Source organism: Streptomyces sp. TAA486, from assembly GCF_000426165.1.
The window spans coordinates 227,522-283,464 of sequence record NZ_AUEV01000007.1 but is presented as its reverse complement, the minus strand read 5'-3'; the positions used below and the strand labels follow the sequence as shown (position 1 = coordinate 283,464).

Here is a 55,943-nt window from a genome sequence, read left to right as displayed (position 1 = left end):
GCGGAGAGCGCCTAGGCGTGGACCAGCTCGCTCTGCTCTTCGCCCTGCTGCTCGGTGCCGTACTGACCGTCCCCGTGGGCGACCGAATAGGCGTGCCGGCTCCCGTGCTGATGACGCTGCTGGGCGGTGTCCTCGCGCTGCTGCCGGTCGTTCCGAACGTCGAGGTGCCGCCCGAGTTCATCCTTCCGCTCGTGCTGCCGCCGCTGCTGTACGCGGCCGTGCACCGCACCTCCTGGCGTCAGTTCGCGGCGAACAAGCGGCCGATATTCCTTCTCGCGGTGGCGCTGGTCTTCGTGACGACCGCCGCCGTCGCGGCTGTCGCGCACACGCTGGTGCCGGGGCTCGGCATTGCGGGTGCCGTGGCCCTGGGGGCACTCGTCGCCCCGCCCGATCCCGTCGCGGCGACGACGGTCGCCGGGCGGCTGGGGCTGCCGCGGCGGCTGGTCTCGATCCTCGAGGGCGAGGGCCTCTTCAACGACGTCACGGCGATCACCCTGTACCACGTCGCCGTCGCGGCGGCCGTCACCGGGACCTTCTCGGTAGGCGGCGCGGTCGGCGAGCTGGTCCTCTCCGGGGTCGTCGCGATCGTGGTCGGGCTCGCGCTCGGGTGGGCCGCGAACAAGCTCGCCGGATACCTGGGGGACGCGACGCTACAGACGGGGCTTACCCTGCTGGTGCCTTTCGCCTCCTACGTCCTGGCCGAGGAGCTGAAGGGCTCCGGCGTCCTGGCGGTGTTGATGACCGCCCTGTACCTCTCCTCCGGGCGGGCGGTGGACGCGGACGACGTGCAGGGGCGGCTGGTCGGGCAGAGCTTCTGGTCGATCGTCGACACGCTCGTCACCGGTGTCGCCTTCGGCCTGATCGGGCTCGAACTGGCCGTTGTCGTCGGGCCCGTGAGCGGCCGCTGGGGTGAGCTGCTTCCGGCCGCGCTCGCGGTGATCGCGACGGTTGTCGTGCTCCGGCTGGTGTGGCTCCTGCCGGCGGCGTGGCTCGCCAAGCGGCTGCACCGGCGCAAGGACCTGGATGAGGACATCCCGCTCAACTGGCGTGAGACGACCGTCGTTTGGTGGGCCGGTATGCGCGGCGTGGCCTCGGTGGCGCTGGCGCTCGCCGTGCCGCTGACCGTAGAGGGCGGTGGCAGCTTCCCGGAGCGGGACGCCATCCTCTTCATCGCCTTCGCCGTCGTCCTCGCCACCCTCGTGCTCCAGGGGCTGACGCTGCCGTGGCTGGTCAGGCGGCTTCACGTACGGGTGGACAGCGCCGCCGAGCGTGAACTGGAGCGGCGGCTGGCGCTGAGGTGCGCGAAGGCGGCGCGGCGGCGCGTACGGGAGGTCGAAGCGGTCGAGGACCTTCCGGAGGAGGTCTCCGAGGCCCTGCTGCGGCGTGCCCACGACGTGGGAGCGCGCATCTCACCGGACATCGTGGAGAGCGAGCGGCGCGAGGCGCACGCCAGGCGCGTCGCCCGGATGAAGAAGATGCACAGGCTCAACGCGGAGCTGCTCTCCGCGGCCCGGCACGAGATCCTCGCGGCGCGCGGTGAGCCCGGCGTCGACCCTGAGGTGTGCGACCGCGTCCTTCACCAGCTCGATCTGCGCAGCTTCCGCATCTGACCCGCCTGGCCTGACTGACCGGGCGGGGGCCAGCGTCAGGAGAGCCTGCTGCTGCGGTGGTTGCGGCTCTCCAGGTGCCCGTTGGAGTACGTCTCCGGGTGATCGCTCGCGGAGGAGAGCCGGATGCCGGGCAGCGCGTACGGGTGTTCACGCTGGAGCCAGTCGAGCAGATGTTCCCGCAGGTCGCAGCGGAGCGTCCACACGTCGTCGGACGTACGGGCCGTGACGACTGCACGTACCTCGATGGTGGTGGGAGTGGTGTCGGTGACGACGAGGCTCCAGCTGCGGCCGTCCCAGTAGTCGTTGTCGCGCACCAGCTCCTCGGTCCGCTTGCGCAGCTCCGCGATCGGGGCCGAGTGGTCCAGCTGGAGGTAGACCGTGCCGGTCTTCTGCGGGCCGCCGCGCGACCAGTTCTCGAACGGCTTGCTGGTGAAGTACGAGACCGGCATCGTCACCCGCCGCTCGTCCCAGGTGCGCAGCACCAGATAGGAGACGGTGATCTCGTCCACCGTCCCGAACTCACCGTCGACGACGACCTCGTCCCCGATGCGCACCATGTCGCCGAAGGCGATGGACAGGCCCGCGAAGAGGTTCCCCAGCGTGGCCTGGGCGGCGATGCCGGCGACGATTCCCAGCACACCCGCCGACGCGAGCATCGAGGTTCCGAGCGTCCTCATCGCCGGGAACTGCAGCAGGATCGCGGACGCCGCGATGACGACCACGACCGTGGTGACGAGCCGCTGGATGAGGGTGAGCTGCGTCTTCACGCGCCGTGCGCGCGCCGGGTCGTGTGCCACACCCGCGTACCGGACGGTGGTCGTCTCCACCACGGCGGCGAGGATCCGCAGGACCAGCCATGCCGTCGCGGCGATGAGGATGATGTGCAGCCACAGGTTGACCGTCGGGCGGTAGCTGTGTGTGATCTCCGCCTGATCGTAGAAGCCGTTCAGGAGGGCGACGAAGATCACGGCCTGCAGAGGCACGCGCCCGCGGCGCAGCAGCCCCCACATGGGTGTCTCGGGGTGACGGGCGTCTATGCGGCGCAGCAGACGGTCCACGCCCCAGGCGACGGCGAACGCGAGCACCATCGCGCCGCCGAACACGATGAATGGGCGCAGCACGTTCTCCATGACGGGACGACTCCTTGGGATCGAACGGGCACTCCGACCGTACCTGCCACCATGTGCGGTGACCCGGCCCGGAACACCTCCGCGGGTGACATGTGAGGGAAGTGACATTTTGGCCACCGTCGTTCTGTTCCACTCCGTCTACGGGCTGCGACCCGCCGTGCACAAGGCGGCGGACCGGCTGCGGGCAGCCGGCCACGAGGTGCACACGCCGGACCTGTTCGACGGGCGCACTGCCGGCACCGTCGAGGAGGGCGCGGAGCTGAAGGACGAGATCGGCCGGGACGAGCTGCTGATGCGCGCCGTCACCGTCACCGCGCCGCTGTCCGAACGCGGACTCGTCTACGCGGGCTTCTCCCTCGGCGGCTCGATCGCGCAGAACCTCGCCCTGGCCGACGAACGCGCGCGGGCGCTGCTGCTTCTGCACGGCACGTCGGACCTCCCTGAGGACGCCGCCGTGGACGACCTCCCCGTACAGCTGCACGTCGCCGACCCGGACCCGTTCGAGCCGCACGACTGGCTGAACGCCTGGTATCTGCAGATGCGGCGGGCCGGAGCGGACGTCGAGGTCTTCCGGTACGCGGGGGCGGGACACCTCTTCACGGACGAGGACCTGGACGACCACGACGCGGAGGCGGCCGAGCGCACCTGGCGCACGGCGCTGGGGTTCCTCGACAGCGTGCAGGCGCGCTGACCCGGGGTCAGCCGTCGGCGTCGCGCGCGCTGTTCAGTTCCTCGGCCAGGATGGGCGCCGAGACCGTCGCCGTGTGGACGCCGATGACGCTGACGATCTCCAGCACCTCCATGATCTCCTCGGGCGTCGCGCCGTGGCGCAGGGCGTTGCGCATGTGCAACTTGAGCCCTGGAGCGTAGAGATGGGTGGCTGCCGCGTCGAAGGCGCAGTACACGAGCTCCTTGACCTTCGGCTCCAGCACACCCTTCTTCCAGGGCAGTGACGAGAAGTCCAAGTAGGCCTTGAACAGTTCGGGGTCGAGCTCCAGCAGCCCGTCCCAGAACTCGTGCCAGTAGCCGCGGCTTTCGGTGAACTCCTCCTTCAGCGCCTCGCGGGTCTCGTCGAGAGGTGCCGGGCCCTGGCGCACGCCCTCCTCGTCGAGCACCTCGAGGAGCAGCGGGACGCCGATGTTGCATGCGTGGATGCCGAGTGTGCTGGTGAGTTCGAGCACTTCCATGATCTCGTCGCCGGTTGCGCCGTGCGCCATCGCCGCCCGTATGTGCTGCCGTACGCCGGGCGTGTAGAGGTGCGTGGCGGCGGCGTCGACCGCGATGTAGACGAACTCCTTGACCTTGGAGGGCAGATGGTTCTTGCGCCACGGGACGGTGCTGAACTCGAGGTATGCCTCCAGGTAGTCGGGGTCGAGCACGAGGATGCTCTCCCAGGCGTCGCCCCAAGTGCCGCGCTCTCGTGTGAAGCGGTCCTTGAGCTGCTGCTGGCGGTCGGTGAGGGACATGCCGGTGCCTCCTGAGGGTGTCCTGCGGGCGGCAGAGGGCGTTCTCCCGCGTCGCGGGGAACGGCGGCGTGCCGCGCCGGGATGGCGAAGGGTGGGTGGAGCGGGAGTCGAACCGTGCGGCTGTCGTTGCAGGTGTGCGGGCCGGCCGACGGCGAAGGGAAATGGGAGGAGGAGAGGTCAGGCCTCGCCGGTGGAGCCGTCCTCGTCGTCGAGCACCGTGGCGACGGTCGACGAGGCGTTGTCCAGATGCGTGCGGCTGAGCCGCAGGGCCTCGGTGACGTCGCCCTCGGCGATGGCCTCGACCAGGGCGCGCATCTCCTCCACGGCCTTGCGTGGCCGGCCCGGCTGGGACATCGACGTGGCCCGCAGGAGCTGGACTCTCGCCTGCACGCCGGCCAGGATCCGCTGGACCGTCGGGCTGTCGGCGCCGGCGAGCAGGGCGTCGTAGATGCCGTCCTTGGCCCGCAGCAGTTCACGCATGTCGTCGCTGGTGGCGCAGACCTTCTCGAACTCGGCCAGCGCGTCACGGAGCCGGCCGAGATGACCCGCCGAGGCCCGCTCGATGAAGCGCTGCACGGCCAGCCCTTCCAGCGAGGCGCGGACCGCGTACAGGTCGGCGGCCTCGGAGGGAGTGGGAGCGTAGACGACGGCACCCTTCTGCGGGATGACCGTCACGAGCCCTTCGGCCGTCAGCTCCCGCAGGACCTCGCGGACCGTGGTCCTGGAGACGCCGAGGGACTCGATCAACTCCCGCTCGACGAGCCGCTGACCCGGCTTCAGGTCGAAGTCGAGGATGGCGTTGCGGAGCACTTCGAGGACCTGTTCGCGCAGGGGAGCCGCCTGCCTGCCGAGACTGACGCCACGGAGCCCGTTCATCGTCCTGTCCTCTTCGCTCGATTTCATGTGATCGTACGGCCTGCTCGTCATGCATTTAAAGCTCGCTCCCTTCCCGGTCAGGTGGCCCGGCCTGCTCCAGCCAGCGGACGATCTCGGTGTGGTCCGCGCCGGACGGCAGGTGTCCCGCGGCCTCGCCCCACAGCTCCGTGGCGGCGGCGCCGAGACGTCCTGGGGTGCCTGTGCTCTCACCGAGTCCCACGGCGATCCGCATGTCCTTGAGCATGAGCCGGAGAGCGAAGCCGGAGTCGAAGCTGCGGCCGAGGATGAAGCGCGGCCATTTGTTCTCCGTAGAACCGCTGCGTCCGCTCGCCCCGTTGATCGCCTCGATCATCACCTCGGGCTCGAGGCCGAATGCCTGCCCGGCGAGGACCGCTTCGCACGTCGCCAGCAGATGTGTCGCGGAGAGCAGGTTGTTGAGTGCCTTGAGCGCGTGTCCGGCACCCTCCGGTCCGACGTGCAGCACCTTGGAGCCGAGGTTCTCCAGCACCGGCCGTACGGACTCCACGGCCGCCGCGGCGCCACCGGCCATGATGGTGAGGGTGCCTGCCGCCGCTCCGCCCGTGCCGCCGGAGACCGGTGCGTCGACCACGGCGACGCCGAGCGGGCGCGCGGTCTCCGCGAGCGCGCGGGTGCGCACGGGTTCGGACGAGCCCATGTCGACCAGGACCGACCCGCGCCGCATGGCGTCCAGCAGGCCCTGGTCCTCGACGACTCCGCCGACGGCGCCGGAGTCGGGGAGCATCAGCACGACGGCATCGGCCCCGAGCGCCGCTTCGGCCGCGGAGCCCGCGCGGGTCCCGCCGGTGAGTGCGGCGGTCTCGTCCGTCACTTCGGGCCGGGTGTCGTACAGGCTCAGCCGGTATCCCGCGTCGGCCAGGCGCTGCGCCATGGGGCCGCCCATGTTGCCCAGGCCGACGAAGCCCACCAGCGAGCCGCGGCCCAGTACGGACGGACCGGCCCCGTGCTCCGCGTTCGTCGGCTCATCCATCGGAGCGCACCTCCTGCAGCACCTTCTCCGCGACCCGGAAGGACTCCAGCGCGGCGGGGACGCCGACGTAGATGGCCGTCTGCAGCAGCGCCTCCTGGATCTCTTCCTCCGTGCAGCCGTTGGTGACGGCTCCCCGCACGTGAACGGCCAGTTCGTGCATGCGGTTGAGGGCCGTGAGCATCGTGAGGTTGAGCAGGCTGCGGGTTCTGCGGTCCAGGCCCGGGCGGTTCCACACGGCGCCCCAGCAGTACTCGGTGACCAGTTCCTGCACGGGCCGGCTGAAGTCGGTGACGTTCGCGAGCGAACGGTCGACGTGCTCCGCCCCGAGTACCTCGCGCCTCACCTGGAGGCCCTCTTCGAACCGGCCGTCGTCCTGCCTGGTTGTCATCCTTGCTCCTTGCTCGTCGCTCCTCTTGGTCAGCGCTGCCCGCGGATGCTCCGCCGGCGGCCTTTCGGCGTCAGCCGGTGCCCGGGTACGCGTCATCGGCGACCGGTTCGAGCCACGTCGTGGTCCCGAGCGAGACGGCGGTGTGGAGGAGATAGCTGCCGGGCGCCGCGCCGTGCCAGTGGATCTCTCCGGCGGGAACCCACACGGTGTCACCGGCGCCGAGCGGCTGCGCCGCCTCGCCCTGGGTGCACACCAGTCCGCTGCCCGCGGTGACTTGGAGAATCTGGCCGTGCTCGTGGCTGTGCCAGTGCGTGTGCGCGCCGGGGCTGAAGAACACGTCGTTGACGATGACGCCGTCGGTCGCCGGGAGCACCGGATCGGCCCACACGGAGCCGGTGAACGTGGCGGAGCGCTGCTCGGAGAGCCCGTCCCGCGCCCGTCCGTGGACGATTCGCATGCGGCTGCCTGCCCTTCTGTGCGGGCGCCCCCTCAAGGGCGCGTGTCGGTCTCGTCGTCAGTGGTGTCGTGTATGCGCACCCCGCCGGACAGATCGCCGATGGCGTCCACGACGCGGTTGCTGATCCGGTCCGCGTAGCCGGTGCTGTTGGCCAGTCCGAAGCTGGCGAGGGGGCCTGCGGCGTTCAGGCTCGGCACGCCCAGCTCCCGAAGCCGGTTCACGTACAGCAGGACGTCCTTCATCATCAGCGCGCCCGTCAGACCGCCCTCCAGATAGTCGCCCTGGATGATGTGCGGGAAGCGCTTGAGCGTCGCGAAGTTGACGCCGCTGCCCGCGTTGATGACGTCGAGCAGTGCGCCCGGATCCAGACCGGCCTTGCGCCCGGCGACCATGACCTCGGCCGTCGCCGCCAGCGATACGGCGTTGAGGAAGTTGTTGAGCAGCTTCGTGGTGTGACCGCTGCCGACGGCCCCCATCGGGAAGACCTTCGCGGCGAACAGGCCGAACAGCCAGCCCAGTTCGTCCAAGGCGTCGCGCGGCCCGCCCACCATGACGGTGAGGGTGCCGCTCTCCGCGGCGGCGGCACCGCCGGAGACCCCCGCGTCGAGGAGGACGATGCCGCGCTCGGCGAGTGCCGCTCCCAGCCGCACGGTGGATTCGGGGGAGGCGGTGCTGAGGTCCACGACGATCTGGCCCGGACGGCACTGCTCCAGCAGGCCGCCCTCTCCGAGGACCACGGCTTCGACGGCCGGGCTGTCCGGCAGGGACAGCAGGACGACGTCGCTGCCCGCGGCCGCCTCGGCGAGGGAGGGCGCATGCGTGGCGCCCGTCGCCTCGGCCCTGGACGGGTCCAGGTCGTGCCCGAGGACGGCGTGCCCTTGTTCTGTGATTCTCCGGGCGATCCGGCCGCCCATGTTGCCGAGGCCGACCACAGCGATGCGCTGTCCGCTCACGACGTCACCGTTCCTTTCCGGCCTGTCCGGCCTGTCCGGCCTGTCCGGCCCTGCCGGTCCGACTGGTCCTTCCGCCCGCCGCATTCGGGCGTGCGCCGCGTCATGCGGTTCCGCCCGGGCTCCACGCACCGGCGCCGCCCGAGGGCCGCACGGTGTTGACCACGGAGGCCCCGCCGTCCGCCGAGACCACCTCTCCGGTCACATAGGCGGCGTCGTCGCTCAGCAGAAAGGCCGTCACGCCGGCGACCTCGTCCGCCGTGCCCACACGGCGCATCGGCGTCGTCGTGCCGCGCTGCTCCATGTCACCGCCGCCGCCCGCAGCCGCACCTCCGGAGGAGAAGAGACGCGTGTGGACGAGGCCGGGCGCCACGGCGTTGACCCGCACGCCGCGAGGGCCGCCGTAGAGAGCCGCACCGTGGACGAGACCCAGCACTCCGTGCTTGGACGCCTGGTAGGCGATCAGATCATCGCTGCCGCGCAGGCTCGCGATGGACGCCGTCACGACGACCGCTCCGCCCGAGCCCTGTTCCTCGTAGCGGCGGAACGCGGCTCGCAGACCGAGGAAGGTTCCTCGCAGATTGACCGCGAGGACCCGGTCGAAGTCGTCCGCCGTCACATCGGGCAGCCGGTCGAAGGTGCCGAAGACGCCCGCGTTGAGGTGGTGCAGATCCGTCCGGCCGAAGGCCTCACGGGCCGCACCGATGTAGTGCTCGACGTCCTCCTCCCGTGAGATGTCGGCCCGTACCGCGACCGCGTCGCCGGGCAGGGTCCGTACGACCTCCTCCACGGCCGCCCCGTCGGTGTCCACGGCGACCACCCGGGCGCCGTCCCTGGACAGCCGCCGGGCGCTCGCCGCGCCGATACCGCTCCCGGCTCCCGTGACGACGGCGACCTTCCCCGCGAACGCTCCGGCGTCCTCCTGAGACCTCACTCGCGCTCCCCGCCCCCTTCTCTGCTCACGGCTCCTCCGATCCGTACGGCGAGACCGGGCTCCAGCCCCTCGAACGAGGGGAAGCGCCGCATGACTTCCGGGTCATGGCCCGGCACCAGCACGTGTCCCGGCGTCCGAGCCATGTCGTTGAGCAGGTCGAAGCCGAGGTACATCGCCTCCAGGTCCGCCACGTATGCGAACGGCCGGTCCAGCTCCAACTCCTCGTAGTAGTGCGCCGAATCGGACGCCAGGACGGCCGTCCCCCCGCCCGGCGTGGCCGCCAGCACGACGACCTGACCGGGTGTGTGGCCTCCGACGGGGACGACCTCGACGCCGGGAGCGATGGTGCGGGCTCCGTCGAGCAGCGTGAGGCGTCCCTCCTCCCGTATCCGGGGCAGAAGCGCCAGCTCGGACTGCTCGACCGACCAGGCGAACTGCTTCCGCACCGCGCAGGGCCCGGTCCAGAACTCGAACTCCCGGCGGGCCATGACCACTTCGGCGTTGCGGAACGCGGCGAGATTGCCGATGTGGTCGTAGTGGGCGTGCGTCACCACCACCTGCTCCACGGACCCCGCGTCGATGCCCAGCCCGGCCAGCGCCTCGACGGGCTTCACGAGTGTGGTCCTGGAACGCCGCGCACCGCCCTCCGGCCCGAACCCCGTGTCGACGACGATCGTTCGGCCTCCTCCTCGGACGACCCAGAGGTAGTAGTCCATCCGCAGGGGGGAGTCGACGTCGCCGTAGATGTGGTGGTTGAGATAGATCTCCGAACGGGCGCCCATGCGTGTGCCGTATCGGACCGCCAGCACCTCGTACTCGGCGGAGCCGGCAGCTTCAGGGGCTCCCGCGGGGTCGGCGGGCCGGTCGGTCACAGGGCGGCTCCGGCGCGTTCGCGTCGGCCGAGCGGTACGTCGTCGTCCGCCCGCAGGTCGCGGCCGGCCGTCTCGGGCAGCCAGAGCAGCACCACGAAGAATCCCGCTGCCGCGACGGCCGTCATGTAGATGGCGGGCATCGGCAGATATCCGCTGGCACCCGCGATGGCCGCGGCGACGAACGGACCGGGGCCGCCGATGACGGCAAGGCCCAGGTTGAAGCCGATGGCGCTGCCGCTGCCGCGGGTGGCGGCCGGGAACAGCTCCGTGAGCAGGACGACGGTGGTGACGCTGACCAGCGCCTGGCTTACGGAGAAGACGACGATGCCGAGCAGCACCAGCGGGCCGCTGCCGGAACTCATGAGCATGAACGCCGGGAAGCACAGCAGCGCGTGGCCCGCGCTGCCGATCACGTTGACGGGCCGGCGGCCGAAGCGGTCGGAGAGGATCCCGGCGAGCGGGCAGAGCAGTGCGTAGATCAGCAGCCCGGCACCGCTCAGCGCGAGGGAGGTGGTGCGGGCCATCCCCACGGACTCGGACAGGTAGTTCACCACGAACGTGGCCAGGTAGTAGAAGCCGAGGCCCTGGACGCTGGCGAAGAAGAAGCACAGGGCGATCGACTTGGCGTTCCTCCGGGTGCCGGTGATGAGCGGCTTGCCCTCGACGCGCTGCTGCTGCCGCAGATCGACGAAGACCGGGGTCTCCGGGAGGCGCAGCCTGATGTAGAGGCCGATCAGCGCGAGCGGTGCGGCGGCGAGGAACGGCAGGCGCCAGCCCCAGGTGTTCAACGCCTCAGGGGTGAGCCAGGAGTTGAGCGCCAGGGCCACGAGACTTCCCGCGACGGTCGCGATGGCCGCCGTGGCCGAGATGACGCTGCCGAAGTAGCCGCGGCGCCCCCGCGGAGCGTGCTCCAGCAGGAACGCGGACGAGCCGGTCCACTCGCCGCCCGCGGAGAAGCCCTGGCAGCAGCGCAGCACCAGCAGCAGGGCCGGAGCGAGCAGTCCGGTCTGCTGGTACGTGGGCAGCACGCCGATCAGGGTCGTGCTGGCGCCCATCAGCACGACCGTCAGCATGAGCGCCGCGCGCCGGCCTTTGCGGTCGCCGATCGAACCGATCACGAAGCCGCCGACGGGCCGCATGAAGAACGCCACTCCGAAGACCGCCAGCGAGGAGAGGAGCGAGACGGCCGGGTCCTCGCTCGGGAAGAACAGCTCGCCGAACGTGGTGGCGAAGAAGCCGTACACCGCGAAGTCGAACCACTCCATGAAGTTGCCGATTCCGGTGGCGGTGGCGGCCCTTCTCCTCAGCCGCGAAGTGACGGCCGGATCTTCAGTGATCACGATTGGCTCCTTCGACGGACGGACGGGCCGCGCAGGAGGTCCGTTCCGGCCTACAGGCCGAGGATCGGCGGCACCTGGCTGAAAAGTGTCGCTGGATCGTATGACCGTCATACAGAACGCGTCAACGGTTGTTCCGGATGCGGATCGGGGAGCCGGGTCCGCCCGCGGGAGCGGCGAGAGGGGCCCAGGGGGCGGGGGCAAGGCCTGGTCGCGGTTCGCCACGGCAACGGAACGGGCCCTGCCGCGGATGCGACAGGGCCCGAACTGACGGGATACGGCGGGCGGTTACGTGCCGAGCGGACCGTCCGCCTCTTCCAGGCGCTGGGAGCCGGAGAGGGTGCGGTAGGAGCGGCGGACCTCGCTCGTGGCGCCCTGGTCGGTCTTGTCGGAGAGGACGAAGTAGTCCATGTGCGCCCGCTCGGCGTCGATGTCGAGGACGCCGTAGCCGTGCGAGTCCATGTCGAGCCAGCGCACGTGCCGGTTGGTGGCCTTGACAGCGGCCTCCGCGACCGACGAGACCGTGTCGGGCGCGGCATTGATGATGTCGTCGAGGTTGTCGGACGTGACGGACGTGACGACGAACTCGGTGGCCACCGGCACGTCGCCGGGGTACGTCGCGGCCTTGACGGGGACGTCGTTGGCGAAGGCCATGTGGATGTCGCCCGTGAGGAAGACCGTGTTGCCGATGCGCTGGTCCCGCAGGTGTGTGAGCAGCTCGCGCCGGTCGTCCGTGTAGCCGTCCCACTGGTCGACGTTGAGGGCCAGACCCTCCTTCGGGATGCCGAGCAACTCGGCGAGCGGACCCAGCAGATGGGCCGGTACGGCGCCGAAGGCCAGCGGGGCGATCATCACCGAGGTGCCGACCATGCGCCAGCGCGCGGTCGAGGAGGAGAGCCCGGACTTGAGCCAGTCCAGCTGCTTGCGTCCCGTGATGGTGCGCTCGGGGTCGTCGATCACGTCGCCGTCACCGATGGACGCCTGCTGGTCGCGGAACGAGCGCAGGTCGAGCAGGTGCAGGTCGGCGAGCCGCCCGAAGCGCAGGCGCCGGTACGTGGTGCCCGCCGTGGAGGGCCGGACCGGCATCCACTCGAAGTAGGCCTGCTTCGCGACCCGTTGGCGGTCGGCCCACTCACCTTCCTCGCCGGGGGTGTGGTTCTCCGCGCCGCCGGACCAGGTGTCGTTGGCGATCTCGTGGTCGTCCCACATGGCGATGAGCGGGTGGGCCGCGTGCATCGCCTGCAGGTCGGGATCGAGCTTGTGGTGGGCGTGCCGTGCGCGGTAGTCGGCGAGGGTGATCGTCTCGTGCTCGGGCTGAACGGTACGGAGGGCCTCCCCCTGCAGGGGGTACTCCTCGTGCCCGTACTCGTAGATGTAGTCGCCGAGGTGCAGGACGGCGTGCAGATCCGCGCGGGCGGCCAGATGCCTGTACGAGGCGAAGTAGCCGGCCTCGTAGCTCGCACAGGACACCACGCCGAAGCGAAGGTTGGCGGTGTCGGCCTCCTCGGCGGGGGCCGTACGGGTCCGGGCGGCGGGGGAGTTCACGCCACCGGCGCCGAACCGGAACCAGTAGGCGGCGTCGGCGGCCAGTCCGCGTACGTCCGCCTTCACGGTGTGGTCGGTGGCGGCTTCCGCCTTGACGGTGCCGTGGGCGACGACCTTGCCGAAGCCCTCGTCCTCCGCGACCTCCCAAGTGACCGTGACGGGCTCGCCCTTGCCCGATCCGGGCAAGGCGTCCGCGGTGGGAGTGACCCGTGTCCACAGCAGGATGCCGTCGGGCAGCGGGTCGCCCGAGGCGACGCCGTGGAGGAACGCGGGGCCTTCGGCGGCGTGTGCGCTGGGAGTTGCGCCGACGAGAGGGAGGAGGGCCGCGGAGGCGGCGGTGGCCGCAACGACGGTGCGGCGCCTGGGGCGCCCGGACGAGGGTCTCTCTGCCGGGACTGAAGTGGGGGATTCGCCATGTGTGTTTGTCACGGACTTAGATGTTACGCACAAGTAGCCCCGACGGGCAGGTCACTCGCAAGAGTTCAACTGCCCGTCGGGGCGAGTTCGTCCACGGGGCGGGACGGGGTGTGACGGGACGGAAAGGCGGAGCGGCCCGGTCCGTACGAACCGCCGCGGCAACGGCGTTCGGGGGTGGCGGCCGGCGAGCCTGCCGCCACCCCCGCGGCCGTTACTGCTTCGGAGGCGTGAGCTTGACGCCCAGTTTCTGCAGCTCGCTCGGCAGCTGCTGCTGGTCGACGTCCTTGCCGTCGATGCGGATCGTGGGCGTGCCCTGGATCTTCGCCTTCTTGAAGTCCGCGACCATGGCCAGCGCCCACCGGTCGTAAGTGCCGTCCTCCACGGCCTTCTTGAAGCCGGCGTCGCTCTTCAGCGCGGGGATCGTGTCCGCGACCTTGAGGAGGTAGTCGTCCTCGGCGAACTTGTCCTGCCTCTCCTCGGGGTGGAACTGAGGCGAGTACAGCTTGTCGTGGTAGTCGCGGTAGGCGTCCTTGCTCACGTTGAGCGCGGCACCCAGGGCGCTGATGGCGTTCTTGGAGCCGTCGCCGCCGAGGTTGCCGTCGATCAGGTCGCCCAGGTGCACCTTGAGCTTGTACTTGTTGTCCTCGGCGCCCTCGGCGAGGAGCTTGCCCGCTCCCTGCTCGAACTGCGCGCAGGCCGGGCAGCGCAGGTCTTCGTAGACGTCGACGGTCTTCTTCCCGTCGCCGATGACGATGTCCTGGCCGTCCTTGCCCGAAGAGTTCGCGGGCTTGACCAGCTTCTGCTCCTTTGCCGCCTCCCAGCCGCTGGGTGCGGTCAGCTTGGTGACGGCGAAGAAGATGCCGCCGGCCACGGCGAGTACGGCGAGAACCGCGACGCCGACGAGCGCCTGACGGCGCATCTTGTCCTTCTTGGCCTGCCGTTCACGTTCCGCGCGCAGCCGATCGCGGGCGGCGCGCTTGGCTTCCTGGCTGTTGCGCTTGCTCATGGGTTTCTTCTCCGTGGTGATGTACGCGGTGTGCGCGGGGGACGACGGTGGACTGTCTCGTACCGGGTCGGCTCGCGCGCCTGTTCTTCAGGATCCGGTCCTGATCAGGCTGCGAGAGCGAGCGGCGGCGGTCCTCGTCGGTGTACGGCGTGGGTGAGCAGCGGCAGCGCGCGCGGGCCCAGAACGGGCTGCGACCGCGGTGCGGGTGCGGGCTCGCCGCACTCGTACGTACGGGATCCGGCGGCGAAGGCCGTCCGCAGCGGCCGGAACGCGGTCACCGAGGCGGCGCGCAGCAAGCCGGCCAGTGCCGCCTCGCCTCGCCGGAGCCAGGCGGCGGCCACGAGCCCGACCGCGATGTGCGCGGCGAGCAGTACGAACGGCGTCGTCGACGGGCCGGTGTCCAGCGGTCCCAGCTGTCCGAGAGTGCCGTGGGCCAGGCCCTCGGCACCGCCGGGGCCGCCCTGCGAGGCGAGGTGGGCCAGCGGGGCACCGACGCCGCTGCCGCCGCACAGCAGGTCGACGCCGACGCTGCGCAGCGGCCCCGTGACGGGACCGCCGGTCTGCCCGTAACAGGCGTGCTGACCGGTGGTGAAGACGGTGTCGGCGAGCAGCTCCAGCGGGATCAGCACGGCGGCGATGCGGCCGTAACCGCGCTCGCGGTCGGCGAGTGCGAAGGCCAGCAGGAAGATCACGCCGGTTACCGCCAGCAGCGGACCGAGGGGGAGAGGCACCCCCGAGAGCAGAACGTGGGACCCGGCGGACAGAGTGACGCACAGCACGGTGAAGACCACCGCGCGCAGCGTCCGTATGCCTGCCGCATCCATGTCCATCGCCGGAAGTGTGCCATGCGGAGGCGTAAGGGGTCTCTAAATGCGGACCGTGAATTGCCACGCTCCCGCCGCCCCGGCCGCTTTCCACCGCCCTGGTACCGAGCCCGGGTGCCGGGCCCACGTACCCCGCGACTACAGGCCGGGGATACGGCCGTTGCGGAAGAGATCGACGAAGATCTGGTGATCGCGCCGGGTCCTCGAACCGTAGTCGTGGGCGAAGTCGGCCAGCATCTGCCGGAAGCCCTCCTCGTCCTCGGCGATCGCGGTGTCGATCGCACGTTCCGTGGAGAACGGCACGAGCGAGTGACCGCTCTCGTCGTCCGCCGCAGCGTGCATGGTGGCGGTCGCCCGTCCGAGGTCGCCGACGACCTGCGAGATCTCGGCGGGGTCGTCCAGATCCGACCAGTCGAGGTCGACGGCGTACGGCGAGACCTCGGCGACCAGCTGGCCCCTGCCCCGAAGCTCGGTCCATCCCAGCCACGGGTCGGCGTGCGCCTGCAGAGCGCGCTGCGAGATGACGGTGCGGTGCCCCTCGTGCTGGAAGTAGCCGTGGATCGCGGGGTCGGTGACGTGGCGGGCGACGGCGGGACTCTGCGCCTGCTTCATGTAGATCACCAGATCGTTCTCGAGGGCGTCGCTGTGACCCTCGAGCAGGACGTTGTACGAGGGGAGTCCCGCACTGCCGATGCCGACGCCGCGGCGCCCGACGACGTCCTTGACGCGGTAGGCGTCGGAACGGAAACGCGTCGCGCCCGGCAGCGTCGCGATGTACGCGTCGAAGGCCTCCAGCACCTCGGAGCGGGTCGCCGTGTCCAGCTCGACGGTTCCGCCGCCGGGGCTGAACCGGCGCTCCCAGTCGCGGATCCCGGTCATGCTGTCCAGCAGCTCGAACCGGGTGTTGGCGCGCGCCGCGCGCAGCGCCATCAGCACCGGTCCCCGCGCGGTGTCGAGAGTGAGCGAGGGCGCCGCTGCGGCGGGCTCGGTGCCCGCGGCGAGCAGGTGAATGCGCTCGCGGTAGGCGTCCGCGTAGGCGCGCACGAGGGCGGTGATCTGCTCGTCGCTGAGGGCCTTGCTGTAGCCGAGCAGCGCCACGGAGGCGGCGAAGCGCTTCAGGTCCCAGGTGAACGGTCCTACGAAGGCCTCGTCGAAGTCGTTGACGTTGAAGGTGAGGCGGCCGTTGGCGTCCATGTACGTGCCGAAGTTCTCGGCGTGCAGATCGCCGTGGATCCAGACCCTGCCGGTGCGCTCGTCGAGGAACGGGCCGGTGCGTCCGGGCGCTTCTTCCTTGTCGTCCTCGGTGGCGTCCGCGTAGAAGAGGCAGGCCGTCCCGCGGTAGAAGGCGAAGGCGGACGCGGCCATCTTCCGGAACTTGACCTGGAAGGCGGCCGGGTCGGCGGCCAGCAGCTCGCCGAAGGCGCTGTCGAAGACCTCGAGGATCCGCTCGGCGCGCGAGTCGGCGCCGGTCTGCTGCGTTGCCATGAATACCGCCCTTCCGGGGTGGCTCGACGGTGCACGATGCTGACGGGAGTGCACCGGGATCTTCTCGCACGGACCGTCCCCTGCGCAGGCGGGGTGAGCCGCGCGGCTGCCCGCGCAGGCCGGCCGCGACGGTCCCTACGCCTCGGCGCCGCCTGTGAGTTGGGGTCGGGTGGCCGCCGCCCGCGGTTGTCGGTGGCGGGTCGTAGACTCCGGAACCGATCCAGCAACATCCGTGCCCGGAGGTGTCCCGCGCCGTGACCGACCAGCCGTTCACACATCTGCACGTGCACACTCAGTATTCGCTTCTGGACGGCGCCGCGCGGCTGAAGGACATGTTCAAGGCATGCCAGGACATGGGCATGTCGCACATCGCGATGACGGACCACGGCAATCTCCACGGTGCCTACGACTTCTTCCACCAGGCCACGGACGCCGGGATCACGCCGATCATGGGCATCGAGGCGTACGTCGCGCCGGACCACCGGCGGAACACGCGCCCGGTCAAGTGGGGCACCCCGCACCAGAAGCGCGACGACGTGTCCGGTAACGGTGCGTACACGCACATGACGATGTGGGCTCGCGACAAGGAGGGGCTGCACAACCTCTACCGCGCCCAGTCCCGGGCCGGGCTCGAGGGCTTCTTCCGCAAGCCGCGCATGGACCGCGAGCTGCTCGCCGAGTACGCGAAGGGGATGATGGCCACCACCGGCTGCCCCTCCGGCGAGGTGAGCACCAAGATCCGTCTCGGGCAGCAGGAGGAGGCCGTCAAGGCCGCCGGAGAGTTCCAGGACATCTTCGGCAAGGAGAACTTCTTCGTCGAGCTGATGGATCACGGCATCGACATCGACAAGCGGGCGCGGGCGGGTCTGGAAGAGGTCGCCAGGAAGATCGACGCCCCGTTCGTCGTCACCAACGACTCGCACTACACCTACGAACGTGAGTCCGCGGCGCACGACACCCTGCTGTGCATCCAGACCGGCAGCAATCTCTCCGACCCGGACCGCTTCAGCTTCGACGGCGCGGGCTACTACATCAAGTCGGCCGAGGAGATGTATGCCATCGACTCCTCGGACGAGTGGCAGCAGGGCTGCCGCAACACGCAGCTGCTGATCGCCGAACGCATCGACACCGCGGGGATGTTCGACACCAAGAACCTGATGCCCCGTTTCGACGTGCCCGAGGGGTACGACGAGGTGTCCTGGTTCAAGGAGGAGGTCAAGCGGGGAATGGCCGTCCGCTACCCGGGCGGCGTTCCCCAGGACCGGCAGGAGCTGGTCGAGTACGAGATGGGCGTCATCATCTCGATGGGCTTCCCCGGCTACTTCCTCGTCGTCGCCGACTTCATCAACTGGGCGAAGGACAACGGCATCGCGGTGGGCCCGGGCCGTGGCTCCGCGGCCGGCTCGATCGTCTCCTACGCGATGGGCATCACCGACCTCGACCCGGTCACCCACGGCCTGATCTTCGAGCGGTTCCTCAACCCCGAGCGCGTCACCATGCCCGACGTCGACATCGACTTCGACGAGCGCAGGCGCGGTGACGTCATCCGCTACGTCACGGAGAAGTACGGCGCCGACAAGGTCGCCATGATCGGCACCTACGGCACGATCAAGGCGAAGAACGCGATCAAGGACTCGGCCCGCGTGCTGGGTTACCCGTACGCGATGGGCGACCGGATCACCAAGGCGATGCCCGCCGACGTCCTCGGCAAGGGCATCCCGCTGTCCGGCATCACCGACAAGGACCACCCGCGCTACAGCGAGGCGGGCGAGATCCGGGGGATGTACGAGAACGAGCCGGACGTCACCAAGGTGATCGACGCGGCCCGCGGCATCGAGGGCCTCGTGCGGCAGATGGGCGTGCACGCCGCAGGCGTGATCATGTCCAGCGAGAAGCTGATCGACCACGTTCCCGTCTTCTCGCCCAAGAACGACGGCGTGGTCGTCACGCAGTGGGACTACCCCAGCTGTGAGGCCCTCGGCCTGCTGAAGATGGACTTCCTCGGGCTGCGCAACCTGACGATCATGGACGACGCGGTCAAGATGATCCGCAAGAACAAGGACGTCGATCTCAAGCTGCTCGATCTGCCGCTGGACGACCCCAAGACGTTCGAGCTGCTGTGCCGCGGCGACACCCTGGGCGTCTTCCAGTTCGACGGCGGCCCCATGCGCTCGCTCCTGCGCATGATGAAGCCCGACAACTTCGAGGACATCTCCGCCGTCTCGGCTCTCTACCGGCCGGGCCCGATGGGCATGAACAGCCACATCAACTACGCCCTGCGGAAGAACGGCCAGCAGGAGATCACTCCCATCCACCCCGAGCTCGAGGAGCCCCTGAAGGAGGTCCTCGACATCACGCACGGCCTGATCGTGTATCAGGAGCAGGTGCAGAAGGCCGCGCAGGTGCTCGCGGGCTACTCACTGGGTCAGGCTGACCTGCTGCGCCGGGCGATGGGCAAGAAGAAGAAGGAGGTTCTCGACAAGGAGTTCGTGAACTTCCAGAAGGGCATGCGGGAGCGGAACTACTCCGACAACGCCATCCAGGCCGTCTGGGACGTGCTGGTGCCCTTCGCCGGCTACGCCTTCAACAAGGCGCACTCCTCGGCGTACGGACTGGTCACGTACTGGACGGCCTACCTCAAGGCCAACTACCCGGCCGAGTACATGTCGGCGCTGCTCACCTCGGTGCGCGACGACAAGGACAAGTCGGCCGTGTACCTGAACGAGTGCCGGAAGATGGGCATCAAGGTGCTCCCCCCGGACGTCAACGAGTCCGAGGCGAACTTCACCTCGCGGGACGACACGACCATCGTCTTCGGCCTGACCGCCGTGCGGAACGTCGGGCAGAACGTCGTGGACTCGATCGTCAAGTGCCGCAAGGCGAAGGGGAAGTACACCTCCTTCCCCGACTTCCTCGACAAGGTCGAATCCGTCGTCTGCAACAAGCGCACCGTCGAATCCCTCATCAAGGCGGGCGCGTTCGACGAGATGGGCCACACCCGCAAGGGCCTGACGGCGCAGTTCGAGCCGATGATCGACAACGTGGTGCAGGTCAAACGCAAGGAGGCCGAGGGCCAGTTCGACCTCTTCGGCGACCTCGGCGGGGAGGACGGGGAGGACGCTCCCGGCTTCGGCCTCGACGTCACGTTCTCCGAGGAGGAGTGGGAGAAGACCTATCTCCTCGCCCAGGAGCGGGAGATGCTCGGCCTCTACGTCTCCGACCACCCGCTGTTCGGGCTGGAGCACGTCCTCAACGACAAGGCGGACGCGGCCATCGCGCAGCTCACCGGCGGCGACTACTCGGACGGGTCGATCGTCACCATCGGCGGCATCATCTCCGGCCTCCAGCGCAAGATGACCAAGCAGGGCAACGCATGGGCGATCGCGACCGTGGAGGACCTGGCGGGCTCCATCGACTGCATGTTCTTCCCGGCGACCTACCAGCTCGTCTCCACCCAACTGGTCGAGGACGCCGTCGTCTTCGTCAAGGGCCGCCTGGACAAGCGTGAGGACGTGCCGCGTCTGGTCGCGATGGAACTGATGATCCCCGACCTGAGCGAGGCATCCGCCAGCGCGCCCGTGACGATCACGATCCCCACCGTGAAGATCACGCCGCCGCTGGTGGAGAAGCTGGGCGAAGTCCTCACCCACCACCGCGGTTCGAGCGAGGTACGGGTGCGGCTCCAGGGCGCCCGCAAGACCACGGTGCTGCGGCTGGACCGGCACCGGGTCACGCCCGCGCCGGCTCTCTTCGGCGACCTGAAGGAGCTGCTGGGCCCGTCCTGCATGGCGGGCTGATCCCGAACGGCGAGGCAGCCACCGCCCCGCGCCCGGGAGAGCGGTTGCCGGCACCGTCAACGCCCCTCCGGCGCGGGGCCCGTGCGGCGCGGCCGCCGTGGCCCGACACACGAAGAGGGCGGCCCCGGGGCTGGGGCCGCCCTCTTCTTGTCAAGCGCCGACGTGCGGTGCCCAAGGGCACAGGTGAATCAAACGGAGTGTTGCCGACCTCTGCACCAGGCAGGGTCAGTTGTGTCCGAAGCGCCGCTGGTGCTTGCGGGCCACGTCGGCCGGGCTGACGTTTCTGCCCGACGACGGGCGCGACGGCTGACCTTCGGCGGAACCGCTCTCGGTCCTGCTCTGGTCGCGCTCGCTGTCACCGGCTTTCTTCTGACTGCGTTCCTGATTCCTGCCCTTGGCCATGATCGCCTCCTGGGGACCGTTGAACTTTGGGCCGAATTCAGCTTGGCACGGGGGTATGAAGCGCGCATATCGGACAATCACCGTGAGTGAGGCGGTTCTTCGCGCTGTTGCGGCTCCTCCACATGTGTGCCGCCACGCCGGTGATCGTGCACCGCCAATAACCCCTGTACGGTCGGGCAGACTCGAAGGCGAAACACACGACTCCGGCCACTGGGTCGCCGTCGGTGACCGAGAGTGGGTGGACCGTGGACCGCTGCGTCGTTCTGGTGGATGCCGGATATCTGTTGGGCGCGGCCGCGAGTCTGCTGGCGGGGGAGCCCATGCGCTCCCAGATCAGCGTGGATCACGCCGCCCTGATCCGCGGGCTTCGCGAACGTGCCGAGGCCGACACCGGCTGTGATCTGCTGCGGATCTACTGGTTCGACGGCGCACCCGACCGGGTGCCGCAGCCCGAGCACCGCAGGCTCCGGGTGATGTCGCGCGTCACCGTACGTCTCGGGGCACTGACCAGAAGCGACGGCCGCTGGGCTCAGAAGGGCGTCGACGCGGCGATGCACGCCGAGCTCACCGAACTGGCCCGCAATCGCGCCTGCTCCGACATCGTCCTCGTCACGGGCGACGGTGATCTGCTCCCGGGGCTGATGTCGGCCAAGGAACACGGCGTCGCCGTGCACCTGTGGGCCGTGCAGGCCGCGGACGGCGACTACAACCAGTCCGAGGATCTCGTGGCCGAGGCCGACGAGCGCCGGGTCCTGGACCGCAGCTGGATCACGGAGGCCGTGCGCGCCACGGAACCGTCCGGTGCGTACCACCCGCAGTCCGCATCCAGACCCGAGATCGCGGCGATCCTCTCCGCTCCGCTGCCCGAATCGGCCAAGAACGGAAACGCGCCCGTCACGCCCGTGCATCACGCGGCGTCCGCGCCGCCCTCGGCGACACCCCCGCCGCCACCCGCCGGGGCGGCGGCAGACGGCGCCGCGGACACGCCGGCGCCGGACAGCGAGGACGACGGGGCGGCGGCCCCGGACAAGGGCGCGGGCGGCGTTCCCACCGTTCCCACTCCCAAGGACCTCGCCGGGCTCGGCCGTCCCGCACCGCACCCCGGCCACGGCGCCCCACCCGGCGCGACGCTCAGATGGTCCTCCGAGCGGGGCTGCGTGGAGCGCAGCACGTCAGGCGAGTCCCATGAGGCCGCCGCGCTGCCGATGCTCGCCCAGCTGACGACGGCCGAGCAGCGCTGGGCGGACCGGGAGGAGGACATCACTGCGGTCAGCGGCGACCCCTTCGAGGTCGGCCAGGTCTTCGCCCGGCGCTGGCTGGAGCGGCTCTCCGCCCCCGCGCACGTGCAGTCGCTGGCTCGTGAGTATCCGCGCATCCCGCACCGCATCGATGGTGAGCTGCTCCGCTACGCGGCACGCTTCGGGCTGCTCGCGCACAAGGACGACCAGATCGACGAGCACGACCGGTACGCGATCCGGGCGGGATTCTGGCGCGAGATCGACGCCCCCGTGGCCGGGCAGACCGTCCCCGACGAGGACGCTTCCGTCGCCGAGCAGTAGCCCGGATCCGTCCCGGAACGACCCTTCCGGAAACCCCGCCGGCGCCGGAGCGTAGGCTCGTCGCTCGTGGGAACCGGCACAACGCAGCAGACGGCGCAGAGCGTGCAGACGCCGACGCGGACCGCTGTGCGCATGACGAGCCTGGTCAAGACGTATCCCATGAGCCGGCGCCGGGCCGGCGCGCTCCCCATGAACCTGCTGCGCAGCGCCCCGGACGCACCCGGCACCGCGGGCGTGCGCGCGTGCGACGGGGTCACCCTCGAAGTGCGGCAGGGCGAGATCTTCGGCCTGCTCGGCCCGAACGGAGCCGGCAAGTCCACCGTCGTCAGACAGCTGGCCGGACTCATGCGGCCCGACTCCGGCACGATCGAGGTACTCGGGCACGATCTGGTGCGGCACCCGGAGCGTGCCGCGCGGATCCTCGCCTACCTCGGCCAGGAGTCCGGCGCCCTCGACGAACTGACCGTCGCCCTGGCAGCGGAGACCACCGGACGCCTGCGGGGCCTGGACGCCGCGGCCGCGCGCCGCGAGCGGGACGAGGTCCTGGACGAGCTGGGCCTGAACGCCCTCGCCGGCCGTCCGCTCAGAAGACTCTCGGGCGGTCAGCGGCGGCTGGCCTGCGTCGCCTCGGCGCTCGTGGGGGAGCGGCCCCTGCTCGTACTGGACGAGCCGACCACCGGCATGGATCCGGTCGCGAGGCGCGCGGTGTGGGCGGCAGTGGAGCGCAGGCGCACCGAGCGCGCGGCGACGGTGGTGCTGGTGACGCACAACGTCATGGAGGCCGAGACCGTCCTCGACCGGGTGGCCGTGCTGGACCGCGGCCGCGTCATCGCCTGCGACACCCCCGGAGGGCTGAAGGCCACCGTCGGCGGGGAGGTACGGCTCGAACTGGTCTGGCGCGACCGTGCGCCGCTCGACGTGCCGCAGGTCGCCGACCTCGCCGGGCAGGCCACGGTCTCGGGACGCCGCTGGACGCTGCGCATGCCGCCCGAGGCGGCCCGCGCCGCTGTTGACGTCGTCACCACGGGGCGGGCCTTCGCGGCACTCGACGACTTCTCGCTGGCCACGCCCAGCCTCGAGGACGTGTATCTCGCTCTGGGCGGCAGCGGGGAAGGTCTGGTGAAGGTGTGAGTACGGCCGCTTCGGCGCAGGCACAGGCGCACGCACGGGCGCGGGCGGGGGAGCCCGGCGCCCGCCTCCGGGCTCCCCGCGAGTCCGCGGAGGACGCCGGTGTGGCCGCCGGGCCTTCCGGCACGGCCGGTGAGGCGCCCGCTGCCCTGGCGCCCCGGGCCCGTCTGTGGCCCTCGCTGGCCGCCGTGTACCGGGCGCAGCTCTCCCGCGCACGGGTGGCCCGCATCCCGCTGCTGTTCGTGGCGACCTTCCAGTCGCTGGGGATCATGGTGCTGATGAGGGGCGTGGTCGACGGCGGTGCCGAGTCGAGGGCCGTGGTCGCCGGGTCCGCCGTCCTGGTGGTGGCGTTCGTGGCGCTCAATCTGCTGGCCCAGTACTTCGGGCAGCTGCGCGCGGGCGGGGGTCTCGACCACTACGCGACGCTGCCGGTGCCTGCGGCGGCGGTCGTGCTCGGTGCCGCGGGGGCGTATGCGTCCTTCACGGTGCCGGGGGTCCTCGTCACCGCCGTTGCGGGCGGCGTCCTGTACCAGCTGCCGCTGAGCGGCCTGTGGGTGCTCGTGGCCGTCGTTCCGCTCGCGGGTGCCGCTCTGGCCGGACTCGGTGCCGCGCTGGGCCTGCTCGCCCCCAAGCCCGAGATCGCCACCCTCTGCGGGCAGCTGGGCATGTCCGCCGCGCTGCTCCTTGGCGTCCTCCCGGGCGGGCGTCTGCCGCAGCCCGTGGGCCTGCTGCGGGACCTGCTGCCCTCGACGTACGGAGTGGAGGCGCTCGCCCGTGCCTTCGAGGTGCGGCCCGACTGGGGCCACGTCGCCCTGGATCTGGCTGTCTGCGCCGCGGTGGGAGTGGCGTCCCTGGCGCTGGCGACGTGGGCGTACCGGCGCGCGGCAGTCCGCTGAGCAGCGGACCGGGGCCGGGCCTGGACGCCGACTGAGCCGGAATGGGCGTATTCGCCGCCCTTCTGCCGCAGAGCCATCTGCCGCCCGCCGCCCGAACTGGTGCCCGGGACTGGCACGATGGCGTCGTGACCGCTCCAACGCCTTCCTCACCCGACCCCGACCGCTCGCGTCGCTCCCGCCCGTACGACGGCCATGGCGGCCGGCACGGTGGCGGACAGCCGGGATCGCACCGGCGCGGCGACCCCACGGGCGGCGATCACCCCGCTCCTCCGTACGGCGCTTCGGGATCCTCGGCGGCCTCCGGTCCTGCCGGTCCCGGAGGCGACCCGTCCGGCCCGTACGGTCACCCCGGCGCCCACGGTCACCCGGGTGCCTACGGTCATCCCGGCGCGTACGGCTACTCCGGCGAGGAGGCGGGCCACGGGGCCTACGCCCCGGATCTCCTGGAGGAGTACGACGAGGAACGCCCCGATGTGCGGGCCGAGGTGCGCGCGGGTGCGCTGTGCGCGCTGCTGGTGCTCGTCCTGGGAGTGGGGCTCGGGCTGCTGTGGCTGTGGCTGGCGCCGCGCGTCCCGCTCGTCAGCGTCGACGGAGGCGTGTTCCTCAAGGACCCGGAGGGCGAGGAGGCGATCGGCGCGGACGGCACGTTCGTGCTGCTGGCGATCGCCTTCGGTGTGGTGACGGGCCTGCTGGCGTTCCTGCGCAGCCGAAGGGGCGGCATCGGCATCGTCGTCGGGCTGGCGGTGGGCGCACTGCTGGCGTCGGTGCTGGCCTGGCAGCTCGGGATCTCGCTGGGCCCGAGCGGCGATCTCGCGGCGGCGGCGAAGGCCGCGGGGGAGAACAAGACCTTTGACGGGCCGCTGAAACTGCAGGCCAAGGGCGCGCTGCTGGTGTGGCCGTTCATCGCGCTGGCAACGCATCTGGTGCTCATGGGCGTCTTCGGGCACCGGGATCCGGAGCCCGCCGGGTCGCTGCCGCCCAAGGACGGCGGATCCGCGCAGCATTGGTGAGCGGCGGGTCCTGAGGGCCCACGGGCTCAGGACACGTCACTCGTCCGGGCGATGGCCGCTTTCGCCGCACCCGTCAGAGCCGCGAGGTCGCCGGGCGCGAGCTCGATCTCCAGCCCCCGGCGTCCCGCGGAGACGCAGACGGTGGCGTGCTCCAAGGCGGACTCGTCGAGGACGGTGGGCAGCGGCCTGCGCTGCCCGAGGGGTGAGACGCCGCCCAGCACATAGCCCGTACTGCGCTCGACGGCCGCCGGGTCGGCCATCGCCGCCCGTTTGCCGCCGGCAGCCGACGCAAGGGCCTTCAGGTCCAGCGAGGCGGAGACCGGAACGATCGCGACGGTCAGCGCGCCGTCGACCTCGGCGACGAGAGTCTTGAAGACCCGCTCGGGCGCGACACCCAGGGCCTCGGCGGCCTCGGCACCGTACGAGGCGGCGGACGGGTCGTGCTCGTAGGAGTGTGTGGTGAACTCCACGTCCGCGCGGGCGGCGGCGAGTGTCGCCGGAGTCGCCGCTTGCTGCTGCTTCTGCCGCCGGTTCTTCTTCGCCATCGCTGCCCCTCTGCGGCCCGGCGTGCGTGCCGTCCTGCCTGTGTGCCGTTTCCTGCTGTGTCCGAAGCCGTCCGCTGCCCGCTCAGTTGGGACTGGTCGGGTCGCGTGTGAGTTCCGCCGCCGGGAGCGAGGGCAGCTTGCCGATCACGGCCGTCTCGCGGCGGAGGATCTTCAGCTCGTCCGCCAGCCGCGTCGCGGTGTCCGGGGCCTGGAGCAGGCGCTGCTTGGTGGGGGTGTCGAGGATGGTCGCGGCGGCCACCAGGTACGAGACGACGGACGGATCGTCAGGCAGTTCCTGCCCGGCGGCCAGGGTCCGCTCCCGCGCACTCGCCAGCCGCTTCTGGTAGCCCCGGAAGGCACGCAGCACACCGGAGGCCAGCGCACCCGCGCCGTCGCCCTCGTCCTCCGGCAACTCCTCGATCTCGCCCATGAGATACGGGCCGCTGGAGTCCACGGAGTGCAGCCGGAAACGGGTCGTGCCGGTGGCCAGGACCTCGTAGCCCGGACCGTCGGCCACGGTCTCGTCCTCCCCCTCGAGAGACGCGTCGTCGGCATCCCCTCCCGTGGCGCCGGACTTACCCGACGTGGCGGGGCCGCCTGCCGCGCCGGCGCGCTCGCGGATCGTCGAGGCGTCGGCGATGCAGCCGACCGAGTAGAACGACGCCATCGGATCGGATCCGAATCCGGCCGTCGGCTCGGTGCCCGCGGGCGGTGCGCTCTCCGGCAGGCCCTTGGAGGTCTGGGCGGTCTCCCGGCCGTCGCGGATGGCGACCACGCCGAAGCGGCGGGGCGTGTCCTCGGGGATCTTCAGCAGGTCCCGCATCAGCGCGCGGTATCGCTGCTCGAAGATGTTCAACGGCAGCACCAGGCCCGGGAACAGCACCGAGTTGAGCGGGAAGAGCGGAAGCGCGGTTGTCACAACGAGTAAGCCTAAAGCCTTCGGGGCCTGCCCGGTGCTCCCGATCGATCACGAGTGCAACGCAGGCAGGGCACGGTACGGCAGTTCACTGACGGCGAATCACCCGCGCCCGCCCGCAGGCCGCGGATCACTGGCGGCGCGGATCATTGACGGCGGAGCAGCCGCGTCGCCCCGGTGGCGACGGTGGTGGCGAGGATCCAGCCGAGAAGGATCAGACCGGCCGCGACCCACTGCGGGCCGCCCTTCGGATCCCAGGCGTTGTCCTGTCCGATGCTGATGACGGGCAGCAGCAGGTCGAGCGCGTACAGCGCCGCGTTCCAGTGCGGCGACTCGTCGCCCTTGAGAGGGTCCGGCGGATGCGCCCCGAAGTACATGGCGCTCGCCGCCCACAGCAACGCCATCCACAGCGCCGCCTGCGCCGGGCGGTACCCGTAGGCGACCGTCCAGTCCTGCAAGTAGCCCCAGACCTTGCCCACGAGCGGAAGCGTCTCGCGGCGGCGCCGCTGCTTGGCCAGGAGCACCGCGCGGGCGTTGGTGTCCTCACCGCTGTTGCGGTACATCAGCGCCAACTGCTCGTACGGCAGCGGCGAATACTCCGGTGTGGCCGCCGCCAGCCACCGCAGCCGCTCGCGGACGTTGAAGTGTCCTTCTTTGGGGATCGCCTGCTGGTAGGTGAACCCCGCCATCCACAGCCGCTGGTCCCGCGGCCAGCTCCCGACCCTGTCGAGCAGCTTCTCCACGGTGGCGCCGGAGAGCACTATCAGGCCCCGCTCAGGCGCCCGCGGTGTGAAGTTCAGCTCCGGTGTCTGGATGCGGCGGAGGGAGAGTTCCTGGTCCCGGCCCAGTTCGAAGCGGGCGTTCTCGATGACGAGCGACGAGCCGAACCGCCCGTCGTCCAGCACCACTCCGCCCGTGCACTCGAAGTGCTTCGTGCGCCAGCGGCTGCCGGTGTCCACGTTGAAGGGGACGGGAGTGCCGGACGCGGGCGTCATGCTGTCCCGCAGCTGCGAGGAGCGGCCCCGGTTGGCGTCCGCGAAGCTGGCGACGTGCTCGACGGTCATCTGCGGGGCGTACAGGGCGTAGCGGCCCTTGGTGTTGCGCAGCACCGTGCCGAACATGTGCAGCGAGCTGCCGACCGTCGCGCCGCGCAGGCTCACCTCGCCGTCGGTCACCAGCAGGCTCGCCTGGAGTTCCTGGGAGACGGTGATGCCGTCCGCGGCGATGGCGCGTATGCGGCGGCCGCTGCCGACCGTCGCCTCGTTGAGCATCAGGTCGGTGCCGATGGTGGCGTCGGTGAGCTTGATGCCCTCGGGTATCGAGCAGCGCGGCAGGTGCAGATCGCCGTCGGTGTTGAGCCGGGCGGCCTCCAGGCGCGGTATGTAGCAGTCGACGAGCCGCCCCGTGTGCATGCGGGCCTCGGCCATCCGCACCTCACGTTCGAAGCGGCACTGCCGCAGCTCGAAGTACGGCTCGATGATCCCGCCGGAGAGGTCGAGCACGTCGGTGATACGGGCGCCCGAGACGTGCAGCGACGCGACGCGCCCCATCAGCGGCGGCGGCCCGTGCAGCAGCAGATGCGCGACGACGCGGGCGCGCACGGTGCGGTCCGGCCCCCACTCGTGGTCGCCGTTGGGGTCGTCGAGTTCCTCTTCGCCGCTGCGCAGGTCGTACTCACTGCCGTTGACGAACGCCTGCCACATGCCCCACTCGGCTCTTGTCAGCCAGGACGGCGGCTCTCTGGACTCCAGCCCCTCGCTCACCGGTCGGCTTCCCCCTCTGCTCGGGTGCCGGGACGCCCTCGGTGGTCTGCTGCTGCGCGGGGCTGTCCGGCATGTCGTCTCCGGTCCCGGTCTGGTCCGTCCGGTCCCGTCACCGGGCGTCCGCGCCCGGTGTCCGTCCGCTTCTTTCCCGCTGGGTGACCGGATGAACGCCGGAGGCGACGTTCGTCTCCCGGGACGCGTATCACTCACTGATACGCGCGGCTGGTGGGCGGACACCGTCTGAGAGACTGGAGCCGTGATCTCCCGAATCGACCTGCGCGATTCCGCCGTCTCCGCCGACGGTGGGTTCGACCGTGATCTGCTGCCACGTGCCGAGCTGGATGTCGAGGCCGCCCTGGAGAAGGTGCGGCCGATCTGTGACGACGTCCGGCATCGTGGCACGGCGGCGCTCATCGACTACGCGCGGCGGTTCGACGGTGTGACGCTGGAGCGTGTCCGCGTCCCGCGCGAGGCTCTGGACGAGGCACTGGCCGAGCTGGACCCGGACGTGCGGGCCGCCCTGGAGGAGTCGGTACGCCGCGCCCGTATCGTCCACCGCGACCAGCGGCGCAGTGATTCGGCCGTCACGGTCGTGCCCGGCGGCACGGTCACCGAGCGGTGGGTGCCGGTCGAGCGGGTCGGGCTGTACGTGCCCGGCGGGCGGGCCGTGTATCCGTCGTCGGTCGTGATGAACGTCGTGCCCGCGCAGGAGGCGGGCGTGGGTTCCCTCGCGGTCACCTCGCCGCCGCAGCCCGAGTTCGGAGGGCTGCCGCACCCGACCGTCCTCGCCGCGTGCGCGCTGCTCGGCGTGTACGAGGTGTACGCGGCCGGGGGTGCCCAGGCGATCGCGATGTTCGCGTACGGCACCGACGAGTGCCCGTCCGCGCAGCTGGTGACGGGCCCCGGCAACATCTACGTCGCGGCCGCGAAGCGGCTGCTCAAGGGCCGCATCGGCATCGACTCCGAGGCGGGCCCGACCGAGATCGCGGTCCTCGCCGACGACACGGCCGACGCGGCGCACGTCGCCGCCGACCTCGTCAGCCAGGCCGAGCACGACACGGTCGCCGCCGCGGTGCTCGTCACGCCGTCCGTCGAGCTGGCCGGTGCCGTCGAGGGCGAGCTGAAGGAGCAGGTCGCGGTCGCCCGGCACCGCGAGCGGATCACCGAGGCGCTGGCCGGCCGGCAGTCGGGCATCGTGCTCGTCGACTCGCTGGAGGACGGTCTCGCGGTCGTCAACGCCTACGCGGCCGAGCACCTGGAGATCCAGACCGAGGACGCGGCGGGCTGGGCGGCACGTGTGCGCAACGCGGGCGCCGTCTTCGTCGGCCCCTATTCGCCCGTATCGCTCGGCGACTACTGCGCCGGCTCCAACCACGTGCTGCCGACGGGCGGTTGTGCCTGCCACTCCTCGGGGCTGTCCGTGCAGTCCTTCCTCCGCGGCATCCACGTCGTGGACTACTCGCGGGACGCCCTCGCGGAGGTCACCCACCACGTCGTCACGCTCGCGGAGGCCGAGGACCTGCCCGCGCACGGGACGGCACTGAAGGCAAGGTTCGAGGGATTCGAGGGAAAGGTGCCGCAGAGCAAGTGACCGGCATCGAACAGCTCCCCATCCGGGACGAGTTGCGAGGCAAGACCCCGTACGGCGCCCCGCAGCTGGACGTGCCCGTACGGCTGAACACGAACGAGAACCCGTACCCGCTGCCCGAGGAACTGGTCCGGCGCATCGCGGAGCGCGTCACTGATGCCGCCCGCACCCTGAACCGCTACCCGGACCGGGACGCCGTAGAGCTGCGCACCGCACTGGCCTCGTATCTGACCCGTACGACGGGCTTCGAGGTCTCGGGGAACCAGCTCTGGGCGGCCAACGGTTCCAACGAGGTCATACAGCAGCTGCTGCAGACCTTCGGCGGGCCCGGCCGCACCGCCATCGGCTTCGAGCCGTCGTACTCGATGCACGGCCTCATCTCCCGCGGCACGGGCACCGGCTGGCTGTCCGGGCCGCGCCGCGAGGACTTCACGGTCGACACGGACGCCGCCGTGCGCGCGATCGCGGAGCAGCGCCCCTCGGTCGTCTTCGTCTGCTCGCCCAACAACCCGACGGGCACGGCGGTCGAGCGCGAGACGGTCGTGGCGCTGTACGAGGCGGCCCAGGCGGCCGGGCCGTCGATGGTGATCGTGGACGAGGCGTACGGCGAGTTCTCGCACCGGCCCTCGCTGCTGCCGCTGATCGAGGGCCGTCCGAACCTCGTCGTCAGCCGCACGATGTCGAAGGCCTTCGGTGCGGCCGGGCTGCGCCTCGGCTATCTCGCAGCCGACCCCGCCGTCGTTGACGCGGTGCAGCTGGTCCGGCTGCCCTACCACCTCTCGGCGGTCACGCAGGCCACGGCGCTGGCTGCCCTGGAGCACACCGATACGCTGCTCGGATACGTCGAGCGGCTCAAGGAAGAGCGTGACCGGCTGGTGCGGGAGCTGCGTGCCCTCGGGCTCGAAGTCACCGAGTCCGACGCCAACTTCGTCCAGTTCGGACGGTTCGACGACGCTCACCTCACATGGCAGGCCCTGCTGGAGCACGGCGTGCTCGTGCGGGACAACGGAGTACCGGGCCGGCTGCGGGTGACCGCGGGCACGCCCGAAGAGAACGACGCGTTCCTCGACGCGGTACGTGCAGTGACAAAGGAGACCCCCCGATGACTCTGGCTCGCGTGGGCCGCGTGGAGCGCAGCACGAAGGAGACGTCGGTCCTCGTCGAGATCAATCTCGACGGCACCGGCAAGGCCGACATCTCCACGGGCGTCGGCTTCTACGACCACATGCTCGACCAGCTGGGCCGCCACGGCCTCTTCGACCTGTTGGTCAAGACCGAGGGCGATCTGCACATCGACAGCCACCACACGATCGAGGACACCTCCCTCGCGCTCGGCGCCGCCTTCAAGCAGGCACTCGGCGACAAGAGCGGGATCGTGCGCTTCGCCAACGCCTCAGTGCCGCTGGACGAGTCGCTGGCCCAGGTCACGGTCGACCTCTCGGGCCGTCCGTACCTCGTGCACAGTGAACCCGAGGGCATGGCCCCGATGATCGGCGAGTACGACACGACGATGACGCGGCACATCCTGGAGTCCTTCGTGGCGCAGGCGCAGGTCGCGCTGCACGTGCACGTCCCGTACGGGCGCAATGCGCATCACATCGTCGAGTGCCAGTTCAAGGCCCTTGCCCGCGCGCTGCGTTACGCCAGCGAGATCGACCCGCGCCAGAGCGGCATCCCCTCGACGAAGGGCGCGCTGTGACGGGCCTGTCGGCTGTTCTCATCTTCGTCGGCCTGTTCCTGCTCGGCGGGGCGTTCTCCTTCTGGAAGCAGAAGCTTCCCAAGGGGATCATCGCCGTGCTCGGTGCGGGCGCCGCGCTGGCCCTGCTCGCCGGGATCCTGCGGCTGGAGGTGTGGGCTTGAACACCGGCAACACCGGCAACACCGGCAACACGGCCGCGGAGAGCCCGATCGCCGAGGGCGGGAACGAGCAGCGCAAGAAGGTCGTCGTCTTCGACTACGGCTTCGGCAACGTGCGTTCGGCCGAGCGTGCGCTCGCGCGCGCGGGCGCGGACGTGGAGATCACCCGCGACTACGACGCGGCCATGGAGGCGGACGGCCTGCTGGTGCCGGGCGTCGGCGCCTTCGCCGCCTGCATGGAGGGGCTGCGGGCGGCACGCGGCGACTGGATCATGGAGCGGCGGCTCGCGGGAGGCCGCCCCGTGCTGGGCATCTGCGTCGGCATGCAGGTCCTCTTCTCCCGCGGCATCGAGCACGGCGTCGAGGCAGACGGCATGGGTGAATGGCCGGGCACCGTCGGGCCGTTGAAGGCGGACGCCGATCACTCGGTGCCCCACATGGGCTGGAACACGGTCACTCCGGCCGAGGGCTCACGTCTCTTCGAGGGGCTCTCCGAGAGCGAGCGCTACTACTTCGTCCACTCCTACGCCGTCCACGACTGGGAACTGACCGTCACGAACCCGGCGATGACCCCGCCCAGGGTCAGCTGGGCCGAGCACGGTGCGCCGTTCGTCGCCGCCGTGGAGAACGGTCCGCTGTGGGCGACCCAGTTCCACCCCGAGAAGTCCGGCGACGCCGGTGCCCGGTTGCTCTCCAACTGGGTCGCGTTCATCTGAGAACCCCCGACCGAGATCACTGACGCGTCCCCCCCCCCGCTACTGCTTCCGCTTCTCCGTCCGACAACACCCTTCCGCTCCACTACAGAAGCCGAGAGTGCCTGTGTCCACGCCTTCGTCCGCGCCCAAGCTGGAACTGCTGCCCGCCGTCGACGTACGTGACGGACAGGCCGTGCGCCTCGTGCACGGCGAGTCCGGTTCCGAGACCGCCTACGGCGACCCGCTGCAGGCAGCCCTCACCTGGCAGCGTGCCGGTGCCCGGTGGCTGCACCTGGTCGACCTCGACGCCGCCTTCGGCACGGGCGACAACCGCGCCCGCATCGCCGAGGTGGCCGGTGCCATGGACATCGACGTCGAGCTGTCCGGCGGCATCCGCGACGACGACAGCCTGGCCGCGGCCCTCGCCACCGGCTGCCGCCGCGTCAACCTGGGCACCGCGGCGCTCGAGACCCCGGAGTGGGTCGCCAAGGTCATCGCCGAGCACGGCGACAAGATCGCCGTGGGTCTGGACGTACGGGGCACGACGCTCCGCGGCCGCGGCTGGACCAGGGACGGCGGCGACCTCTACGAGACGCTGGCCCGGCTCGACTCGGAGGGCTGTGCCCGCTATGTCGTCACCGACATCAACAAGGACGGCACCCTCAAGGGCCCCAACCTCGAACTGCTGCGCAACGTCTGCGCCGTGACGGACCGGCCCGTCGTCGCGTCCGGCGGCGTCTCCTCCCTTGACGATCTGCGGGCCATCGCCACGCTTGTACCCGAGGGCGTCGAGGGCGCCATTGTGGGGAAGGCCCTCTACGCCGAGGCGTTCACACTTGAAGAGGCTTTGGAGGCCGTCTCCTGATGACCCCGTCCGAACGGCGTGACCCCGACGTGGAACGTGACCGCTCCGGAAGCACCTGGGAGAAGACGATCGGCTTCGCACGCGCCGTCGCGGCCGGCGACCGGGTGCTCGTGGCGGGGACGATGCCTCTCTCGGACGGCAAGCTGCTGGGGGAGGGCTCCCCGTACGAGCAGACCAGGGCGGCCTTCGGCAAGGCGCTGGAGGCACTCGAGCCGTTCGGCCTCGACGTCTCGTCCGTGATCCGCACGCGGATGTATCTCACGCACGGGCGGGACGTGGACGACGTGGCGCGCGCCCACAAGGAGATCTTCGGCGACGTCGCCCCCGCCGCCACGGTCGTGGTGGTCTCCGGCTTCGTGGACTCCCGGGTCCTGGTGGAGGTGGAGATGGAGGCCTTCCGCGGCGGCCGGACATAACTCCGCCTTCTGGATGGGCCCGTGGGGGCCGTCCCTCATCGATCGACGCATCACCTGCAAGGAGTCAGCACAGCGATGTCCGTGGCCGTACGAGTCATTCCCTGCCTGGACGTGGACGCCGGACGCGTCGTCAAGGGCGTGAACTTCAAGAATCTGCGGGATGCGGGCGACCCCGTCGAGATGGCGAAGATCTACGACGAGGAAGGTGCCGACGAACTGACCTTCCTCGACATCACCGCCTCCTCCTCCGACCGTGAGACGACGTACGACGTGGTGCGGCGCACCGCCGAGCAGGTCTTCATCCCGCTGACCGTCGGTGGCGGGGTCCGCAGCGGCGACGACGTGAACAAGCTGCTGCGCGCGGGCGCCGACAAGGTCGGTGTGAACACCGCGGCGATCGCCCGCCCCGAGCTCATCCGGGAGATCGCCGAACGCTTCGGCAGCCAGGTGCTGGTGTTGTCGGTGGACGCGCGGCGCTGCGTACCGCCGGGAGCGTCCGGGGACGCGGAGGGCGCCGGGGCCTCCACACCGTCCGGATTCGAGGTCACCACGCACGGCGGACGCCGCGGCACCGGCATCGACGCCGTCGAGTGGGCACGGCGGGCCGCGGAGTTGGGCGCCGGGGAGATCCTGCTGAACTCGATGGACGCGGACGGCACGAAGGACGGCTACGACACGGAGATGATCCGTGCCGTGGGCGCGCACGTCTCGGTGCCCGTCGTCGCCTCGGGCGGCGCGGGCCGGCTGGAGCACTTCCCGGCCGCGGTCGAGGCCGGAGCGGACGCCGTACTGGCCGCCTCCGTCTTCCACTTCGGCGATCTGCGGATCGGCGAGGTCAAGGACTCGCTCCGCGAGTCCGGCACGCCCGTACGGTGAACCGCGGCGTGCCCCGGGCCGGGGCCGCGCGGTGACGGGTCACCTGCCGCGGCGCCCCGCCAGGCTCCAACGGCGCCGCCGAGAGCCGCGGGGCGCGTCCGGTGGGGGGTGGCCGGCTGCGGCGTCGGAGGAAGTGCCGGACGGTTCGGACGTCGTGGACGACGTGGCCGCTGCTGCCTCCGCCGCATGCGTGGCGGGCGTGGCGGTGAAGCGGACGGGCAGTTCGGTCAGGGCACGGATGAACGGCCCGGGACGCCACGAGAGTTCTTCCGCGGGCACCGCGAGTTCCATCTCGGGGAGCAGGTCGAGGACGGTGTCGATGGCGACCTCGGCGATGATGCTCGCGGTGTCCTGCGCGGGGCACGCGTGGGGACCGGCGCTGAACGCGAGATGGGACGTGTTCGCGGCCCGCTCCGCCTGGTTCGTCGGCAGCGTCGGGTCCAGGTTCGCGGCGGCGTGGCTGATGGTCACCGGCACGCCGGTGGGGATGAGGGTCTCCTCGCCGGTGTCCTGATCGCGCAGGACGTAGTCCTCGATGGCGTACACGAACGAGTAGTTCGAGTGCGGGGCGTGGAGCCACAGCACCTCGTTCAGTGCGTCGGTGACCGTGAGGCTCCCGCCGGTCAAATCGCCCGCGAACCGGTCGTCGGAGAGCAGCATCATCGTGGCCGTGGAGATCCAGGCGGTGCCGGGCACCTGTCCCGCACCGGTGATGACGACGAGCTGGTCGATGAGCTCTTCCCGGGTCACGTTGGCGGAGTGCCGCAGCAGCCGCGTGGTCACGTCGTCGCCGGGAGTCCGGTACTTGAGTTCGATCAGTTCGTTCAGGCACGCCACCAGGTCCTGGACGCCCTGTGTGGCGGCGTCGGGTTCGACGGCGTTGACCATCTGCAGGAAAGCCCTGGAGATACGGGGGTTGAGGTGGTCGGGGCAGCCGAAGAGCTGGGTGAGGACCATGACCGGAATCCGCGCCGCGTACTGCGAGACGAGGTCCGCCTTGCCGTCCTCTGTGAACTCGTCGATCAGCTCCGTGGCGCTGCGCTGGACGACGGCCCGCAGTTGGCGTGGGTCGATGCCGGCCAGGGCGCGGTCGACCGGCGTCCGCAGGCGCAGATGTTCCTGGCCGTCGGCGAACCACAGGCTCTTGCGCGGGCCCATGATCGGCAGGATCGGGCTGTCGCGGGGCACGTGGCCATCGGCCAGCGCCTTCCAGCGGTGGGCGTCCTTGCTGAAGTAGGGACTGCGGAGCACCTCCAGGGCCGCCTGGTATCCGGTCACGAGGATCGACTCGACGCCGGGCGCCAGTTCCACCCACTGCGCGGGGCCGCCCTGCGAACGCAGCCGGTCGTACAGGGCGTTGGGGTCCGCTGCGAAGTCGTCGTCGTACAGCTTCGGCAGGTCGCTGCCGGTAGTCCCCGCGGACGGCCGGTGTGCGGGGCAGCCCGGCGGCGCCGCGTGCGGTTCGGAGAGGGGCGAGGAGGTCACGACGACTCCTGGTGGCCGGCGTACAGGTGCTTGACGAGCGTGATCAGTGCGGTCTTGGCGGACTTGCGGTCCCGCGCGTCACACGTGAGCAGAGGTGTGGCGGGATCGAGGTCGAGCGCTTCGCGCAGCTCGTCCTCGGGGTAGTCCGGGGTGTCGGGGAAGGAGTTGAGCGCGACGATGTACGGAAGTGAGCTCTTCTCGACCAGACTCAGGGCCTCGAACGACTGATCCAGGAATCGGGAGTCGGCGAGCACGAGAGCCCCGTAGGCACCGCGCGAGAGGTCCTCCCAGATCTGGGTGAAGCGCTGCTGGCCGGGAGTGCCGAACAGGTACAGCGCGAGGTCCTCGGCGAGGGTGAGCCGTCCGAAGTCGAGGGCGACGGTGGTGGATTTCTTGCCCGGCACCCCGGTCAGGTCGTCCACTGCCGCGCTGGTCTGCGTCATGAGTTCCTCGGTACGCAGCGGTTCGATCTCGCTGACGGCTCCGATGAGGGTCGTCTTGCCGACCCCGAAGGGGCCCACCACCATCAGCTTCGCCGTGATCTGCACGGTGTCACGGACATAGACACCGTCAGAGAGCCTGGAGGCCATGCAGCATCCTCTCCAGGGTTCGCAGGCGGTCGGGGTCGGGGGTCGTCGGGGTCCCGGCGTCCTTCTGGCTCGCCTTGACCTCCAGGAGGCCGGAGTCGATCAGGTCTCCGAGCAGGATGCGGGTGATGGTGAGCGGCTGCCCGAGGTGCCCGGCGACCTCGATGACGGACAGGTAGCCGCCGCGGCACAGGTCGATCACCCGCAGGTCCTCGGGCTGCAGGCCGGTCCGCGGCTTGCCGGGGACGGCGGTCACCATCGTGAGCACGTCGAGTTCGTCGGCGGTCCCGGTGGGCTGGGCGCGCCCACCGGTCAGCACGAACGTTCTCACCAAGTCATGCCTGTGACGGTGCGTCATGTCCCACTGCCCACATCCTCGCGGAGCTCGGCGCCCATCTCCCGTCCGAGCTGGGCCACGACCTCGTGCATCCGGTAGGCCACCTGTCCGACGTCGGCGGCACCGGAGGTCGCCACGGACAGGAACGTCGAGTCGTGCGCACGGATGGTGACCACGAATCCGCCGTCGAACTCGACCATGCTCTGCCTCCACGAGTCGGCGGGGGCGCGGCAGAACATCGCGGTGGCGCTGCTGGTGGACTGCACGCCCGCGAGGGCCGCCGCGATGCTGTCCGCCTGGTCCTGGTCGAGGCCCTGGGAGAAAGCCTTCACCAGCCCGTCAGCGGTGATGAGGATGGCGTCGTGGACCTCGGGCTGGTCCAGCACCTGATTGAGCATCCAGGCGTCCGGGTTCTGGGTCATGACTCGGGAGTCCCTTCGGTGGACGGACGGAGGCGGTCGGCCGCCGCCTTGCCTGCTCGCTGGAACGCACCGATCGATGCCGCCGCCTCGCCGGGTGAGCGAGGTGCGGCGGACTTGGTGGCAGGGGGTGGCTGCTCGGCGTGGTCGGCGCTCGGGGCAGGCTGTTTCCGGGTCCGTTTCGGCAGCCCGTTCGCGGTGGTCGGGCGCGCCGGTACCGCCTCGCGCTCGCTCTCGGCGGCTTCGCCGTCGTCCGCTTCGGACAGGGCTGACTCGGACAGGGCTGACTCGGATGCGACGGGCTCTGTGCGGGGCGGCGGCACGGCGGCAGGCGCGGAGGTGGGCTTCACGGGGTCGGTGAGCAGTGTGCGCGGCAGGTTCACCACGGCGCGGACGCCGCCGAACGCCGAGGCGGTGTCGACCGAGATCGTGAAGCCGTAGCGCCGGGCCAGCGCACCGCACGCGGCCAGCCCGAACCGCGGGGGATCTCCCAGTTTCGCGAGCCCGAGGGACTCGTCCTTGAGCAGGCGCACGGCCTTCTCCTGCTCCGCGGCGTTCAGCCCGACGCCGGCGTCCTCGATCACGAACGCCAGCCCGGTGTGGGTGAGTTGGACGTGCACCTGGACGGGCGTCTGCGGGTGCGACGAGCGGGTGGCGTTCTCGAGCAACTCGGCGATGGTCATGACCAGGGGTTCGACGACTCGGCCCGTCACGGCACGGGTGTCCTCGATCCGCACGATCTGGACGCGCTTGTAGTCCAGGATCCGTCCGATGGCGCCGCGGACGATGTCGTGGAGCGACGTGGCGTTGTGCTGGCGGCCGGGCCACGCGCGGCAGACCACGGCCATGCCGACCGCGCGGCGGAGGATCTGCGCGTTGGTGTGGTCGAGCTGCATCAGGTCTTCGAGGAAGGCCGAGTCGTCGTGGCGCTCGGTCATTTCGTTGATCTTCAGCTGCTGCCCGTTCGCGAGTCCCTGCAGCTTGCGGGCCACGGCCAGCAACAGACCCTCGGCGGCCTGTTCGGCGGTCTCGCTCGCGAAGCTGAACATCTCGAGCACGGAGTCGTGGGCGTCGGCGAAGTCCGAGCCGGCGAGGGCCTGATGGCGCAGGTCCGGTATCTGCCGGCGCCGCCCCTGCCACTGGGCGTCCGCGAGTGCCTGGAGACGCTGCTCGACGAGGTGCTGTGTCTCCTCGTCCCGCATGCGGACCTGCCGTTCGAGGACGTGACTGCGCTCGGCGTTCCGGACAGCCATCCTCCGGTACCGCAGTGCCGTGATTCCGGCCGCGATCGCAGCGACCGCCAGGAGCGGCACGAGCCAGAACGCTACGTCCGTCATACGCATCATCAGAACCTCAAGCAGGAGCGAGTTCGCCGGTCGAGAGAAGGTGAGCGAGCGGTTCACGAGGCGGTCCTGCGCGAGGGGTCCCGCGGCCCGCGGCGGCCCGCCGGGACGCAGCAGGGACCGCGTGCGAGCGGTACGGAGGGTACGAACCGGTCCGCGCCGGCAGGTGAGAACCGCGTGGTGGACCTGCAACCAAGTCACGAATGGTCAGAATCATCAGGGCTCCGTTCGAGACGGACAGGTGGTACCTGTGCCCATCGGTTGGTGCACTTGGCGCAGTCGAGGCTTGGCGACTCCGGTGATACGTCAAGATACGTCAGCCGTCTTTGAATTCAAGACAGTTGACAGCAGAACTTGAGACAGGTTTGGGCGGCACTGCTCACCTCGTGACAAGGCCCGAGAAGGATAAGCGGACCTCGGGGTGCGCATCGGTCCCGGCCTGCGCGGCAATAGGTTCTCGACTACGCGGACAAAAGCGAATTCGTCCCTTTCGGATAGTCCCGTATGCCTCCCGGGAACCGCGCAATGCGCCGGAAAGCCGGGCGTCAGCAGCCTGCCGGCCGGGTGCGGGAACGGCATCGCCGTTGATTCAGGGGGACTTGGCAGACGACGCGGACATGGCAGTCGACTTGCGGGGTCCGCGGTGCGGGGTACGAGCCGGGCGACCGTCTCGGGCACCGGTGGCTCAACTCGTGCTGAATATCCTCCGATGCGCCTTCTGGATGCCTGGCCGACTTCCGGTCCGGTCGGCTTCCGGTCCCACCGTCATCGTGCTGCGGCGGCGGTTGATGTCGTCCATGTCCGTCCTGCCGCCGCCCCTTTCCCGTGCCTCGTCGCCCCACCGTCGAAGTCCGGCGCCTGCGGCGGGCGCGTTCCGTCCCTCGCATCCCGCAGAGCAGCGACGCAAGGCGGCCACGCCGGGGAGATCCCGGACGGTTCCCGCAGGCGGCCGGGGAGCATAGGCTGCGGCGCATGAGCAGGGTGAACGACGTCGGCGGGCAGACGGGGTTCGGGCCCATCGTGACCGAGGAGAACGAGCCGGCCTTCCACGCGGACTGGGAGGCGCGGGTCTATGCCCTGAACATCGCGCTGGTGCGGCGCGGCGCCTACACCCTGGACGAGTTCCGCGACGCCATCGAACGCATGCCTCCGCAGGAGTACTTGGCCGCTTCGTACTACGAGCGCTGGCTCCACGCGATCGACGTGCTGACCGCCCGGGGCGGCGGCGATGCGTGACCCGGCGGCAGCACTGTTCGCCGCCGGCGACCCGGTGCGCACCCGCGCCTTCGACCCCGACTGGCACACGCGGCTTCCCGCCTACGCCCGCGGACGTACGGGACGGATCGTCGAGGTCACCGGGAGCTGGCCGGTCGCCGACGACGTGGCCCGGCGCCGCGAGCGGCCACGCGTCGAGCCCGTCTACACCGTGGCCTTCGCCGCCCGCGACCTGTGGGGCGAGGGCGACCACGAGGTGACCCTGGACCTGTGGCAGTCGTATCTGGAACCGGCCGAGGAGCACCTGTCATGAGCGGAACGCACACGGGCAACCCGGTCGCGGCACGGGTGCGCCGCCTTGAGGAGCGCCTCGTAGCGGCCGGTCAGGTCACCGATGCGGAACTGGACGCCGTCCTCACCGCGGTCCTGGACGGCGCGTCGCCGCTGAACGGCGCCCGTATCGTCGCCCGGGCCTGGAGCGACGCCGGCTTCCGCGAGCGGCTGCTCGCCGACGCCAACGCCGCCCTGCCCGAGGTCGGCCTCTCGATGGCGGGCGGGCTGCAGGAGCAGCGCCTGAAGGTCGTCGCCAACACCCAGGAACGTCACAACGTGCTGGTCTGCACCCTGTGCTCCTGCTATCCGGTGGCGCTGCTCGGCCCCTCGCCGTCCTGGTACAAGAGCGAGGCGTACCGCTCTCGCGTCGTGCGCGAACCGCGCGCCGTGCTCTCGGAGTTCGGGCTCGACGTTCCGGACGGACGCGAGATCACCGTCTGGGACTCCAGCGCGGAGAGCCGCTACATGGTCCTGCCGCAACGCCCGCCGGGCACCGAGGAGTTGACGGAGGACCGCCTCGCGGAGCTGGTGACCCGCGAGGGGCTCATCGGCACGGCGGCGGTCTGACGCCCGACGTGCGAGGGCCGGGCCGCCGTGCCGGGCAGGACCGGGCGCCGAAGCGCGCTCAGAGCCCCAGTTCCGCGTCGTGTGCCCGCGCCACGGCCTCCTTCTGGCCCTCCTCCTCCACGCGCGCGACGCGCTGCCGACCCGAGACGTAGAGCACCAGCTCATTCGGTTCGCCGGTCACGGTCACGACCGGGGTGCCCTTGCGGGCGACGGCGGTCTGGCCGTCGGGACGGCGCAGTACCAGGCCGACCGGCGACTTGCGGCCGAAGACCCGTGCCATCTTCTCCAGCCGCTTCCACAGCGCGTCCTGGAAGACGCTGTCCAGCTCGCGCGGCGTCCAGTCCGGTACGGCACGACGCAGGTCCTCTGCATGGATGTAGAACTCGACGGTGTTCGCGACCTCGTCGACCTGCTTGAGCGCGTACGGGGACATCCGTGGCGGTCCCGTGCGGATGAGCTGGATGAGCTCCTCGTACGGCTTGGAGGTGAACTCGCCCTGCACACGGTCGAGTCGGGGGGCGAGCGACTTGAGTACCAGTCCGCCCGCGGCGTCCGCGCGCCGTTCGCGCACCACCACGTGCGCGGCGAGGTCGCGGGCCTTCCAGCCGTCGCACAGGGTCGGGGCCTCCGGTCCGCTGTTCTCCAACAGATCCGCCAGGATGAGACGTTCACGCTTGGCATGGGTCGACATGCCGTCAAGGGTACGGCCGGCCACCCGCGGGAGAGCTGATTTCGGGCCGCGCCCGGCGGGGCGCCTACTCGCGGGCGCGGTCGAAGAACTCCTCGGCCGTCGCCATGAAGGCCCGGGTCACCGACACAGTTCGGCGCTCGCGCAGGCACACGGCGAACGCCTCGGTGTAGATGTCGGCGTCGAGGATGCGCAGCATGCGGGTGCGGCGCTCGGGGACGTACTCGATGTCGGTGGTGATGCCCACGCCGAATCCCGCCACGACGGCCTCGCGCACCCCTTCGCGGCAGACCTCCAGGGTGACGCGCGGGACGATGCCGCGTTCCTGGAGCACTTGCTCCAGAGTGAGGCGGCAGGTCGAACCCTTCTCCCGCAACACCAGTGCCATGTCGGCGAGTTCGTGGAGCCGGACTCCGTCCCGGCCCGCCCACCGATGGTCGTCGCGGCAGAAGAGCACGACGTCCTGCCTGCTGTACGGCAGCGCGTGCAGCCGGCTGTCCAGGGTGGTCTGGCCGACGATGCCGACGTCGATCTCCTGGTCGATCAGCCTGCGGATGACCGTGGCGGAGTTGTCCAGCTGCAGCGAGAGGGCCACGCCGGGGTGGGCACGGCTGAACGTGGACAGCAGCCGCATCACGAAGTACGGCGCCACGCCGCCCACCCGGAGCCTGCCGCGCAGGGTGCTCCCCGCGGAGTTGAGCAGCTCCACCGCCTCGCCTTCAAGGGCGAAGAGCTGCTGGGTGATGGTGAACAGCGACTCGCCGAGTTCGGTGAGCCGCACGTTCCGCGGGGTGCGGCGCACGAGTTCGACACCGTAGTGGGACTCGAGCTGGCGCAGCTGGACGGTCACCGTCGGCTGGCTGACGTGCAGCAGCGAGGCCGCTGCCGTGATGCTTCCCGCGACGGCCACGGCGTGGAAGGAGCGGAGCTGGTTGAAGCTCACATACGGCAGGGCGTTCGGCTGAACGGTCGGTGCGCCGGACGCGGCCTCGGCGCCCTTCGCGTCCCCCGGAGCGGTTCCACCGGTCTTGCGGAGCGAGGTCTTCGGCCTGTCCGAACGGGCTGCGGCGGCCACGGCGTCGGACAGGGCCTCGGACATCAGCTCCGTCACCCCTATCCCGAGAGGCGGATCCAGACCCGGCCATCGTCGACCCGCGCCGGATAGACGCGCAAGGGCCTCGTCAGCGGCGGGCACATGGCCTTGCCCGTCGGTACGTGGAACACGCCCTGGTGGCGCGGGCATTCGACGGTGTCGTCCTGCACGTAACCCTCGGACAGCGACGCCTCCTGGTGGGTGCAGCAGTCGTCGGTGACGTAGTAGTCGCCGCCGAGGTTGAAGACCGCGTACGCATGCCCGCGCAGGCTGACGCGGACGACGTCGTCCTCCTCGACCTCGGAGGCGTCGGTCAGGGCGCACCAGCCCCCGTCGGGCTCGCTCATCTCATTCGCTCCTCGCAGACTCGGCTGCCGCCCCCGCCGCCTAATCACCGGCAGGGGCGGCCGGTTGTGCGTCCTTTCTTGTCAACTGCTGCCGCCCGCACCGCTGATGGCGCTGGGCTCCGGGTCGCTGTAGCGGTTCACCAGTGCGTTGTGGCGGCTCATGCTCGACTTGAGGTCGTCGTACAACTGAGCCCACAGCTCGAAGAAGTCGACGTACATGGCGTGCAGTTCGGGGTCCGGCTCGACGACGCCCCGCACCGGGGCGAGGTCCTTCATCGGTTCCCGCATGTCCTTGTACAGCCCGACGCCCGAGGCGGCGATCACGGCATCACCGAGCGGCGCCGCCTCGTCGACGTCGGGGATCAGCAGCCGGCGGTTGGTGACGTTGGCGGTGATCTGGTTCCACAGCGGGCTCTTCGTCGGGCCTCCGTTGAGCACGAGTTCGGGGAAGTCCGCGCCGCCGTCCTCCGCGATGCGCACGTTGGAGTAGAGATCGAAGGCGACGCCTTCGATCAGCGCCCTGATGACGTGGGCCCGGCCGGTGAACGGCTGGATCCCGAAGAAGACACCGCATGCCTGCCCGTCCCAGCGCGGCGAGAGGGAGTTCCCGAGGTACGGCAGGTACATCAGCCCGTCCGCGCCGGGCGTGATGCGTTCCGCCTGCGCGGTGACGAGGTCGAAGACGTTGCGGCCCATGCGTTCGGCGAGTGCGCTCTCGGGGTCGGCGAACTTGTCGCGGAACCACTTCAGGGACGCACCGGTGAAGGCCATCGGCGCGTCGAACAGCGTCATCCCGTCCAGCACGTGCGGCCACTTGAGGATGCGGTACTCATCGGGGAGTTGGTCACGCGGCACGAGGACTCCGAGGTTGGAGCCCGTGCCCATCGAGTAGTAGGCCTGCCCGGCCTCGATGGCTCCCGCGCCCAGCGCGGCCGCGCCGATGTCCGTGCCGCCCGCCACCACCGCGGTGCCCTCCTGCAGGCCCGTCTCGCGGGCGGCCTGCGCAGTGACGGTGCCGATGACCGTGTCCGAGGTGTGGATGTCCGGATAGATGCCGGGGGAGAGGCCGAGCGCCTCGGTGAGGGAGTGGTCCCAGCGGGCGCGGCGGTGCTCGTACGGGTAGAAGAGCCCCGCGTCACCGTGATTCATGGCGTATTCGCCGGTCAGCCGCATCGTGCAGTACCCGGCGGGGGAGAGGAGCTTGTGGATCGCGGCGAAGACCTCCGGTTCGTGGCGTCGCAGCCACATGGCCTTCGGCTCGATGAACCAGGACGCGACGCGGTTGCCGTTCACGGCCTTGATCCGGTTCTCGCCGACCTGTTCGCGTATCTCCTCGCACTCGCGGTGCGAGCGGCTGTCCATCCAGATCATGGCCCGCCGCAGCGGCCGCCCCTCGCGGTCGACGGGCAGGGTGACCCCGACCAGGCCCGAGATCGACACCCCCGCCACATCCGAGGCCGGCCCGGCGTACTGGTTCACGCAGCGGACTATGCAGGACGAGACCGCACGCCAGTAGTCGTCGGGATCCTGCTCGGCCCAGCCGGGGTGCGGGTGGTGCAGAGGGTGCTCCGCCGCGGCGGAGGCGACGACCTTGCCCTCCGCGGTGTCGAGGATGCACGCCTTGACGTTGGTCGTGCCGATGTCGATGCCGAGCGTGAGGTGTCCGGACAACGGATGCTCCTTTGCATCACGGAGACGGAGAGCGGGGGGAGTGGGGAAAGCGGAGAAGAGAGAGGGGAGAGGGCACTGGACGGAGGGGACCGGAGAAGACGGAGGGGAGGGGAAGCGACGCGGCGGCGAGGCCTGGCCGCCGCGCCGCGTGGAGCGCCCGCGCGGACCAACTCGGGGTCCCCACGCCCCCCCCGGTATGCCGTGGGGACCCCCTCCCGCGCCGAAAAGGCGCAGGAGATTCAGCCGGTCACCGCCACGGACGTGCTGGTCGGCACCGTCGACCCGGACCCTTGCCCGAGGCTGCCGACGATGTCGCGGTGGGCACGCACATATCCCTTGCTCACCACGTACTGCCGCCTCGTAGGTGCGCCGGGCAGCGCCTCGTGAAGCCGCGCCAGGTTGTGGAACGGGACGGAAGGAGCCAAGTGGTGCTCCGCGTGGTAGGGCATGTTCCAGTACAGGAAGCGGATCAGCGGATTGGTGAGCGTGGTCCGCGTATTGGTCAGCGGGTCCGGGCCCTCGGCCATGCCGGTGTGCTCCGCCATGCGTACGAGCCGGAGCGTGGGCTCCGCGATCACACGCGGGAGGAGCCAGAAGGCGAGCAGGCCCGTCCAGGTGCCGGTCAGGACGCACACGGCACCCACGGCCACGTACAGACCCACCATGAGCCGCGCTTCCCAGATCACGCGGGAGCGCTCCGACTCGGGGAGGAAGAACCGCTCACGGTCGTTGAAGCGCCCGGTGCAGCCCCGGTACAGCGTGCCGACCACTTTGGGCCAGAATTCCATTCCGAGAACCTCGCCCAGATATCCGGAAATACCGTCGGGCATGGGCACCTGGTCCGGGTCGCGCTCAGGGTCCTGTGTGTAGGAATGGTGTGCGGCGTGACGGTATCGGAAATAAAGTGCGGGCCGCATCATCAGCACACCGCAGAATGTCGCCACCGTGCTGTTCAGCCGGCGCGTACGGAACGCGGTCCCGTGCGTGCACTCGTGCATCGGCGCGAACAGGAACACCAGGACGATCCCCTGCGCGAACATGGCCGGGAGCATCCACCAGGTTCCCCAACTCCACGCGATGAGGCCCGTGGTGGCCCCAACAACGGCCAGATGCCCGGCCATGTGGCGCAGCGCCGGGCCGTTGCTTCTCCGCTGCAGACCCTTGAGCTCCTTGCGGGGCAGCGGTGCCTTCGCGGGCTTGGCCCAGGGATCCACTTCGCCCGGCGTCAGCATCGGAGTCATCAGCCGCGGTCCTCCCCATTCCCGTCGCCCGGCCCGTACTCACACAATGATTGAAAGGAGCTCGCGGTGTCGAATAGAAAAAACAAAGAATTGCCATAGGTTCCCTCTATGCATGCACGGCGGGAATCCTCCGGCCATACGGATCCGAACGCGCGCGCACGTCAGGGCCCGGCATGCGCGAGAATGGTGCCCATGCCCGCACGATCCTCCGAGACCTCGCTCGACCCCGAGATCGCCGCACGTCTCAAGCGCAACGCGGACGGCCTGTTCCCCGCCGTCGCCCAGCAGCACGACACGGGGGAGGTGCTGATGCTCGGATGGATGGACGACGAAGCCCTGCACCGCACCCTCACCACCGGCCGCGCCACCTACTTCAGCCGCAGCCGCCAGGAGTACTGGGTGAAGGGCGACACCTCGGGGCACGTCCAGCACGTACGGTCCGTGTCCCTGGACTGCGACGGCGACACCGTGCTGGTCCAGGTCGACCAGGTCGGAGGCGCCTGCCACACGGGCGACCGCACCTGTTTCGACGCGGGGCTGCTGCAGAAGGCGGGCGGAGCGCCCACAGACGGGCCGCACACCGATGACCGGTGACGGCCAGTAAGGTCAGCGATCATGACGACTCCGGACCTCGAGACATTCCGCACGCTCGCCAAGGACCGCCGTGTCATCCCGGTGACGCGTCGCCTGCTCGTCGACGGCGACACCCCCATCGCGCTCTACCGCAAGCTCACCGGTGAGCGGCACGGCACGTTCCTGCTGGAGTCGGCGGAGAACGGCCGCACTTGGTCCCGTTACTCCTTCATCGGCGTACGCAGCGCCGCGACCCTCACGGTGCGTGGCGGATCGGCGCACTGGCTCGGCACGCCGCCCGTCGGACTGCCCGAGAGCGGCGACCCGCTGCGGGCGCTGCGCGAGACGGTCGAGGCCCTGCACACTCCGCGCGACCTCCACGAGGACTCGGATCTGCCGCCGTTCACCGGCGGCATGGTCGGCTACCTCGGATACGACATCGTGCGGCGCCTGGAGAAGGTCGGCGACAGCGAGAGCACGGCCGACGATCTGGCCCTGCCCGAACTGACCATGCTGCTCGCCTCGGACCTGGCCGTCCTCGACCACCGCGACGGCACGGTGATGCTGATCGCCAACGCCATCAACCACAACGACCTGGACACCGGCGTCGACGAGGCGTACGAGGACGCGGTCTCCCGGCTGGAGACGATGGCCGCGGACCTGGCGCAGCCGGCACCGGCGGCCCCCGTGGTCCTGCCTCCCCCTACGCCTTCGGCGGTGGGGGGACCCCCAGGGCTCCCGGAGTTCACCGCACGGTCGGGCGGCGAGACGTACCAGGCGTGGGTCGAGGACATCAAGGAACGCATCCGCGCGGGCGAGGCCTTCCAGGTCGTCCCGTCGCAGCGGTTCGAGACCGGCTGCACCGCGAGCGCCCTCGACGTCTACCGGGTGCTGCGAGCGACCAACCCCAGCCCGTACATGTACCTGTTCCGCTTCGCGGACACCGCCGACGGCGGCAGCGGCGGCTTCGACGTGGTGGGGTCGAGCCCCGAAGCGCTCGTGAAGGTCGAGGACGGGCAGGCGATGATGCACCCCATCGCCGGCACCCGTCCCCGTGGCCACACCCCGCAGGAGGACACCGCCCTCGCGGAGGAACTGCTCGAGGACCCCAAGGAGCGCGCCGAGCACCTCATGCTCGTCGACCTCGGCCGCAACGACCTGGGGAAGGTGTGCGAGCCGGGCAGTGTCGAGGTCGTCGACTTCATGTCCATCGAGCGCTACAGCCACGTCATGCACATCGTCTCCACCGTGACCGGCCGGCTCGCCCAGGACCGCGCCGCCTTCGACGCGCTCACCGCCTGCTTCCCCGCCGGGACGCTCTCCGGCGCGCCCAAGCCCCGTGCGCTGCAGATCATCGAGGAGCTGGAGCCCACGCGCCGCGGTGTCTACGGCGGCTGCGTCGGCTATCTCGACTTCGCCGGGGACGCCGATATGGCCATCGCGATCCGCACCGCGCTGCTGCGGGACGGCACCGCATACGTGCAGGCCGGCGCGGGCGTCGTCGCGGACTCCGATCCCGTCGCCGAGGACACCGAGTGCCGGAACAAGGCGGCCGCGGTTCTCAGGGCGGTGGCCTCGGCCGAGAGGCTCGGCGGTAGCGTGGACGGGTGACTTCCGTACCGCACCCCCGCTCCTCGGACGGCGCACCGGGCCACGAAGGCCGCGCGGAGCACGCAGCACCGGCAGTGTCCGGCAGCGCCGAACCGGCCGCCGCCTCCCCTTCCCTCTCCGCCTCCCCTTCCGTTTCGGCGTCCGCCGTGGCTCACTCGGACTTCGCACGCCGCGCCCTCGCGCTGGCGCTGCTGTGCGGGGCGGCGGGTGCCGCTCTCGCGCTCCTCGCCAGTGGACAGGTGTGGGGTCACGCCACGGCGTCCTTCGCGCAGGGCGGACTGCCCGTGAAGGCCAAGGGTGGCGACGTCACCGGTCTGCCCAGCGCCCTCGCCCTCGTCGGACTCGCCGCTCTCGTCGCGGTGTTCGCGGTCAGGCGCGCCGCCCGCGCCCTCGTTGCCGCGCTGCTGACGCTCTGCGGCGCGGGCACGGGCGCCGCCGCGCTCCTCGGCGCCGGCGACAGCGGCGCCCTGGAGGAGAAGGCCGCCAGGGCGAGCGGGCTCGCCCGTGCCGGGATCGAGACGGTGCACGTCAGCGTCTGGCCGTACGTGTCGGCCCTGGGCGGCGTGCTCCTGGTGGTGGCGGGTGTGTTGGCGCTGCGGTACGGACCGGCGTGGCCCTCGATGTCGGGAAGCGCCCGCTACGAGCGGACCGGGCGCACCCCTCGCGGTACCGCTCCGGAACCGGTGGACCCGGACCGTCCCGAGGACCTGTGGAAGGCCCTCGACCGCGGCGAGGACCCCACCGGCGGCACCGCCCCCACGGCGCGGCGAGAAGCAGCGCCCCCCAAGGGAACGAGCCCGAATCGCGCCGAGGGCGCGGAGGGCGCCGGCGCCTGAGCCCTGCGCCTTCTGCGGGGGTTGGATCCTTTCCGGCACCGAGCCCCCGCAGCCTCGCGGCCCTCGGAGCCCCCCTGGCTCGTCGGCTCCGCGGGGCAGGGGGAAGAATGGGCGGCGAGCGGGGCCGGGTGGCCCAGTCGGTTGGAACTACGAGGAGAGCAACACATGGCGGGCAACAGCCACGGCCACACCCTGGCCGCCTGGACGGGCGTGACGATCAGCACCATCGGCTTCTGCATCTCCGGCATCTTCACGGTGCTGGCCGAGCCGATCGGATTCGTGGCCGGCCTTGTCGTGGTCGGCGCCGGAGGCGTCGTCGGCCTGCTGATGAAGGCCGCGGGCCTCGGGCAGCCCAAGGAGGCCGCCCGCTCCGGAGCCCCGGCGCGGCCCCAGGAGCAGTCGTCCTGAGCGGGCACGAGCCCGTACCCGCGGGACGACGGCCGGCTGTGCCGCTGTCCCGCCTCGCCGCGCCGTTCGGCACTCTCGTGGCCGTCGGCGCGGCCTTCGCGTACGTGGGGGCCGTGGACCCGGGTGAGCCCGGGCACTACCCGGTCTGTCCGCTGCTGCACTTCACCGGCATCTACTGCCCCGGCTGCGGCGGCCTGCGCAGCGCGCACGCCGTCGCGCACGGCGACTTCGCCACGGCACTCGGGATGAACGCCCTCGCGGTGGCCGGGTTCGCCGCCTTCGCGGTCTTCATGGTCTTCTGGATGGTGCAGGTGCTGCGCTCCCGGCCGGTGGCGGTGCCGCTGCGCACCTCGCACTGGTGGTCGCTGGGCGCTCTCGCGCTGGCCTTCGCCGTCGTACGGAACCTGCCGGTGGGAGCAGCGCTGGCCCCGTGAGTACGCGCCGCAGACGCGGCCCGTGCTGCGGCACTTGAGGGCCGCTTTGTCCGGAATATGGAATTCGAGCCAGGCGGATGCGAGTCCTCCGGCTCCCGCCCGATAGCATCGCACTGCCCGATCTGACCAGTACCCCGCCCGTCTCGCGGAGGCCAGTACCCGACCCGAAGGAGGCCGCTCGGTGAGTGTGCTCGACGAGATCATCGAAGGCGTGCGTGAGGACCTTGCCGAGCGGCAGGCGCGCGTCAGCCTCGACGAGCTCAAGGAGCGTGCCGCCGCGGGCCCTCCCGCCAAGGACGGTGTCGCGGCCCTGAAGGGTGAGGGCGTCAGGGTCATCTGCGAGGTCAAGCGCTCCAGCCCGTCCAAGGGCGCGCTGGCCGCGATCGCGGACCCGGCCGCACTGGCCGTCGACTACGAGACGGGCGGCGCCTCGCTCATCTCCGTCCTCACCGAGAAACGGCGCTTCGGCGGTTCGCTCGCGGACCTCGAGGCCGTACGGGCCAAGGTCGACATCCCGGTGCTGCGCAAGGACTTCATCTTCTCCTCGTACCAGCTGTGGGAGGCGCGGGCGCACGGCGCGGACGTGGTCCTGCTCATCGTCGCGGCACTGGAGCAGGAGGCCCTCGTCTCCCTCGTCGAGCGTGCCGAGTCGATCGGGCTGACCCCGCTCGTCGAGGCGCACGACGAGGATGAGGCCCAGCGTGCCCTGGACGCCGGGGCGCGGATCATCGGGATCAATGCGCGTAATCTCAAGACGCTCGAGGTCGACCGGGGCAACTTCGCCCGTATCGCCCCCGAGATCCCCGGGCACATCGTCAAGGTCGCCGAGTCCGGTGTACGCGGGCCGCACGACCTCATCGCATACGCCAACGACGGCGCCGACGCGGTGCTCGTCGGCGAATCGCTGGTGACCGGCAAGGACCCGAAGACGGCCGTGGCCGACCTCGTCGCCGCCGGAGCCCACCCCGCGCTGCGGCACGGGCACGGGAGGGGCTGACCCCCGCATGACCCCAAGCACGACCTTCCCCTCGCCCTCCGGGCTGGGGAGCCCCCAACCCTCGCCCTCCGGGCTGGGGAGACCCCAACCCTCGCCCTCCGGGCTGGGGAGACCCCAACCCTCGCCCTCCGGGCTGGGGAGACCCCAACCCTCGCCCTCCGGGCTGGGGAGCCCCCAAACTTGTGAACGGCGCCGCCAGGCGCGCGGCCCGTACGCGGCGCTGGCGCGTGGCTGCCGTCCGCGCGGATGCCGGGCGCCCGCGCGACGCGTGCACGGACGGCGGGTGCGTTACCACATCGGCTGTGAGCCGGGCCAGATCAACGGCCGCCGATGGCGTGCGGGTGCGGCGGCGCCCGCACACCGGTGACTCACCTGTACTTCCGCAGATCTGCACTTTCACGAGGAGCACGTCGAATGTCCGACTACTTTGTCCCCGACCCCGAGGGCCGGGTCCCCGATCCCGGAGGCTATTTCGGCGCCTTCGGCGGCAAGTTCATTCCCGAGGCACTCGTCGCCGCCGTCGACGAGGTGGCCGTCGAGTACGAGAAGGCGAAGGCCGATCCGGCGTTCATCGCCGAACTCGAAGGCCTGATGGTCAACTACACCGGCCGTCCCAGCCCGCTGACCGAGGTGTCGCGATTCGCCGAACAGGCGGGCGGCGCCCGGGTCTTCCTCAAGCGGGAAGACCTCAACCACACCGGCTCACACAAGATCAACAATGTGCTGGGCCAGGCCCTGCTGACCAAGCGCATGGGCAAGAGCCGCGTCATCGCCGAGACCGGCGCAGGGCAGCACGGTGTTGCCACGGCCACCGCCTGCGCACTCTTCGGTCTCGAATGCACCGTCTACATGGGCGAGATCGACACCCAGCGTCAGGCGCTGAACGTGGCGCGGATGCGGATGCTGGGCGCCGAGGTCGTGCCCGTGGCGTCCGGGAGCCGCACCCTCAAGGACGCCATCAACGAGGCGTTCCGCGACTGGGTCGCCAACGTCGACCGCACCCACTACCTCTTCGGTACGGTCGCGGGCCCCCACCCCTTCCCGCAGCTCGTGCGGGACTTCCACCGGGTCATCGGCGTGGAGGCTCGCCGTCAGATCCTGGAGCGGGCCGGGCGGCTGCCGGACGCCGTCGCCGCATGCGTCGGCGGCGGTTCCAACGCCATCGGCCTCTTCCACGCGTTCCTGAACGACGAGGACGTCAGGCTGGTCGGCCTCGAGGCTGCCGGGCACGGCGTGGAGTCCGGTGAGCACGCCGCGACGCTGTCCGTCGGCGAGCCCGGCATCCTGCATGGCTCGCGCAGCTTCGTACTGCAGGACGACGAGGGGCAGATCACCGAGCCGTACTCGATCTCGGCGGGCCTGGACTACCCGGGAATCGGCCCGGAGCACGCCTATCTGAAGCAGTCGGGGCGCGGGGACTACCGGCCCGTCACCGACGACGAGGCGATGCGTGCCCTGCGGCTGCTGTCCGAGACGGAGGGCATCATCCCGGCGATCGAGAGCGCGCACGCGCTCGCCGGCGTGCTGGACCTGGGCAGGGAACTCGGCCCCGACGGGCTGATCCTGGTGAATCTCTCCGGGCGCGGCGACAAGGACATGGACACCGCCGCCCGCTACTTCGGCCTGTACGACGAGGGGGCGGACCAGTGAGCGCTGAGGCAACCGGAGCGAAGAGCGGCAGGGGCACCGCGGCGACCGGCGGCATCGAGTTGCTGGACAGCGTCCTGGCGGGGGTGCGGGCGGAGAACCGCGCCGCCCTCGTCGGCTATCTCCCCGCCGGCTTCCCGACCGTCGACGGCGGGATCGAGGCGTGCGTCGCACTGCTGGAGAGCGGCTGCGACATCGTCGAGGTCGGGCTGCCGCACAGCGACCCCGTGCTCGACGGCCCCGTCATCCAGACCGCCGACGACATCGCCCTGCGCGGCGGCGTCCGCATCGCCGACGTCGTACGGACCGTGCGCGACGCACACGCCGCCACGGGCAAGCCGGTCCTGTGCATGACGTACTGGAATCCCGTGGACCGCTACGGCGTGGACCGCTTCGCCGCCGAACTGGCCGCGGCGGGCGGCGCCGGCTGCATCCTGCCCGATCTGCCCGTGGAGGAGTCCGAGGGCTGGCGCAAATCCGCCGAACAGCACGGGCTCGCAACGGTGTTCGTCGTCGCTCCCAGCAGCAAGGACGAGCGCCTCGCGAAGATCACGGCTGCGGGCAGCGGCTTCGTCTACGCGGCCTCTCTCATGGGTGTCACCGGCACCCGGGAGTCCGTGGGGCGTGAGGCGCAGCAGCTCGTCGAGCGCACCCGGGCAACCACGCAGCTGCCCGTCTGCGTCGGGCTCGGCGTCTCCAACGCCACACAGGCCGAGGAGGTCGCCGCCTTCGCGGACGGCGTCATCGTCGGTTCGGCCTTCGTCAAGAAGCTGCTGGCCCACCCGGACGACCTCAAGTCCGGGCTCGAGGACGTACGGGCGCTGGCGGCCGAGCTCGCCGCGGGCGTGCGGCGCCGGCCCGCACGGTAACGAGCGCCCGGGCCCCGGCCCTGCGCAGTCAGCCGCCCCGCGTCTCGCTCTTTCGGGCGAAACGCGGGGCGGTCGCGCAGGCGGTACGGGCTTCCGTTCGTTGGCTCACGGTGTGAAGAGCCAGAAGATGAACGAAGGACACGAGGGGAACCGCACCGCCACGGAGCGCATGCGGGCCGAGCAACAGCGTCGGCGGACCACCGAGAAACGGGGCAGGCAGTTCAAGGTCGCCGGCGTGGTCGTCGCAGTGCTGGCCGTCGGTGCCGGAGTGGGTGCCCTGGTCGCCCAGCAGACCTCCGGGAAGGGGTCTGCTGACGACGCCAAGCCGATCGCCGTGGGCAAGCAGGACGCACCCGCGAAGCTCACCGTCTACGAGGACTTCCGCTGCCCGGCCTGCGGGCAGTTCGAGAAGCAGTTCAGCCCCACGATCCGGGCCCTGGAGAAGAAGGGCAAGCTCCGGACGGAGTACCACCTTGTCACGATCATCGACGACAACATGGGCGGTAAGGGCTCGCACCGTGCGGCGAACGCTGCGGCCTGTGCCCGGGACGAGGGCACCTTCCGCCGCTTCCACGACGTGCTGTACCGCAACCAGCCGCCCGAGCAGAGCGACGCCTTCAGCAGCCGTCAGCGGCTCATCGAGCTCGCGGGGAAGGCCGGTGTGAAGGGTTCGGGCTTCCGCGAGTGCGTCACCGGCGGCACGCACGACGACTGGGTGAAGAAGACCGGCGACTCCTTCAAGAAGTCGGGCCATCAGTCGACGCCGACGGTGCTGCTCGACGGTGAGAACATCTACGGCAGCAGCAAGCCCCTGACTCCGGCGTCCCTGAAGAAGAAGGTCCTGGCGAAGAGCTGAGCGCCCGGCGCCCTCCGCGCGTGGCCGGACCTCTGATGTGACGAAGGTCTCGTCCGGGCGAATGCCCGGGCGGGGCCGCGTTCTGGACCGTGGGATCTGACGGTATGGCGGATCCGCGGCGTGCGCCGATCGGCCGTTATGGAGCTGTTGCACAGGGTGCATTGCCGATGGCGAGGCAGAGCAGGGTAGCGTCGGCAACGCCATGGAGATCCTTGCATTCATCCCCAGCCCCTCGGCCGGCGAGATTCATCTCGGACCGGTTCCGCTGCGCGGCTATGCGTTCTGCATCATCATCGGCGTCTTCGTCGCGGTGTGGCTCGGCGGACGCCGCTGGGTCGCGCGCGGCGGCCGCGTCGGCACGGTCGCCGACATCGCCGTGTGGGCTGTGCCGTTCGGTCTGGTCGGCGGGCGGCTCTACCACGTCATCACCGACTACCAGCTCTACTTCGGCGAGGGCCGCAACTGGGTCGACGCCTTCAAGATCTGGGACGGCGGGCTCGGCATCTGGGGCGCGGTCGCGCTCGGTGCCCTGGGCGCGTGGATCGGCTGCCGCAGGCGGGGCATCCCGCTCCCGGCGTACGCGGACGCGGTGGCCCCCGGCGTCGCGCTCGCGCAGGCCATCGGCCGCTGGGGCAACTGGTTCAACCAGGAGCTGTACGGCCGGGCCACGGATCTCCCCTGGGCCGTCGAGATCGACCCGCAGCACAGGCCCGTCGACACCCCGAGCCTGACCACCTACCACCCGACGTTCCTCTACGAGTCCCTGTGGTGCGTCGGCGTCGCGTTCCTGGTGATCTGGGCGGACCGCCGCTTCAAGCTCGGACACGGCCGTGTCCTGGGCCTGTACATCGCGTCGTACACCGTCGGCCGGTTCTGGATCGAGTACCTGCGTGTCGACGACGCGCACCACATCGCTGGTCTGCGGCTGAACGACTGGACCTCGATCCTCGTCTTCGTCGCCGCCGTGGTCGGCATCGTGATCTCCGCGCGGACGCGGCCCGGCAGGGAGGAGATCGTCGAGCCGGAGGACTCCGGCACCGGCGGCTCCTCTTCCGGCGGCAAGAGCGCCACGGTCACCGCGCCCGCCGACCCGGCGTCACCGAAGGGGCCAAGGGACGACGTGGCAGGGAGCGGCGACGGGCCGACGTCCGCCGTGTCGGCCCCCGAGAGTTCCAGCGGAGCGTCCTGACGTTCGCACCCTCGCTGGGGACTGCGTGATGACGGCGCAGGCGCATGACGTGCGCCTGCGCCGCTGCTTTGCTCCTCAGCTGCGGCGCCTCGCGAGGGCCAGCGTCCGCCGCGCTCCGGCGACGACCGCCGCGTCGACGAACCGCCCGTCCGCCAGCGCCAGCGCGCCGCCGTCCGTGGCCGCGGCCTTCACGACCTCCTCGGCGGCCTCGATCTCCTGACCTGTGGGCAGATACGCCCGCTCGATGGTCTCCAGCTGGCACGGGTGGATCGCGGTACGCCCCAGGAAGCCCAGGCTGCGGCCCTCGGCACAGGACCGGGCGAGCCCCTCCACATCGGAGACGTCCGGATAGACGGACTGTGGCGGCGGAGCCAGCCCTGCCGCGCGTGCGGCGACCACGGCCCGGCTCCGGGGCCAGGCGAGCCCTGCCTCTCCCGTCACACCGAGCACGGCGCGCAGATCCGCCTCGCCCAGTGCGATGCCGCGGACCGCGGGGTGCGCCGTGGCGACGACGAAGGCGTTCTCGATGCCGAGAGCGGATTCGAGCAGCGCGTACAGGGGCGGAGGACCGGCCGTCC

Annotated in this window: 59 protein-coding genes (2 of these 59 running past the window's edge); 30 read left to right on the top strand and 29 right to left on the bottom strand. The window is 70.6% G+C overall.

The features are described from left to right. Together I004_RS0112090 and I004_RS0112085 are read left to right on the top strand one after the other, a co-directional pair. Positions 1 to 15, top strand: the final stretch of a protein-coding gene (locus I004_RS0112090; protein ID WP_028435706.1) for an RluA family pseudouridine synthase. 927 nt of this gene lie to the left of the window's left edge; 15 of the gene's 942 nt are visible here — the last part of the coding sequence; its start codon lies off the left edge, out of view; the stop codon is at positions 13 to 15. A gap of 2 nt (positions 16 to 17) precedes the next feature. Beyond that, on the top strand, positions 18 to 1,610 hold the full coding sequence (locus I004_RS0112085; protein WP_028435705.1) for a Na+/H+ antiporter: 1,593 nt from the start codon (positions 18 to 20) through the stop codon (positions 1,608 to 1,610). Positions 1,611 to 1,645: 35 nt separating this feature from the next. Here the strand turns inward: I004_RS0112085 and I004_RS33570 are convergent, their stop codons facing one another. Further along, positions 1,646 to 2,740, bottom strand: coding sequence for a mechanosensitive ion channel family protein (locus tag I004_RS33570; RefSeq protein ID WP_051344953.1), 1,095 nt, complete (start codon positions 2,738 to 2,740; stop codon positions 1,646 to 1,648). 109 nt (positions 2,741 to 2,849) lie between these two features. Between I004_RS33570 and I004_RS0112075 the strand changes: the two genes are divergently transcribed. Continuing rightward, positions 2,850 to 3,431 (top strand): dienelactone hydrolase family protein, encoded by a 582-nt coding sequence (locus I004_RS0112075; protein WP_028435704.1) that lies wholly within the window; start codon positions 2,850 to 2,852, stop codon positions 3,429 to 3,431. Positions 3,432 to 3,438: 7 nt separating this feature from the next. On the opposite strand, the gene I004_RS0112070 is transcribed toward I004_RS0112075, so the two are convergent. The 13 genes from I004_RS0112070 to I004_RS0112010 all read right to left on the bottom strand — a co-directional run bounded on the left by I004_RS0112070 (position 3,439) and on the right by I004_RS0112010 (position 16,306). Continuing rightward, positions 3,439 to 4,206: a carboxymuconolactone decarboxylase family protein gene (locus I004_RS0112070; protein WP_028435703.1), complete on the bottom strand. Its 768-nt coding sequence runs from the start codon at positions 4,204 to 4,206 to the stop codon at positions 3,439 to 3,441. A gap of 177 nt (positions 4,207 to 4,383) precedes the next feature. Beyond that, positions 4,384 to 5,082 (bottom strand): GntR family transcriptional regulator, encoded by a 699-nt coding sequence (locus tag I004_RS33565; RefSeq protein WP_051344984.1) that lies wholly within the window; start codon positions 5,080 to 5,082, stop codon positions 4,384 to 4,386. A gap of 55 nt (positions 5,083 to 5,137) precedes the next feature. After that, positions 5,138 to 6,091: an NAD(P)-dependent oxidoreductase gene (locus I004_RS33560; RefSeq protein ID WP_078511038.1), complete on the bottom strand. Its 954-nt coding sequence runs from the start codon at positions 6,089 to 6,091 to the stop codon at positions 5,138 to 5,140. Then, a complete protein-coding gene (gene pcaC / locus I004_RS0112055; protein WP_028435702.1) occupies positions 6,084 to 6,479 on the bottom strand; it encodes a 4-carboxymuconolactone decarboxylase in 396 nt (131 codons plus the stop codon). Before pcaC ends, I004_RS33560 begins: the two co-directional genes overlap by 8 nt. Before the next feature lie 70 nt (positions 6,480 to 6,549). Then, positions 6,550 to 6,936 (bottom strand): cupin domain-containing protein, encoded by a 387-nt coding sequence (locus I004_RS0112050; protein WP_028435701.1) that lies wholly within the window; start codon positions 6,934 to 6,936, stop codon positions 6,550 to 6,552. Positions 6,937 to 6,968: 32 nt separating this feature from the next. After that, positions 6,969 to 7,973 carry an NAD(P)-dependent oxidoreductase gene (locus tag I004_RS0112045; RefSeq protein ID WP_078511036.1) on the bottom strand — a complete coding sequence of 335 codons (1,005 nt, stop codon included), beginning with the start codon at positions 7,971 to 7,973 and terminating at the stop codon, positions 6,969 to 6,971. A 16-nt stretch (positions 7,974 to 7,989) separates the two neighbouring features. Then, entirely contained in the window at positions 7,990 to 8,820 is an 831-nt protein-coding gene (locus I004_RS33555; RefSeq protein WP_037975839.1) for an SDR family oxidoreductase, read from the bottom strand. Continuing rightward, the gene (locus I004_RS33550) at positions 8,817 to 9,692 is read right to left on the bottom strand and encodes an N-acyl homoserine lactonase family protein (protein ID WP_199779377.1); all 876 of its coding nucleotides are present in this window, start codon (positions 9,690 to 9,692) and stop codon (positions 8,817 to 8,819) included. The genes I004_RS33555 and I004_RS33550 overlap by 4 nt, the downstream gene beginning before the upstream one ends. Continuing rightward, positions 9,689 to 11,032 (bottom strand): MFS transporter, encoded by a 1,344-nt coding sequence (locus tag I004_RS33545; protein ID WP_199779376.1) that lies wholly within the window; start codon positions 11,030 to 11,032, stop codon positions 9,689 to 9,691. Before I004_RS33545 ends, I004_RS33550 begins: the two co-directional genes overlap by 4 nt. Positions 11,033 to 11,317: 285 nt before the next feature. Next, a complete protein-coding gene (locus I004_RS0112025; RefSeq protein WP_028435699.1) occupies positions 11,318 to 13,003 on the bottom strand; it encodes an alkaline phosphatase D family protein in 1,686 nt (561 codons plus the stop codon). A 199-nt stretch (positions 13,004 to 13,202) separates the two neighbouring features. Then, complete coding sequence (locus tag I004_RS0112020; RefSeq protein ID WP_028435698.1) at positions 13,203 to 13,997, bottom strand: thioredoxin domain-containing protein; 795 nt, start codon at positions 13,995 to 13,997, stop codon at positions 13,203 to 13,205. 104 nt (positions 13,998 to 14,101) lie between these two features. After that, complete coding sequence (locus I004_RS0112015; RefSeq protein ID WP_028435697.1) at positions 14,102 to 14,827, bottom strand: hypothetical protein; 726 nt, start codon at positions 14,825 to 14,827, stop codon at positions 14,102 to 14,104. A gap of 132 nt (positions 14,828 to 14,959) precedes the next feature. Continuing rightward, the gene (locus I004_RS0112010; protein WP_028435696.1) at positions 14,960 to 16,306 is read right to left on the bottom strand and encodes a DUF2252 domain-containing protein; all 1,347 of its coding nucleotides are present in this window, start codon (positions 16,304 to 16,306) and stop codon (positions 14,960 to 14,962) included. Positions 16,307 to 16,560: 254 nt separating this feature from the next. On the opposite strand from I004_RS0112010, the gene dnaE reads away from it, so the two are divergent. Continuing rightward, positions 16,561 to 20,103 carry a DNA polymerase III subunit alpha gene (gene dnaE, locus I004_RS0112005; RefSeq protein ID WP_028435695.1) on the top strand — a complete coding sequence of 1,181 codons (3,543 nt, stop codon included), beginning with the start codon at positions 16,561 to 16,563 and terminating at the stop codon, positions 20,101 to 20,103. Positions 20,104 to 20,328: 225 nt separating this feature from the next. On the opposite strand, the gene I004_RS39855 is transcribed toward dnaE, so the two are convergent. After that, entirely contained in the window at positions 20,329 to 20,505 is a 177-nt protein-coding gene (locus I004_RS39855) for a hypothetical protein (RefSeq protein ID WP_197353135.1), read from the bottom strand. Positions 20,506 to 20,750: 245 nt separating this feature from the next. Here I004_RS39855 and I004_RS0111995 point away from each other — a divergent pair, with 245 nt between their 5' ends. The 4 genes from I004_RS0111995 to I004_RS40275 all read left to right on the top strand — a co-directional run bounded on the left by I004_RS0111995 (position 20,751) and on the right by I004_RS40275 (position 25,098). Beyond that, positions 20,751 to 22,064, top strand: coding sequence for an NYN domain-containing protein (locus I004_RS0111995; protein WP_028435694.1), 1,314 nt, complete (start codon positions 20,751 to 20,753; stop codon positions 22,062 to 22,064). A 132-nt stretch (positions 22,065 to 22,196) separates the two neighbouring features. Continuing rightward, complete coding sequence (locus I004_RS0111990; protein WP_051344980.1) at positions 22,197 to 23,195, top strand: ABC transporter ATP-binding protein; 999 nt, start codon at positions 22,197 to 22,199, stop codon at positions 23,193 to 23,195. A 101-nt stretch (positions 23,196 to 23,296) separates the two neighbouring features. Continuing rightward, complete coding sequence (locus I004_RS0111985) at positions 23,297 to 24,088, top strand: ABC transporter permease (RefSeq protein ID WP_051344979.1); 792 nt, start codon at positions 23,297 to 23,299, stop codon at positions 24,086 to 24,088. A gap of 125 nt (positions 24,089 to 24,213) precedes the next feature. After that, complete coding sequence (locus I004_RS40275) at positions 24,214 to 25,098, top strand: hypothetical protein (RefSeq protein ID WP_486579947.1); 885 nt, start codon at positions 24,214 to 24,216, stop codon at positions 25,096 to 25,098. A gap of 26 nt (positions 25,099 to 25,124) precedes the next feature. Here the strand turns inward: I004_RS40275 and ybaK are convergent, their stop codons facing one another. The 3 genes from ybaK to I004_RS0111965 all read right to left on the bottom strand — a co-directional run bounded on the left by ybaK (position 25,125) and on the right by I004_RS0111965 (position 28,262). Then, positions 25,125 to 25,643, bottom strand: coding sequence for a Cys-tRNA(Pro) deacylase (gene ybaK / locus I004_RS0111975; RefSeq protein WP_028435691.1), 519 nt, complete (start codon positions 25,641 to 25,643; stop codon positions 25,125 to 25,127). 82 nt (positions 25,644 to 25,725) lie between these two features. Then, on the bottom strand, positions 25,726 to 26,562 hold the full coding sequence (locus I004_RS0111970; RefSeq protein ID WP_028435690.1) for an LON peptidase substrate-binding domain-containing protein: 837 nt from the start codon (positions 26,560 to 26,562) through the stop codon (positions 25,726 to 25,728). 143 nt (positions 26,563 to 26,705) lie between these two features. After that, positions 26,706 to 28,262, bottom strand: coding sequence for a membrane protein (locus I004_RS0111965; protein WP_486579973.1), 1,557 nt, complete (start codon positions 28,260 to 28,262; stop codon positions 26,706 to 26,708). A gap of 316 nt (positions 28,263 to 28,578) precedes the next feature. On the opposite strand from I004_RS0111965, the gene hisD reads away from it, so the two are divergent. The 8 genes from hisD (at position 28,579) to hisF (ending at position 34,619) form a co-directional block, all read left to right on the top strand. Then, entirely contained in the window at positions 28,579 to 29,913 is a 1,335-nt protein-coding gene (gene hisD, locus I004_RS0111960; protein ID WP_028435688.1) for a histidinol dehydrogenase, read from the top strand. After that, a complete protein-coding gene (locus I004_RS0111955; protein ID WP_028435687.1) occupies positions 29,910 to 31,016 on the top strand; it encodes a histidinol-phosphate transaminase in 1,107 nt (368 codons plus the stop codon). The genes hisD and I004_RS0111955 overlap by 4 nt, the downstream gene beginning before the upstream one ends. Before the next feature lie 2 nt (positions 31,017 to 31,018). Continuing rightward, positions 31,019 to 31,609, top strand: a complete 591-nt coding sequence (gene hisB, locus I004_RS0111950) for an imidazoleglycerol-phosphate dehydratase HisB (RefSeq protein WP_028435686.1) — start codon at positions 31,019 to 31,021, stop codon at positions 31,607 to 31,609. Beyond that, on the top strand, positions 31,606 to 31,770 hold the full coding sequence (locus tag I004_RS39850) for a hypothetical protein (RefSeq protein WP_028435685.1): 165 nt from the start codon (positions 31,606 to 31,608) through the stop codon (positions 31,768 to 31,770). The genes hisB and I004_RS39850 overlap by 4 nt, the downstream gene beginning before the upstream one ends. Before the next feature lie 47 nt (positions 31,771 to 31,817). Beyond that, entirely contained in the window at positions 31,818 to 32,483 is a 666-nt protein-coding gene (hisH, locus tag I004_RS0111940; RefSeq protein ID WP_028435684.1) for an imidazole glycerol phosphate synthase subunit HisH, read from the top strand. Between the two features lie 103 nt (positions 32,484 to 32,586). Next, a complete protein-coding gene (priA, locus tag I004_RS0111935; protein ID WP_037975837.1) occupies positions 32,587 to 33,327 on the top strand; it encodes a bifunctional 1-(5-phosphoribosyl)-5-((5-phosphoribosylamino)methylideneamino)imidazole-4-carboxamide isomerase/phosphoribosylanthranilate isomerase PriA in 741 nt (246 codons plus the stop codon). After that, a complete protein-coding gene (locus tag I004_RS0111930; protein ID WP_037975834.1) occupies positions 33,327 to 33,743 on the top strand; it encodes a Rid family hydrolase in 417 nt (138 codons plus the stop codon). The genes priA and I004_RS0111930 overlap by 1 nt, the downstream gene beginning before the upstream one ends. A gap of 75 nt (positions 33,744 to 33,818) precedes the next feature. Further along, positions 33,819 to 34,619 carry an imidazole glycerol phosphate synthase subunit HisF gene (gene hisF / locus I004_RS0111925; RefSeq protein ID WP_028435681.1) on the top strand — a complete coding sequence of 267 codons (801 nt, stop codon included), beginning with the start codon at positions 33,819 to 33,821 and terminating at the stop codon, positions 34,617 to 34,619. A gap of 39 nt (positions 34,620 to 34,658) precedes the next feature. Here the strand turns inward: hisF and I004_RS33535 are convergent, their stop codons facing one another. From I004_RS33535 to I004_RS33530, 5 genes are read right to left on the bottom strand one after another with little or no spacing between them, the layout of a single operon-like run. Beyond that, positions 34,659 to 36,104 carry a cytochrome P450 gene (locus I004_RS33535; RefSeq protein ID WP_037975832.1) on the bottom strand — a complete coding sequence of 482 codons (1,446 nt, stop codon included), beginning with the start codon at positions 36,102 to 36,104 and terminating at the stop codon, positions 34,659 to 34,661. Next, positions 36,101 to 36,694: an ATP/GTP-binding protein gene (locus I004_RS0111915; protein WP_028435680.1), complete on the bottom strand. Its 594-nt coding sequence runs from the start codon at positions 36,692 to 36,694 to the stop codon at positions 36,101 to 36,103. The genes I004_RS33535 and I004_RS0111915 overlap by 4 nt, the downstream gene beginning before the upstream one ends. Next, entirely contained in the window at positions 36,675 to 37,022 is a 348-nt protein-coding gene (locus I004_RS0111910) for a DUF742 domain-containing protein (RefSeq protein ID WP_199779375.1), read from the bottom strand. The genes I004_RS0111915 and I004_RS0111910 overlap by 20 nt, the downstream gene beginning before the upstream one ends. 23 nt (positions 37,023 to 37,045) lie before the next feature. After that, a complete protein-coding gene (locus I004_RS0111905) occupies positions 37,046 to 37,450 on the bottom strand; it encodes a roadblock/LC7 domain-containing protein (protein WP_028435678.1) in 405 nt (134 codons plus the stop codon). After that, a complete protein-coding gene (locus I004_RS33530; RefSeq protein WP_037975996.1) occupies positions 37,447 to 38,784 on the bottom strand; it encodes an ATP-binding protein in 1,338 nt (445 codons plus the stop codon). The genes I004_RS0111905 and I004_RS33530 overlap by 4 nt, the downstream gene beginning before the upstream one ends. 978 nt (positions 38,785 to 39,762) lie before the next feature. On the opposite strand from I004_RS33530, the gene I004_RS38995 reads away from it, so the two are divergent. From I004_RS38995 to I004_RS0111885, 3 genes are read left to right on the top strand one after another with little or no spacing between them, the layout of a single operon-like run. Continuing rightward, complete coding sequence (locus I004_RS38995; protein ID WP_028435677.1) at positions 39,763 to 40,026, top strand: SH3-like domain-containing protein; 264 nt, start codon at positions 39,763 to 39,765, stop codon at positions 40,024 to 40,026. Continuing rightward, entirely contained in the window at positions 40,019 to 40,318 is a 300-nt protein-coding gene (locus I004_RS38990; RefSeq protein ID WP_051344951.1) for an SH3-like domain-containing protein, read from the top strand. The genes I004_RS38995 and I004_RS38990 overlap by 8 nt, the downstream gene beginning before the upstream one ends. Then, complete coding sequence (locus I004_RS0111885) at positions 40,315 to 40,905, top strand: nitrile hydratase subunit alpha (protein WP_028435675.1); 591 nt, start codon at positions 40,315 to 40,317, stop codon at positions 40,903 to 40,905. The genes I004_RS38990 and I004_RS0111885 overlap by 4 nt, the downstream gene beginning before the upstream one ends. 58 nt (positions 40,906 to 40,963) lie before the next feature. Here I004_RS0111885 and I004_RS0111880 read toward each other — a convergent pair whose 3' ends face one another. The 5 genes from I004_RS0111880 to I004_RS33515 all read right to left on the bottom strand — a co-directional run bounded on the left by I004_RS0111880 (position 40,964) and on the right by I004_RS33515 (position 45,945). Then, a complete protein-coding gene (locus I004_RS0111880; RefSeq protein WP_028435674.1) occupies positions 40,964 to 41,596 on the bottom strand; it encodes a TIGR03085 family metal-binding protein in 633 nt (210 codons plus the stop codon). Positions 41,597 to 41,660: 64 nt separating this feature from the next. Further along, positions 41,661 to 42,692, bottom strand: coding sequence for a LysR substrate-binding domain-containing protein (locus tag I004_RS0111875; protein ID WP_158677031.1), 1,032 nt, complete (start codon positions 42,690 to 42,692; stop codon positions 41,661 to 41,663). 14 nt (positions 42,693 to 42,706) lie between these two features. Further along, entirely contained in the window at positions 42,707 to 43,033 is a 327-nt protein-coding gene (locus tag I004_RS0111870; protein ID WP_037975830.1) for a non-heme iron oxygenase ferredoxin subunit, read from the bottom strand. Between the two features lie 81 nt (positions 43,034 to 43,114). Then, positions 43,115 to 44,704 (bottom strand): FGGY family carbohydrate kinase, encoded by a 1,590-nt coding sequence (locus I004_RS33520; RefSeq protein WP_051344949.1) that lies wholly within the window; start codon positions 44,702 to 44,704, stop codon positions 43,115 to 43,117. Positions 44,705 to 44,943: 239 nt separating this feature from the next. Beyond that, on the bottom strand, positions 44,944 to 45,945 hold the full coding sequence (locus tag I004_RS33515; RefSeq protein ID WP_051344948.1) for a fatty acid desaturase: 1,002 nt from the start codon (positions 45,943 to 45,945) through the stop codon (positions 44,944 to 44,946). Between the two features lie 192 nt (positions 45,946 to 46,137). Between I004_RS33515 and hisI the strand changes: the two genes are divergently transcribed. The 11 genes from hisI (at position 46,138) to lgt (ending at position 55,365) form a co-directional block, all read left to right on the top strand. Then, positions 46,138 to 46,539, top strand: a complete 402-nt coding sequence (gene hisI, locus I004_RS0111855; RefSeq protein WP_028435671.1) for a phosphoribosyl-AMP cyclohydrolase — start codon at positions 46,138 to 46,140, stop codon at positions 46,537 to 46,539. A gap of 21 nt (positions 46,540 to 46,560) precedes the next feature. Beyond that, a complete protein-coding gene (locus tag I004_RS0111850; RefSeq protein WP_028435670.1) occupies positions 46,561 to 48,129 on the top strand; it encodes an anthranilate synthase component I in 1,569 nt (522 codons plus the stop codon). Beyond that, entirely contained in the window at positions 48,126 to 48,965 is an 840-nt protein-coding gene (locus I004_RS33510) for a TIGR02234 family membrane protein (protein ID WP_486579941.1), read from the top strand. Before I004_RS0111850 ends, I004_RS33510 begins: the two co-directional genes overlap by 4 nt. Before the next feature lie 165 nt (positions 48,966 to 49,130). After that, positions 49,131 to 49,373: an HGxxPAAW family protein gene (locus tag I004_RS40270; protein ID WP_028435669.1), complete on the top strand. Its 243-nt coding sequence runs from the start codon at positions 49,131 to 49,133 to the stop codon at positions 49,371 to 49,373. Positions 49,374 to 49,411: 38 nt separating this feature from the next. Beyond that, positions 49,412 to 49,807, top strand: a complete 396-nt coding sequence (locus I004_RS40265) for a DUF2752 domain-containing protein (protein WP_028435668.1) — start codon at positions 49,412 to 49,414, stop codon at positions 49,805 to 49,807. A 181-nt stretch (positions 49,808 to 49,988) separates the two neighbouring features. Then, a complete protein-coding gene (gene trpC / locus I004_RS0111830) occupies positions 49,989 to 50,804 on the top strand; it encodes an indole-3-glycerol phosphate synthase TrpC (RefSeq protein WP_028435667.1) in 816 nt (271 codons plus the stop codon). A 163-nt stretch (positions 50,805 to 50,967) separates the two neighbouring features. Further along, complete coding sequence (gene trpM, locus I004_RS40260; RefSeq protein ID WP_078511093.1) at positions 50,968 to 51,171, top strand: tryptophan biosynthesis modulator TrpM; 204 nt, start codon at positions 50,968 to 50,970, stop codon at positions 51,169 to 51,171. 47 nt (positions 51,172 to 51,218) lie between these two features. Further along, positions 51,219 to 52,454 carry a tryptophan synthase subunit beta gene (trpB, locus tag I004_RS0111825; RefSeq protein ID WP_028435666.1) on the top strand — a complete coding sequence of 412 codons (1,236 nt, stop codon included), beginning with the start codon at positions 51,219 to 51,221 and terminating at the stop codon, positions 52,452 to 52,454. Further along, positions 52,451 to 53,320 (top strand): tryptophan synthase subunit alpha, encoded by an 870-nt coding sequence (trpA, locus tag I004_RS0111820; RefSeq protein WP_078511032.1) that lies wholly within the window; start codon positions 52,451 to 52,453, stop codon positions 53,318 to 53,320. The genes trpB and trpA overlap by 4 nt, the downstream gene beginning before the upstream one ends. A 112-nt stretch (positions 53,321 to 53,432) precedes the next feature. Beyond that, positions 53,433 to 54,176, top strand: coding sequence for a DsbA family protein (locus tag I004_RS0111815; RefSeq protein ID WP_486579939.1), 744 nt, complete (start codon positions 53,433 to 53,435; stop codon positions 54,174 to 54,176). Positions 54,177 to 54,378: 202 nt separating this feature from the next. Next, positions 54,379 to 55,365 (top strand): prolipoprotein diacylglyceryl transferase, encoded by a 987-nt coding sequence (gene lgt / locus I004_RS0111810; RefSeq protein ID WP_028435663.1) that lies wholly within the window; start codon positions 54,379 to 54,381, stop codon positions 55,363 to 55,365. 75 nt (positions 55,366 to 55,440) lie between these two features. Here lgt and I004_RS0111805 read toward each other — a convergent pair whose 3' ends face one another. Next, on the bottom strand, positions 55,441 to 55,943 hold the 3' portion of the coding sequence (locus I004_RS0111805; protein WP_051344947.1) for an HpcH/HpaI aldolase/citrate lyase family protein. The gene runs 424 nt beyond the window's last position; 503 of the gene's 927 nt are visible here — the last part of the coding sequence; the start codon falls outside the window, past its right edge; its stop codon occupies positions 55,441 to 55,443.

Excerpts from the sequence above, each read along its gene's own strand:
- I004_RS33570 (WP_051344953.1), bottom strand. The coding sequence starts at position 2,740 with ATGGAGAACGTGCTGCGCCCATTCATCGTGTTCGGCGGCGCGATGGTG.
- I004_RS0112070 (WP_028435703.1), bottom strand. The coding sequence starts at position 4,206 with ATGTCCCTCACCGACCGCCAGCAGCAGCTCAAGGACCGCTTCACACGA.
- I004_RS33565 (WP_051344984.1), bottom strand. The coding sequence starts at position 5,082 with ATGAACGGGCTCCGTGGCGTCAGTCTCGGCAGGCAGGCGGCTCCCCTG.
- I004_RS33560 (WP_078511038.1), bottom strand. The coding sequence starts at position 6,091 with ATGGATGAGCCGACGAACGCGGAGCACGGGGCCGGTCCGTCCGTACTG.
- pcaC (WP_028435702.1), bottom strand. The coding sequence starts at position 6,479 with ATGACAACCAGGCAGGACGACGGCCGGTTCGAAGAGGGCCTCCAGGTG.
- I004_RS0112050 (WP_028435701.1), bottom strand. The coding sequence starts at position 6,936 with ATGCGAATCGTCCACGGACGGGCGCGGGACGGGCTCTCCGAGCAGCGC.
- I004_RS0112045 (WP_078511036.1), bottom strand. The coding sequence starts at position 7,973 with ATGCGGCGGGCGGAAGGACCAGTCGGACCGGCAGGGCCGGACAGGCCG.
- I004_RS0112020 (WP_028435698.1), bottom strand. The coding sequence starts at position 13,997 with ATGAGCAAGCGCAACAGCCAGGAAGCCAAGCGCGCCGCCCGCGATCGG.
- I004_RS0112015 (WP_028435697.1), bottom strand. The coding sequence starts at position 14,827 with ATGGACATGGATGCGGCAGGCATACGGACGCTGCGCGCGGTGGTCTTC.
- I004_RS0112010 (WP_028435696.1), bottom strand. The coding sequence starts at position 16,306 with ATGGCAACGCAGCAGACCGGCGCCGACTCGCGCGCCGAGCGGATCCTC.
- I004_RS39855 (WP_197353135.1), bottom strand. The coding sequence starts at position 20,505 with ATGGCCAAGGGCAGGAATCAGGAACGCAGTCAGAAGAAAGCCGGTGAC.
- I004_RS0111990 (WP_051344980.1), top strand. The coding sequence starts at position 22,197 with ATGACGAGCCTGGTCAAGACGTATCCCATGAGCCGGCGCCGGGCCGGC.
- ybaK (WP_028435691.1), bottom strand. The coding sequence starts at position 25,643 with ATGGCGAAGAAGAACCGGCGGCAGAAGCAGCAGCAAGCGGCGACTCCG.
- I004_RS0111965 (WP_486579973.1), bottom strand. The coding sequence starts at position 28,262 with ATGTGGCAGGCGTTCGTCAACGGCAGTGAGTACGACCTGCGCAGCGGC.
- I004_RS0111930 (WP_037975834.1), top strand. The coding sequence starts at position 33,327 with ATGACCCCGTCCGAACGGCGTGACCCCGACGTGGAACGTGACCGCTCC.
- hisF (WP_028435681.1), top strand. The coding sequence starts at position 33,819 with ATGTCCGTGGCCGTACGAGTCATTCCCTGCCTGGACGTGGACGCCGGA.
- I004_RS0111915 (WP_028435680.1), bottom strand. The coding sequence starts at position 36,694 with ATGGCCTCCAGGCTCTCTGACGGTGTCTATGTCCGTGACACCGTGCAG.
- I004_RS0111905 (WP_028435678.1), bottom strand. The coding sequence starts at position 37,450 with ATGACCCAGAACCCGGACGCCTGGATGCTCAATCAGGTGCTGGACCAG.
- I004_RS33530 (WP_037975996.1), bottom strand. The coding sequence starts at position 38,784 with ATGACGGACGTAGCGTTCTGGCTCGTGCCGCTCCTGGCGGTCGCTGCG.
- I004_RS38995 (WP_028435677.1), top strand. The coding sequence starts at position 39,763 with ATGAGCAGGGTGAACGACGTCGGCGGGCAGACGGGGTTCGGGCCCATC.
- I004_RS38990 (WP_051344951.1), top strand. The coding sequence starts at position 40,019 with ATGCGTGACCCGGCGGCAGCACTGTTCGCCGCCGGCGACCCGGTGCGC.
- I004_RS0111885 (WP_028435675.1), top strand. The coding sequence starts at position 40,315 with ATGAGCGGAACGCACACGGGCAACCCGGTCGCGGCACGGGTGCGCCGC.
- I004_RS0111880 (WP_028435674.1), bottom strand. The coding sequence starts at position 41,596 with ATGTCGACCCATGCCAAGCGTGAACGTCTCATCCTGGCGGATCTGTTG.
- I004_RS0111875 (WP_158677031.1), bottom strand. The coding sequence starts at position 42,692 with ATGTCCGAGGCCCTGTCCGACGCCGTGGCCGCCGCAGCCCGTTCGGAC.
- I004_RS0111870 (WP_037975830.1), bottom strand. The coding sequence starts at position 43,033 with ATGAGCGAGCCCGACGGGGGCTGGTGCGCCCTGACCGACGCCTCCGAG.
- I004_RS33515 (WP_051344948.1), bottom strand. The coding sequence starts at position 45,945 with ATGACTCCGATGCTGACGCCGGGCGAAGTGGATCCCTGGGCCAAGCCC.
- hisI (WP_028435671.1), top strand. The coding sequence starts at position 46,138 with ATGCCCGCACGATCCTCCGAGACCTCGCTCGACCCCGAGATCGCCGCA.
- I004_RS0111850 (WP_028435670.1), top strand. The coding sequence starts at position 46,561 with ATGACGACTCCGGACCTCGAGACATTCCGCACGCTCGCCAAGGACCGC.
- I004_RS40270 (WP_028435669.1), top strand. The coding sequence starts at position 49,131 with ATGGCGGGCAACAGCCACGGCCACACCCTGGCCGCCTGGACGGGCGTG.
- trpB (WP_028435666.1), top strand. The coding sequence starts at position 51,219 with ATGTCCGACTACTTTGTCCCCGACCCCGAGGGCCGGGTCCCCGATCCC.
- lgt (WP_028435663.1), top strand. The coding sequence starts at position 54,379 with ATGGAGATCCTTGCATTCATCCCCAGCCCCTCGGCCGGCGAGATTCAT.